We start from the raw sequence: 55,874 nt of genomic DNA, 5'->3' as shown, positions 1-55,874 counted from the left end.
TTATAAGAAGCTGCGGGTTGTTCCGGGCTGTTCCTATAAAGTTCAATACAAGGCTGTCGGTGCGGTTGCCCAAACATCGGTGCGGTGCGGAGCGGCGACCACAGGTGCGGAGCTTTTCACTCGCGCGATCAATTCTGGTGATAATGCCACGTTCACCAACACGTTCACGCCATCGACACCAGACGTGTACATGAACTTTGGCTTCGGGTCGAACGGCGCTGACCTTACGATCTCCGAAGTCGTCGTTACCCAAACGAGCGTCCGGCCCGCTATCTTCGCTTGGGAAAACTCAATCGGCACGAACCTGGACGGCACGACCGCGCAGAGCTATCCGGGAGCTTTGGGGGCAAAATACTCACCATCACGCCTCAGCTTTGGCAGAGGCGTCGGCGGCGAGACTTCGACGCAAATCCTTTCGCGGGTGACGTCGCAGGCCTCAGGCCTCTACCCCGGCAACATCCATGTTATCGGAATGCTAGAGAACGACCCGGCAAACGGGGTGTCGGCCACCACGACAAAAGCCAACATCGCCACGGCGATCGCGCAGCTTGGTTTGCACAACTTCATCAGATCGGGGCTTCCCGTTTGCACGGACGCCGCAGCAGCGTCCAACGCTCAGATCGTCCAGCTTAACACAGACCTGAAGGCGCTCTATGGCCGCCGCTTTGTCGACATCAACGCTCCATTGGCGGCTGCGAACGACGGATCGGCGGGCGATCTGTCGGACATTGCCAAAGGGTGGACGCCTCGTTCTCTTCGGTATGACGACATCCACCCAAACGCCGCTGGCCGCCAGATTATCGCTGACACACTCTACGCGGCGATAGCGCGCACCTAGACCCCACACCCCTACTTCATCCGTGGGGGTGCGCTGCCCCGCCTTCTGACCTTTCCCGACATCGGAGATCTCCATGACCAACCTCGAACAAGAGGCCGAGGCCGCACGCATGATGGTCGAGGCCGCCGGCAAGCGGGCCTTCGTCCTGATCGCCGAAGTGCAGGGCGACCGCGCCTCCATGACCCGGTCGATCAGCGAAGGCACAACCAAGCGCGAGGGGATGGCGTGGATTGGCGCGCTCAATCGCGAGCGGCAACGGGTCGCCAAGCTGATCGGCGTGGACCCCGACGACATCGAGACTGCCGCCGTCTAGCCCAGGGCCAATTCTAGGTGGCCGCAGCGGCCGCCGGCGACATCGTCAACCAAAGACCAGGCCCCGGCGGCCGGAGGGTAGGAGCGTGCAGTGGATCTTCCCACGGCGATTGAGAAGTACTGGTCTCATGCCGTCCTGGTGGTCGGCGGCATCTTTACGGCCTGGAAGGCCACGCGCGAGGCTCGCGAGAAGCGCCAGACGGACGCCCTGGCCGCCGCCGCAGCGCGCCATGCGGTCAAGCTGGATCTCACCAAGCTGGCCCAGGAGGCGGCGGCCGACGTCATCACCACCTTGCGCGAGGAAATCGCGCGCCTCTCGGGCGAGCTGGACCAGGTCCGCGACGAGATGCGCGACCTTCAACGGGAGCACCTCAGGATGATGGCTGACAAAGACGCCAAGATCGCGCTGCTGGAAGGGCGCAACCGCCAGCTCGAGGCCAGCATCGCCGCTCACCGCAGGATGATGCTGGCGGCCGGTATGGACCTTCCTCCGGAGCCCGCCTTCTTCGTTCTGCGCGGTGGCGAGCTGACAGCCCACACGACGGAGACGCCGCCATGATCCGCCTGACCAAGCGCACCTTCAACGACGTCTTCACGGGTCCTGACGGCCAGACGTTCGCCGTCGGCCGGATCTACGGCGCTCTGACCCTGGTGGCCGGCCTGGCACTGCCTTTCGTGGCCATCGCCAAGGGACAGGTGATCAGCTTCGCCGAGCTGGGCGTGTACTTCGGTGGCGTTGCCGGCGGCGTCACCGCCTTGGTGGCCATCACCAACAAGACTGAACCGCCCGCCGGCGCCGCCGACTAGGGCGGCCATGCGAGCGGCGCTCGCATCCCTTCTCTTCCCCCCTACAGATCGGAGGCTTCCCATGCCCTTGGCCAATCCCAAGGCGTTCTTCGCGCGCGTCGACGACGCCGATCTCCTCGGTCCCGTCCTGACCCAGAATGAGGTCGACGGCTGCAACGCCCTCCTCGCGGCGCTCGGTCGCTGGCCCCTGGCCCATGCAGCCTACGGCCTCGGCACCGCCTATCACGAGACCGCCGGCACGATGCAGCCGGTCAAGGAGCGCGGTGGGCCCGACTACTTCCGGCGCATGTACGACAAGACCGGCGCGCGGCCGCAAGTCGCCGCCGCCCTGGGCAACACCGAGGCCGGGGATGGCGCCCGTTTCGCAGGGCGCGGCTATCCCCAGCTCACCGGCCGCCGCAACTACGCGCGCGCCGATCGAGAGCTCGGGCTCAACGGCGCGCTGCTGCGGGACCCTGACCTCGCCATGCGGCCCGACATCGCCGCGCGGATCATGGAGGCTGGTATGCGGGAAGGCTGGTTCACCGGCCGGGGCCTGGCCGCGTATCTGCCCTCCGAGGGCCTTGGCTCGCGCACGGCGTTCATTTCCGCCCGGCGGATCATCAACGGCACGGATCGCGCCGAGAAGATCGCCCATCACGCCATGGACTTCCAGGAAGCGCTCGCCGCCGGCGGCTGGAGCGCCTGACCTTCCCGCGCCCAGCGGTCCTGGGTAACCCTCCCACAAGGAGATCCACCATGAAGCGCACGATCATCTTGATCGGCGGCGTGGCCGCGTGCCTGTCGCTGAGCGCCTGCAGTACGGTCGCCAGCGACCCGGCGGCGGTGCTGAAGGCTCTGGGCGACAACTACGCCCATTGCGAGCGCATCGTCAGCTACAGCGCCAGCGTCGGCGCCCTGAACCCGGCGTCGGGCGCGACGATCTCCGGCCAGGTCCGCTGTCCGCCGAAGACCGAAGCGCCGGCCGTCGCGCCCACGCCTCCGCCGGGCGGCGTGTGACCGTGAGCCGGTTCACCGATCACCTGGGGCTGTTCCTCTATGAGGACGCCAACGGCGCCGCCATTACCAAGGCTGGGCGCTGCCAATGGCTCTTGGCCTCACCCCTGCGCTACGACGTAGGAGTCGAGGGCTCGGGCGAGACGATTACGGTCCCGGCCGGCGCGTTGACGGATCTCGCATCCATCCCGCGCCTGGCCGGGGTGCTGCTGCCGGCGGATGGTCCATGGGCGAAAGCCGCCGTCATCCACGACTGGCTTTATTTCACCCGAGGGACGTGCTTCCGGGGCGACTTCAACGGCCGGACCAGGGCCAAGCCCTACACCCGCGCCGAGGCCGACAAGATCCTGAGAGAGGCCATGGAGGTTGTCGGCGTCCCGGCCTGGAAACGGGCGGTCATCTGGGCCAGCGTGCGAGCGGGTGGCGCCTCGGGGTGGGGCCGCTAGGCCACGTCCTGATAGGTCTTCAGGGTGCAGATGTCAGAGATGGACCATTTGGACATGCTGAACATCTGCCCCAGCACCCAGTTGGGCAGCGTCTCGCCAAAGCGGGCCTTTAGGCGCCTGATCTCTCGGACATCGTCTTCGGTCAGCTTGGCGCCGGACGCCGCGGCGCCACGTCGAATGCTTGCTCGGCCATGCACTCGCTTGTGCTCCTCGTTCTCTTTTTGCGTCACGTACGCAAGATTGGAGACGACAGCGTTGGATGGGTCGCCATCTAGGTGCGCCACTTGGTGGCCAGCGGGGCGGGGTCCGATGAACGCTAGAGCGACGAGAGCGTGAACATGTTCTGTTCGATGAATCGGCTTGTTGCTGAGGGTAACGGACTTATAGCCATTGCGATAATCGTAAGCGAGTTGCCGAGGGCTTGGCAGGGGGTACTCACCCCAGCGTCCCCGACCGACAAGCCTGCGAACGTTTCCGTGGTTGGACACCTCGTAGAGGCCTTCAAATCCTATGACCGGACGCCAAATCTCTGGCGCGGTTTCGACAATGGGCGTAGCGCTCGCGTTAGCCATTCGATGCCTCCTGACGGCTTGGATGGTTAGGGCCGGCAGGGGCGTTTGCGCGCCTCACCGGCCCGCAGATATTCCCATTTTGTTCACGGTGCGGCAAGGTCCGCCTAGTCGACGGAGATCGCGCTTTCGGAACGTGATCAGCTGTCAAGGATCGCTTGACTACTCAGGCCCGTCGTCTCTCCGGAGGCGGCGGGCTTTCGTCGTTCTAGGGCGTCGCTACCGCTTCCAAGTCCACACCGCATCTCGCACTAGATGCGCAGAGACCGAGACAAACCCGGCCGGGGCTAAGCCCTGACGAACGGAAGCACGTTGGCGTTCGGCGGCATGGTGGCGAACTGCTCCCAGACCTCCATAAGCTGGCGCCGCTTGGCCAGGGCGTCGGATCGGCGATAGGCGCGCTCAACGGCGTTTCCGACCGTGTGGGCGAGGGCCTCCTCGATCAGCTCGCGCGGGTAGGGCGTGCAGTCGCCAGCCCAATCGCGGAAAGCCGAACGGAAACCGTGGACCGTGAAGGGGGCCGACATCCGACGGAGCAGCATGAGCATGGCCATGCGCGACAAGGGCTCGATGCGCTGGTCGCCCGGGAAGATGAAGCCGGCCTCGGTCTTCAGCGGCGCCATCTCGTCGAGGATCTCACGCATACGGCCGGTGATGGGCACGCGGTGCGGCTTGCTGGCCTTCATCCGGTCGGCCGGGATGGTCCAGATGTCGCCGTCGATCTCCGACCAGTTGGCCTCGCGGGTCTCGGTCGTGCGAGATGCGGCGAGGATCGTGAACTCCAGGGCCCGCGCCGCAATCGCCTGGCGCTCCCGTAGCCGCTGCATGAAGGCGGGAACGCCGTCATAGGCCAAGGCCTTGTGGTGGCCGCGAACGCGCTGTTGCTTGGCGAGGAGCAACTGAAGGTGTCCACGCCAGCGGGCGGGGTTCTCGCCCTTCCGAAGGCCCTTGATCTTCGCCACGTCCAAGACGCGCTCTATCCTGGCGCGGACCCGAGAAGCCGTCTCGGGGATCGTGTTCCAGATCGGCTTTAGCACGAGGAGCACGTCTTCTGTGTCGACGTCCGAAACGGGGCGCTTGGCTATGGCCCCGGCGTGCATGTCCAGGCTCGCGCGCCACTGGCCGTCCGTCTTCGGGCTTTTCCAGCCGGGCGTGAGGTCGACGATCACCAGCTCGGCGAAATCCCGGAAGGTGATGGCCGATCCGGTCTGAAGCTTTCGCGCGCCGATCGGGTCGACGCCTTCAGCGACCATCTGTCGCGCCGATGCGGCGGCCTGGCGCGCGGCGGCGAGGGTGACGGTTTCCGCCGAACCAAGGCCCATCTCACGCCGCTTGCCATGCCAGAAGTAGATCAGGACCCAGCGCCTGTTCAGCGTCTGGTCGACCTTAAGATACAGGCCGGCCCCATCGGCGTGCATCCCCGGCTCGCGGAGCGCCGCGATGGTCTTGACGGTGAGTCGGTTGATCTGGCGCGGCATGTTGTCCCCGGAACGCAGGAAGAACCTACGAGCACGCCCGACGTCTCGCCATCCTAAGTCGCGCCCTAAGACGACGCCTAAGACGCCGGGACACAACCTGATCCAAGGAGAGACGGACGGGGCGGGAAAACCTTGTCCTCAAAAGGGGTTTTGACGCAACCGGATACGCCCAGACGCATAGGTCTGGCGGGCAGGGTGGGATTCGAACCCACGGTAGACTTTCACCTACGGCGGTTTTCAAGACCGCTGCCTTAAACCACTCGGCCACCTGCCCGGAGCAGGCGGCTATATCAGCGCGTCCGCGCCTTAACCAGACTTCAAAACAAACCGGCGACGATGTGAACTCGGAAGGGGTGTGGGCCCGTCTGGACGACCATTGGATGAACCAGCGTATCGATCAGGTTTGGCGGATTGCGCGCACCCTCGGCCTCATGGCCCTGGCGGCCGCGAGTCTGGCCGCCTGCGCCACGCCCAAGTATGGCGTCGGCAAGTCCGGTTACACGGCCAGCGCCCGCAATGACACCACGCGCGGTTCGTCGCCGCGCTCTGGCTCCACGGTCGGCCGCGACGGCAAGCCTTTGCGCGGCACGGAAAAGCCCTATCAGATCAATGGCGTCTGGTACTATCCGCGCCAGGATAAGGACTACAACGTCGTCGGCGTCGGCTCCTGGTACGGCGAGCAGTTTCACAACCGCCGCACCGCCAATGGCGAGATGTTCGACATGGATGTCCCGTCGGCCGCTCATAAGACCCTGCCGCTGCCCAGCCTGGTTGAGGTGACCAACCTCGATAACGGCAAGAAGATGATCGTGCGGGTCAACGACCGCGGGCCGTTCGTCGGCGATCGCGTCATCGACCTGTCCAAGGCCGCCGCCCAGCAGCTGGGCTACTACCGCCAGGGCGTGGCCCGCGTGCGGGTGAAGTATGTCGGCCCGGCGTCCAGGAACGCCTTCGACGGCCCGCGCCAGTACGCTGTCACGCAATCTCCGCCTCGGCCACGCGAGCGCAGCTTCGACGATATCAAGGAACCGACCCAGCGCGTGCAGGTCATCCCGTCGCGCCAGCCCGATCCGGACTGGAGCGCGCCGATCCAGCAATCCGCGCCGCAGATCAATCCGCCCGACCGGGTCCCTGATCGCGTCTATGCCTCGGCCGCCAAGTCCGGCTTCCGGGTTCAGGCCGGCTCGTTCTCCAGCCGCGAGAACGCGGAGAGAGCCGTGCGTCAGCTTTCGGGCGCCGGCCAGGCCCAGATCGACGCGATCGAGCGGGCCAGCGGCACGCTCTACCGCGTCACGGTCTCGGCCGGTCCGAACGAGGGCGAGGCCTGGAGCCTGCGCCAGCGGGTCGAGTCTCTGGGCTATCAGGGCGCCACGGTCCTTCGTCCATAGCAAGGGGGCGTAAGCGCCTCTGGACAAGCCTCGGAAACCGGTCGAATGAGGCCGGGTGACCCAGGGTTCTTTCATCAGTTTCGAAGGCGGAGAGGGGGCGGGCAAGTCCACCCAGATCCATCGCCTGGCCGAGCGGCTGCGAGCGGCCGGCCATGACGTCGTCGTCACCCGCGAGCCGGGCGGCAGCCCGGGCGCCGAAGCCATCCGGGAGTTGCTGGTCAACGGCGCGGCCGACCGCTGGTCGCCGGTCACCGAGACCCTGTTGATGTACGCCTCGCGTCGCGACCACCTGGAGCGGGTGATCCGTCCGGCGCTGGCCGAAGGCAGGGTCGTGCTGTGCGACCGCTTCGCCGATTCCACGCGGGCCTATCAGGGCGCGGGCGGCGACGCGCCGGCCAGCCTGATCGCGGCGCTGGAGGATCACGTTCTGAACGGCACGATCCCGACCCTGACCCTGATCCTGGATCTGCCGGCCGAGGTCGGCTTGAGCCGGGCCGAGGCGCGGGGCGGGGCGGCGCGGTTCGAGTCCAAGGGTCTCGACTTCCACCAGCGCCTGCGCGCCGGCTATCTGGAGATCGCGCGCCGCGAGCCCGAGCGCTGCGTTGTCATCGACGCCGACGCCGAGCTTGACGCGGTGACCGCCGCGATCGTCGACGCCGTGACCCAGCGGCTGGATCTCTGATGACCCCGGCCCATCCGCGCGACGTGTACGGCCTGGAGGGCCAGTCCGCCGCCGAGGCCGCGTTCCTCGACGCCCTGGATCGTGGCCGGCTGCACCACGCCTGGCTGCTGACCGGCCCGGAGGGCGTGGGCAAGGCGACTCTGGCCTACCGCATGGCGCGGCGACTGCTGGGCGCGCGGCCCGATCCGAGCCACGGTCTGCTGGGCGCCGCGCCTTCCGACGTGGTCAGCCGCCAGGTCGCCGCCCGCTCGCATCCCGACCTGATGGTGCTGGAGCGGTTGACCGACGACGGCAAGGCAAGGAAATCGATCCCGGTCGACGAGGCCCGACAGCTGCCGGAGTTCTTCTCCACGACGCCGGCCATTTCGCCCTACCGGGTGGCGATCATCGACGCGGCCGACGACCTCAACGTCAACGCCGCCAACGCGGTGCTGAAGACGCTGGAGGAGCCGCCGCCGCGCGGGGTGATCCTGCTGATCAGCCATGCGCCCGGCAAGCTCTTGCCGACCATCCGCTCGCGCTGCCGCCGCCTGGCCGTGCCCGCGCCGGGCGTGCGGGCCGCAGCCGAGATGGTCGAGCGCATGGCCGACGTCTCCGGGCGCGACGCCGAACGCCTGGCCCGCATGGCTCATGGCGCGCCGGGCAAGGCGCTGCAACTGGCCGCCGCCAAGGCGATCGAGATGGACGACGCGGCCAACGAGATCCTGCGCGGCCTGCCCAAGCTGGACGAGGGCGCGCTGCTCGCCCTGACCGACACCTTCCGGGGCGGCGAGGGCGCGGCGCGGTTCGAGCTCCTGATGGAGCGCATGGCCGACCAGGTGCGGATCTTCGCCACCCAGGTCGCGGCCGACGGCAAGAACTCGCCCGGTCTCGACCGTTGGGCGGCTGTGTGGGAGCGACTGTCCAACGTGCCGGGCGAGGCCGAGGCCGTGAACCTCGACCGCGCCGATGTGTTCTGGAGCGTCATCTCGGACTTGCGCGCGACGGCCAAGACGGCGATTTGAGCGGCATGCTCATCGACAGCCACGTGAATCTCCACGCGCCCCAGTTCGCCGAGGACAAGGACGCCGTCATCGCCCGCGCCCGCCAGGCCGGCATCGCCCTGATGGTCACCATCTGCGACAAGGTTTCGTCCTTCGAGGCCGTCCACGCCATCGCCATGGCCGAGCCGGATGTCTGGTGCACGGTCGGCACGCACCCGCATGAAGCCAAGGAAAACCCCGGCCTGACCGCGACGCGCCTGGTCGAATTGGCCCAGCGCCCGCGAGTCATCGGCATCGGCGAATGTGGCTTGGACTTTCACTACGATCTGTCGCCGCGCGAGGTGCAGGCCCAGGTGTTCCGCCAGCACTGCATCGCCGCTCGCGAGAGCGGCCTGCCGCTGGTGGTTCACACCCGCGAGGCCGACGACGTGATGGGCCAGATCCTCGAGGAGGAACACGCGGCCGGGCCATTCAAGATCCTGATGCACTGCTACACCAGCGGTCCGGCCCTGGCGGCCCGCGCCATCGCGCTGGGCGCCTGGTTCTCGGTGTCGGGCATCGCCACCTTCAAGGCGGCCGAGGACGTGCGCGAGGTGATCCGCGACATGCCCGCCGACCGGATCATCGTCGAGACCGACTGCCCGTACCTGGCCCCCGTGCCGATGCGCGGCCGCCGCAATGAGCCGGCCTATCTGCCGCATATCTACGACAAGCTGGCCGAGATCCGGGGCTGGAGCCGAGCCGACACGGAGGCCCGCACCGAGGACGCCTTCTTCAACCTGTTCGACCGGATCCCCCGTCCATGACCGGCCCGCTGGAGTTCACCATCCTGGGCTCCGGCTCGTCCGGCGGCGTCCCGCGCGCCGACGGGAACTGGGGCGACTGCGATCCGGCCGAGCCCAAGAACCACCGCTCGCGTTGTTCGCTGCTCGTGCGGAGGAAGGGCGAGGACGAGGGCGGGGCGCTCCACGAGACCACGGTCGTTGTCGACACCTCGCCGGACCTGCGCCTGCAGGCCGCGACGGCGGGGGTGAAGCGGGTCGACGCGGCGCTGTTCACGCACGATCACGCCGACCAGGCCCACGGCATCGACGACCTGCGACCGTTCTTCCTCAATCAGCGGGTCCGCATCCCGACCTGGATGGATCAGGCCACGCACGACGGCCTGCTGACGCGGTTCGAGTACATCTTCAAGACGCGCGGCGGCTATCCGGCCATCCTGGAGCCGCGCCTGATCCCGCCGCTGGGCGAGGATTTCCAGATCGACGGTCCCAGCGGATCGATCCCCGTCCACACCTTCGACGTCGACCACGGCGAGATCCGCGCGGTCGGCTACCGCTTCGGCGGGGTGGCCTACACCCCGGATGTTCGCGCCATTCCCGACGGAAGCTGGGCCGACTTGGCCGATCTCGACGTCTGGATCGTTGACGCCCTGCGCTGGACCCCGCATCCGACCCATGCCCACGTCGAGCTGGCCCTGGAATGGATCGCCAAGGCCAGGCCGAAGCGGGCCATCCTGACCAATCTGCACATCGACCTCGACTACAACGCCCTGACCGCGCGCCTGCCGCCGGGCGTCGAGGCCGGCTACGACGGCCTGCGGTTCACGCTCTAGGCAACTTTTCGGAGGGCCGCGGAGTTCTCTAGCCGCGCCGCTTCAAGGCGCGTTTCGCGTTTTTAGGCGGCGATGCGCTCGCATCTTCGCAACTTTTGCCGAGTTTGGCGAAAACTTGGCTTCACGTAACAGCGTTGAAATAAGCTCGTCCAACAACACCGTCATAGGGACGCGGTAGAGTTATTCTCCCGTGCGTCACCGACCAGACCTCCCATGGCTGAAACCGTCACCATTTCCCGAGAAGTCTTCCAGCGCCTCCGCTCGCGCCTGCCGGCGGTGACGCGCGAGCATCTGTTCGACTGCTACGCCATCAGCGAAACCACCTGGACCAAGCTGCGCGACGGCAAGCCGGTGAAGCGCTCGACCCTCGAGCGCATCCTGGCCAAGCTGGCGCTGCTCGACGCCCGAGTGGCGGCCTGATCCGCGACGATCCGGCCCCCTAACCTGATCAGTCCGCTCAAGGTCGTCGCCACGCCGCGTGATCTGCTATGAGCGCTTCATGAGCTCCCTTGGGACCGGCGCGCGCCAACGCATCCTCGTCATCGACGACGAGCCGCAGATCCATCGCTTTCTGGGGCCCGCCCTGGAAGCGGCGGGCTACGAGCCGCTACGCGCCGACGGCGGCCAGGAAGGCCTCCGCGCCATCGCGCTGTGGTCGCCCGACGCCGTGGTGCTGGACCTCGGCTTGCCCGACATGGACGGCAAGGATGTGCTGGAGAAGGCCAGGGCGTTCTACGACGGTCCGATCCTGATCCTGTCGGCCCGCGATCGCGAGATCGAGAAGATCGAGGCGCTGGATCGCGGCGCCAACGACTATGTCGAGAAGCCCTTCGGCGTGGGAGAGCTGCTGGCCCGGCTGCGCGCGGCGATGCGCCAGTCCGGTCGCGCCCAGGCGCCCAGCGGGCCGATCCGCGCCGGCGAGGTCGAGATCGACCTGGAGAAACGTCGCGTCACCCGCGCGGGCGAGGCCGTGAAGCTGTCGCCGCGCGAATACGACGTCCTGATCCGCCTGGCCCTGGGTCATGGCAAGGTGCTGACCCACAAGGAACTGCTGACCGCCGTATGGGGCCCCGCGCACGCACGGGACACCCAGTACCTGCGCGTTTTCGTCGGCCAACTGCGCCAGAAGCTGGAGGCCGACCCGGCGTCGCCCAAGCTGCTGCGGACCGAGCCGGGCGTCGGCTACCGATTCGTCGACGACGCGAGTTAACGCCCGCCGATCTCCATGCGACGCACGCGGATGGCCGGCTGGCTGCCGATCTTCATCATGTAGCTGCCCATGGCCGCCTTGCGGACCTCGATCGTGTCGCCGGCCTTGGGCGGCTTGCCCAGCATGGTGTCGTCGATCTGGCGCCAGACCGCGCCGTCCTCCAGCGTGACGACCAGCCGTTGCTCGGCGTCGACCCGGGCGCTCTTGACCATCGACTGTAGCTTCTCGGTCTCGGCCTTGTCGGCGCCCTTGTCGAGGATGGACAACGTCGGCAGCTCCAGCCCGAAGGCCTGGCGCCGCGCGGCGCGGGCGGTCTGCTTGTCGATGATGATGACCTCGCCGGTTTCCTGGGCCTTGGTCACCGACTGGGCGGCCTTGTCGTAGCAGGCCAATCGCTCGGCGTCGGTGGTGATGGCGCGGCAGGCCTTCAGCGCCGCGATGACCGCGGGCTCGGCGGGCTCGGCGGCGAAAGCGGGAGCGGCGGCGAGAGCGATCGCGGCGGCGAGCAGCAGCTTGGTCATCTCGAACTCCTTATGCGGCTTGCTGGGCGTCGCCCAGCAGCCATCCAGTCAGCGACAGCCGCTTGGCGTCGGCATACGAGGCGACCTGGGCCACCGAATGGGCGGCGGGCACCTTGAACAGGGTCAGTACGTTGAACTCCGGCTTGAAGCCGTGCGTGACGTTGCCATCGGCGTCATGGAAGAGAAGTTGGCCGCCCCAGTCGGCGCGCCACTTCCGGGTGAAGCCCAGGGTGAAGGCGGCCAGGCGCGTATCCGTGCGGTGGCGGTCGTCGTGCAGAGTCAGGAAATCGCCGGGGCGATAGTAGGACGCCTGGATTCGGACGCCCGTCACGGCCGGCGCGCCGATCACGCGGCGGCCGAAATCGAGAAAGTCCTCGCTCTGCAGAAACTGCGTCACGCGATGGATCGGCGCCTCTGAACCGCGCAGATATTCGTCTTGCAAGGCATAGGACAGGTGCACGAAGGAAAAGCCCGTCGCGGCGCGCTTGATCGCCCCTTGCAGGAACTGTCGGACCTGGGCCTCGCCGAACTTCTTGATCACGTCCGGAGTGATGACCAGCGTTTCCGACGTCTCGTCGGGCGCGACGATGTTCCAGGTCAGGCCTTCCATCATTCCAGCGACCGTCTCGGCGTCGGCTGGAACCAGGAAGACCGGAATCTGCACATAGCCCTCCTGCGAGAACCGCCTCGCGAATGTCTCGATCGGCAGGTCGCTGTTGATTCTGAGGGGAGGGTGCGCGGGCATGCGGGACTCGTCGGTGCGGGATCGCGAGCATGGATTTGCTCGGATTTTATTCAAGCGGTGCTTTTCGTTCTCGTGCAACTGCCGCTGTGGCTTAAATCGCCAGTACCTGGGGCGACTTGTCGCAGACCTGCGCGCCATTCAAGTCGAGAAGCGAATATTGTCGCACGGAAGACGCCCGCCGCCCCCCAGCCCAGCATACCGAGGCCGCGACCTGAGTTCATGAAAGAATATTTTCCTCCTGTTCGCTGGGGGGCGAACTGTATCGGCGCCGTCACTGCACTGAGAAGAAATTGTCGCTGGATGGTCGATTACTTCGTATATCATGTACAGCATTACGAGTTGGCAAAGAAGCTGACTGCATCCATCCCCTTGAAAATGCTCAGTCTTGGCCGCATTGACGCCCGGGCTTGTGTCGAGTGCGTCACATTTGGGTCACAGGTGGAAATTTCCTGGGCATTCGCGCCTTCTGGCTGATTGACCGGAGGTCGTCCAATTCCACTCTTGCCCGCAAAACCCGGTTCCAGGGGGGACAGGGGGAGCGCCGCATGCTCATCCGCAGGGCTCGGCGTATAAGTTTTGGAGGTGGAATTTGTTTAGTGTAACCACTCGTAGAAAGCGTCTGCTGGCGTCTTCGATCCTCTGCGGCTTCATGCTGCCGGCCGCCGGCGCCTGGGCGCAGCAAGCCGAGGCGCCCGAGTCGGCCCAGGTCGAAGAGATCGTCGTCACCGGTTCGCGCATCGCGCGTCCGGATCTGACTTCCTCTAGCCCGGTCGCCCAAATCGGCGCGGCCGAACTGAAGCAGTCGGGCGTGGTGAACACCGAAAACCTGCTGAACACCCTGCCGCAGGCCGTTCCGGGCATCACCTCGAACGTCAACAACGGCAGCAACGGCACGGCCACGGTCGACCTGCGCGGTCTCGGCTCGAACCGCACCCTGGTGCTGGTGGACGGCAAGCGCCAGACCCCGACCAGCTCGAGCGGCACCGTCGACTTGAACCTGATCCCGACCGCCCTGATCAAGGCCATCGACGTCGTGTCGGGCGGCGGCTCGGCCGTTTACGGTTCGGACGCCGTCGCCGGCGTGGTCAACTTCATCATGAAGAACGACTTCGAGGGCCTTGAGTTCTCGGCTGGCTACCAGCAGACCGACAAGGGTGAGGCCCCGATCTACACGGCGGACCTCACGATGGGCGCCAACTTCGCCGATCGCAAGGGCAACGTCGTCCTGAGCCTGGGCTACAACAAGCGCGAAGCCCTGACTCAGGGCGAGCGCGGCGGTATGCTGGCCAGCGCCTGGGGTGACAACGCCGCTCGCACCGGCTTCGTGCCCTCGGGCTCGGGCTCGATGGAGCCGGGCCGCGTCGATCCGTTCGTGTCTGGCAAGTTCGTGACCCTGCCCGGCGTCACCAACAGCGCCGCCAACTCGGCCTACTTCCTGCCGACCGGCGACGTCCGCCTGTATGACCAGAACACCGACACCTACAACTTCGCGCCGGTCAACTATCTGCAGACCCCGCAAGAGCGCTTCTCGGTCACGTCGCTGGCCAGCTACGAGATCAAGCCGGGCCTGACCGCCTACGCCAAGGGTAACTTCGTCAACTCGAAGGTCGTCACCCAACTGGCCCCGACCCCGGTCGGCAGCCGCATCTTCCGCTTCTCGCTGGACAACAACCCGTTCCTGACTGCGGCCTCCAAGACCGCCCTGAACAGCCTGGGTTCGACCTCGAGCTATTCGATCCCGACCTCCAGCCCTTGGGCGACCGGCACCTACACCGACGTCGACACTGACGGCGACGGCCTCTACGACACCGTCACCGGCGTGTTCAACAAGCGTCTCAGCGACGTCGGCCCGCGCGTCTCGTCGTTCAACTTCTCGGGCTTCCAGATGCAACTGGGCCTGAAGGGCGACATCGAGGCCATCAACGGCGGCTTCGATATCTACTATCAATACGGCAACACCCACGGCAGCAACACGCTGCTGGGCGACACCAGCCTGGCCCGCATCCAGCAGGGCCTGCTGCTGAACTCGACCGGCACCGCCTGCGCGGATCCGTCGGGCGGCTGCGTGCCGGTGAACATCTTCGGTCAAGGCACGATGTCGCCGGCCGCGGCCGAATTCATCAAGACGCGCATCAACTCGGCGCAGGACTATGAGCAGCAGTACGGCGGTTTCAACATCAATGGTGACACGGCCAACCAATTCTCGCTGCCGGCCGGTCCGATCGGCTTCGCCGTCGGCTTCGAGTATCGCGCCGAGGATTTCGCCTTCAACCCCAGCCAGGACCTGGCCACTGGCAACCTGACGGGCTTCAACGCCAGCCCGCCGGTTTCGGGTCGCTTCGACGTATACGAAGGCTACGCCGAACTGCTGGTTCCGCTGCTGAAGGACCTGCCGCTCATCAAGTCCCTGGACCTGGAGTTGGCCGGCCGCACCTCGGACTACACGGGCCAACCGCATCCGGTGAAGACCTACAAGGTCGCCGGTTCGTGGAAGGTGTTCGATGACCTGATGCTGCGCGCCTCGTACAACAAGGCGATCCGCGCGCCGTCGATCGGCGAACTGTACGCCCCGCAGGGCAACAGCTTCCCGACCTCCACCGATCCGTGCTCGGCCCGCGGCGCGCCGAACGCAGCTGTCCGTCAGGCCTGCATCAACTCGGGCGTGTCGGCCAGCGTCGTTGGTCTGATCAACGCCAACCAGCAGACCCAGACCCTGACGGGCGGCAACCCGAACCTGCGTCCGGAAGAAGGCAAGACGCTGACCGTCGGCGCGGTCTACACCCCGTCGTGGATTTCGGGCCTGTCGTTCACTCTTGATTTCTATAATATCAAGGTGAACAACGCGATCGACACCTTCGGTGGCGGCACCGCCAACCTGATGAACGTCTGCTATGGCCCGCTGGTCAACGGCAATCCGAACTCGCCGTACTGCAAGGCCATCGTTCGCTTGGCCAACGGCTCGATCGACTACGTTGTTTCGACCAACCAGAACGTCGCCGTGCGTGAAGTGGAAGGTCTCGACCTTGGCGTGACCTACAAGACTTCGCTGGAAAACCTGGGTCTGCCGGACTGGGGTTCGCTGGCGATTCGCTCGCTGTACACCAACACCTGGCTGTACACGATCACGCCGGACGAGATCTCGGCCCCGGTCAAGTGCGCCGACAAGTTCGGCAACCGCTGCCGCGGCTTCGGCGTCAACCCGATCCCGCGTCACAAGCTGCGGACCGCAGCTAACTGGCGCTTCAACAACGTTGGCGTCAACCTGGTGTGGAGCCACCTGGACGACGTGACCGACGACGCGCCGACGACCAAGTACACGGTCGAGCGTATCGGCGCGAAGAACTACTGGGATCTGTCGGCTGACTGGAACCTCAACGACAATGTCGCCTTCACCGCTGGTGTTCGGAACCTGACCCAGGAATCCTATCCGATCCTGGGCGGCAACGCCTCTCCGTCGAACAGCGGCTATCCGGCCGTTTACGACGTGATGGGCCGGATGTTCTTCCTGAACGCTCGCCTGCGCTACTAAGAGACCCGAACCTCTCCGGCGCTTCCGCGTCGGGGAGGGGATTTCTTCGGAAAAGGCCCGCCTCGATCACTCGGGGCGGGCCTTTTTTATGTTTTAGCGTCTTGGCGAAACGTTCAACGCGGCGTGACGTCGAAGGCCACGGTCAGGCGGTGCCCGGGGTCGGAGAACGGCCGGGTCCCATGCCAGAAGCATGAGGGGAATAGCACCAGCGTCCCGCGCTCGGGCTTGACCATGTGCTCAGCAGGCAGGGCGGGAGAGGTCCCGCATCCCGGCCGGCCGAACTGCAGCCAGCCCTCGCGGGCCTCGCCGTCATCGACGACGGCTGGCAGGTCCAGATAGAAGGCCGAGGAAATCCAGCCTCTGGGATGCACGTGATCGGCGTGGAAGCCGTCGGAGCGCAGGCGCACCGACCAGCCGCCGGCGAAGTCGAAGGCCGTCGAGCGTCGGTTCCGGATCGGATCCTCGCCTGGCCCGAGATCCTCGACATAGCGCGCCACGGCCTTGCGGGCCGAGGCGAAGAAGGCCCGCACCAGCGGATCCGCCGAACGGTCCAGCGACGGAACCTGCGTACCGCCGCGCAGGGACTGCTGCAGCGGATGGGTCTTGAGGTCGTGTAGCTCCAGCAGCCGGGCGCGCAACGCCTCCAGGAAGGTCTCCAGGTCGCTCCACCCGTCCGGCGTCTCCAGGCGATAGGCGCGCACGAGCTGATCGTAGTCGCCAAACGGCGCCAGGCGAGGATCCCGCGTCAGCCGCCAGGCGGTGTTGCGCAGGGCCAGGGCGTACTGGTCCTGTGGCGTGGCCGCGACCAGACGCTCGGCGGTCTCGGCGGCCGCCCGAGCCCGGCCGTTCGCCAGCAAGGCTTCGCAGAGCACGGCGTGGACCTCCGGCGCGGCGGGCGCCAGGCGCTGGGCCGCCTCGGCATGGGCGAGCATGCGGCCGGCGTCGTCGACCGCGCCGGCCGCGCGCGCGGCCGCCAGCCGCAGCAGAACATCGTTTGGCGAGGTCCTCAGCGCCTCCGCCAGCGTGGCGTCGGCCGCCGCGTGATCGCCGGCGAAGGTCAGCACGGTGCTCTTGATCAGCCACAGGCCGGCATCGTCGGGATGCTGCCGCAGCACGGCCTCCAGCACGGCCAGAGCCTCGTGCTGTCTTCCCGAGCGCATCCAGCGCAGCTGGGCCAGGTCCAGATGCGCGGCCGCATAGTTGGCCCGGCGCGCCAGGGCCGCCATGAAAGCCTGTTCGGCGTCGTCGTAGCGGCGCAGGCCTTGCAGCGCCTTGCCCAGCACCAGCCAGACCTCCGGAGCGTCCAGACCCAGAGCAAGGGTCCGCCGCGCGGCGGCTTCGGCCTCGGCGTCGATGTTCAGGTCGCCCAGCGTGGCGGCCAGATTGTACCAGGCGAAGCGATCGGTCGGCGCCCGCTTCACGGCGCGCCGGTTGAACGCCACGGCGTCGTCGACCCGGCCCAGGGCCTTCAGCGCCGCGGCGTGCGCCATCAGCAGGCTCGGCGTCGCGCCGCCGGTCTGGGCCGAGCGTTCAGTGAGGCTCAGCGCTTCAGCCGCTCGGCCGTGATCGATGAGGGTCCAGGCGTTCTGCGTGAGCGAGTCGGTCATGGGGCGCGGCGAATTGCGAAGAGCCCGATCCTAGAAAGACGCCGGGCCCATTCATAGGACTATCGCGGCGCGCCGACCGTCACTTTCGGAAGCGTGGTGATCGGCTCCAGCACGATGTCGCGGAAGAAGGTCTCCGCGCCTTCCGACTGCAGCTGGATCGCGCCGTGGGTCAGGGGCAGGCCATTGGCCTTCAGGTCCCGGACCTCCAGGACCGGAACGCCGTTGACGACATGGACGGCGCGGTCGCCCAGCACATAGAGATCCAGGGTGTTCCACTGGCCGGCCGGCTTCTCGGCGTCGCTATAGGCCTCGATATTCCAGTTCGCCGCGCCGCCCTTGGCGGTGACCGCTCGGCCCTTCGGCGAGAAGCGCAGGTTGGGCTTGATCAGGCTGGGGTCGTCGACCGCGTCGGCGACGACGCTGATCGCCTCGCCGACCGGCACCACCATGCCGATCGAGCCGGTCATGATCTCGAACTCGACCGCCTGGCTCCAGGTGCCCCAGACGACGCCCGGCGCGCCGTGCGAGTGGTAGAGCAGGCCGTTGTTCGGCGCTTGGGCTTCGCGCGGCGGCCAGCGGCCGGGTCCCCACTTGTACTGCAGGCGCAGGTGATAGTTTCGGAAGTCGCCCGTGTGGACCAGGCTGCCCCAGGTCTTGCCGTTGACATAGATCGCCGGACGGCCGTCCTCGACCACGACCTTGAAGATCTCGGCGCTCCGAGGCGTCTGCCCCAACGGCGCCAAGGCGGGGCGCTTGTAGGTCAGGGCCGGGTCGGCATAGCCGAGCCACGGGCGCCAGTCGTTCAGGTCCTTGCCGTTGAACAACGTCGTCGCCGGCCCTGAGGCCTTGGGGATCTCGCTGAGCGCCAGGGACGGACGTGTCTCCGCCAGCGCCGAGGACGCGGCGGCCAGTAACGCCATGAAGGCCAGGGTCTTGATCATGTCGTCCTCCCGCGATCTAGCCCCTTAGTCGCCGACCGTCAGACAGCGTTGTCAAGAATGTCGTGGTCGTATTGGCCGATGCCCGGGAGGCGCATAGTCTGGTCCGTCCGACAGGGAGCCCAGGCGCCGCATGCTGACCCGATCCATCCTCACGCTCTTCGGCCTGTTGGCCGCGTCCTCCGCCCTGGCCCAGAGCAAGCCGGAGGAGACCGAGGCCTGGAAGCCCGTTCCGTCGGTCGTCTCGCCCGCGGTGGCGCCCGGCGGCGCGCCCTCCGATGCGATCGTGCTGTTCGACGGCCATGATCTGGGCCAATGGGTCGCCACCAACGACAAGTCGCCGGCGGCCTGGACGGTGGCGGACGGCGTGCTGACCGTCGACAAGTCGAAGGGCAATATCGAGACCCGGCGGGCGTTTCGCGACTACCAGTTGCATCTGGAATGGCGCGTTCCGGCCGGAATCGCGGGCTCGGGCCAGGCGCGTGGCAACAGCGGAGTCTTCCTGGCGTCCACCGGGGCCGGCGACAAAGGGTACGAGGTGCAGATCCTCGACAGTTTCGAAAACCCGACCTACGTCGCCGGTCAGGCGGCCAGCGTCTACAAGCAGCATCCGCCCCTGGTGAACGCCAGCCGCGAGCCGGGCGCGTGGCAGACCTACGATATCGTCTGGCGCGCGCCGGTGTTCGGCGCGGACGGGGCGCTGCTCACGCCGGCCGTGGTCACCGTGATCCATAACGGCGTACTCGTGCAGGACCACGCGGTGCTGGCCGGCGAGACGGTCTATGTTGGCAAGCCCCGCTACACGGCCCACGGGCCCGCGCCGATCAAGCTGCAGGCGCACGGCGACCCCAGCGCGCCGATCAGCTTCCGTAACATCTGGGTCCGCGAACTGGCGCCGCCTCCCTAGGCCGGCGGGGGAGCGGTGCTGGAGCGCACCACCAGCCGGTGGGGCAGGGTGACGTTCTGCAGCGCGGTGGCGCGGCCGCTCAGGATGTCCAGCAGCAGGCGCACCACCTCGTGGCCGATCTGCTCCTTGGGCTGGCTGACGGTGGTCAGTTTCGGATGCAGATACTGGGCGAAGCGGATGTCGTCGAAGCCGACCAGCGACACGTCATCGGGGCAGGTGAGGCCGCGCTGGCGGATCGCCTCCAGAGCGCCCATGGCCATCTCGTCGCTGAAGCAGAAGATCGCCGTCGGTCGGCCGGGTTCGTCCAGCAGGTCGCCGGTCTGGCGTACGCCGGACTCGATCGAGAAGTCGCCGATGGCGATGCGTAGGGCGCTGGCGCGGCCGTGGCGCTGGGCCGCCGACAGCACGCCGGCCAGGCGGTCGCTGCTGATCGGGCTGGCCAACGGGCCGGTCACCACGCCGATGCGGGTATGGCCCAGGCCGTAGAGGTAGTCGACAACCTCGGCGGCGGCGCGGTCATTGTCGATATGGGCGCTGGAGACGGCCAGGCCGGGACGGAACTCGCAGCCGTTGACGATCGGCGTCCGGGGGCCCTTGGCGGCGACCATGTCGGCCAGCACGTCGGGCAGGCGGTGACCCAGGAAGATCAGGCCGTCGGCCTCCTTGCGGCGGAACATGGCCGCGTACTGCTCCTCGCGCGCCTCCTCGTGGCGGGTGTCGCCCAGCAGCACCGAATAGCCGGCGGCCAGAGCGGCTTCCTCGACGCCCCGGATCACCTGCGAGAAGAACGGGTTGGAGATGTCCGGGACCGTGACCAAAATCTTCTCGGTCCGCAGGGTGCGCAGGCTCTTGGCCGCGAAGTTCGGCTCGTAGCCCAGGCGGTTGACCGCCTCCATCACCTTGTTTCGCGTGGTTTCCAGCACCAGTTCGGGCGCGCTGAACACGCGTGAAACCGTCGCGGTGGAGACGCCCGCGTCGCGCGCAACATCTTGAATGGTCGCCATCGGCCGGACACTGGCGACAAGCCGACAGCTTGGCAAGCAGACCGGCCCCTGTTATCGATGATTTCGATTACATCGGAGCGGAGGGCGTCCAAAAGGGCGAAACCAGCCGCCCAGACTGGTCGGGGAGGCCAGATCCATGAACACGAGCGTCCGGCTCTTCGTGATGATGGTGCTGCAGCTGGCGATCTGGGGCGCCTGGGCGCCGAAGATCTTTCCCTACATGGGCATGCTGGGCTTCGAGCCCTGGCAGCAGTCGATGGTCGGCAGCGCCTGGGGCGTGGCCGCCCTGGTCGGCATCTTCTTCTCCAACCAGTTCGCCGACCGTAATTTCGCGGCCGAACGGTTCCTGGCCGCCAGCCACCTGATCGGCGGCCTGGCCCTGGTCGGCACGGCGTTCGCGACCAGTTTCTGGCCGTTCTTCGGCTGCTACCTGATCTTCAGTCTGGTCTATGTGCCGACCCTGTCGGTGACCAACTCGATCGCCTTCGCCAACCTGAAGGACCCGGCCGCCGGTTTCGGCCCGGTGCGCATGGGCGGAACGGTCGGCTGGGTGCTGGTCAGCTGGCCGTTCGTCTTCCTGCTGGGCGCTCACGCGTCGGTCGAGCAGGTGCGCTGGATCTTCCTGGTCGCGGCGATCGTCTCGTTCGCCTTCGCCGGCTACGCTCTGACCTTGCCGCACACCCCGGCCCGCAGGGACGCGCCGGGCATCGACAATCTGGCCTGGCGACGAGCCTTCAAGCTGCTGGCCGCGCCGTTCGTGCTGGTGCTGTTCGTGGTCACCTTCATCGATAGCGTCATCCATAACGGCTACTTCGTGATGGCCGACGCCTTCCTGACCAATAGGGTCGGGATCGCCGGCAATCTCAGCATGGTGGTCCTGAGCCTGGGTCAGGTGGCCGAGATCCTGACCATGTTCCTTCTGGGTCGCGTGCTGGTCCGGCTGGGCTGGAAGGTGACGATGATCATCGGCGTGCTGGGCCATGCCGCGCGCTTCGTGGTGTTCGCTTTCTTCGCCGACAGCATCCCGGTGATCGTGACCGTGCAACTGCTGCACGGGATCTGCTACGCTTTCTTCTTCGCCACCGTGTACATCTTCGTCGACGCGGTGTTCCCCAAGGACGTCCGCTCCAGCGCCCAGGGACTGTTCAACCTGCTGATCCTGGGCGTCGGCAATGTCGTCGCCAGTTTCCTGTTCCCGACACTGATCAGTCGCCTGAGCACGGGCGGATCCGTCGACTACACCACCTTGTTCCTGGTTCCGACCGGCATGGCCCTGGCGGCCGTCTGCCTGCTGGCGCTGTTCTTCCGTCCGCCGTCGCGCGGCCCGGTGACGGAGACCGACGAGCTCCCCGCCACGGCCAGCCCGGCCCAAGTCTAAGCCCCTTCAGCAAAGGAAAGCCTCGTGCACGAACACCTTTCTCGGCGTGGCCTTCTGGGCGCCGGCGCGGCCCTCCTGGGCGCGACCCTGGCCGGCGTCGCCAGCGCGGCGGCGACGCCGTTCTTCCAACGCCACAAGCTGCCGGTTGGCATCCAGCTCTACAGCCTGGGTCCGGATCTGGCGAAAGAGCTGGACGCCCAACTGGCGACGGTCGCCGAGATTGGCTTCAAGTCGTTGGAGTTGGCCGGCTATCTGGGACGCACGCCAGCCGAGTTGCGCGCCGCTTTCGACAAGGCGGGCCTGGTCTGTCCCAGCGCCCACATCGCGCCCAAGGGGCCTGGCGGTTTCAGTGGGGATCTCTCCAAGCTGGCCGACGAGATGCACGTGATCGGCGTGACGTCGGTGATGATGCCGATCTTCTACATCCCCGACCGCCTGGGCGCCGACCTGCGCCAGGCGGGCGTGCAGATGACCGCCGACGACTGGAAGTGGAACGCCGACTTCCTCAACGAGAAGGCCGCCGTGCTGAAGAAGTCCGGCATCACCGCCGGCTATCACAACCACAATTTCGAGTTCGCCCCGCTCAAGGACGCAAAGGGCGGTGAGACAAACGGCATGGAGATCCTGCTGAACGGCACGGATCCCAGCCTGGTGACCTTCGAAATGGACGCCGGCTGGGTAACGGCCGCCGGCCACGATCCACTGGCCCTGCTGAAGGCTCATCCGGGCCGCTTCACCCAGATGCACGTCAAGGACGTCAAGGCGACGACCAAGACCAACTTCGAACTGAAGCAGGACCCGACCGAGGTCGGGAGCGGCATGATCGACTGGAAGAAACTGCTGCCCGCCGCCTACGCCGCCGGCGTCCGCGGCTTCTACTACGAGCAGGAGCCGCCGTTCGCCCATGCTCGCCTCGAGTCGGCCAAGATCAGCTACGACTACCTGGCCAAGGTCGTCGCCTGATGAGCTTGCGGATGGCCCCCTTGCGAATGGCCATGGTCGGCGGCGGTCCGGGCTCGTTCATCGGGCCGGTGCACCGCATGGCCGCCGAGCTGGACGGCCGCATCCGGCTGGTCGCCGGGGTGTTCAGCCGTGACCCCGCCAAGAGCGCCCAGGCCGCCGCCGCCTGGGGCGTCACGCCCGACCGGGTCTATCCGGATCATCACGCCATGATCGCGGCCGAGCGGGCGCGCGAGGATGGCGTCGACCTCGTTTCGGTCGTGACGCCCAACCACCTGCATTTCGACGTTTCGGCCGCCGCTCTGAAGGGCGGGCTGCACGTGATCAGCGACAAGCCCGCCACCCTGAACCTGGAGGAGGCCGAGGACCTAGCGGGCGTCGTCGCGGCGTCGGGCAAGCTCTATGGCCTGACCTACACCTACACCGGCTATCCGATGGTCCGCGAGGCGCGCGAGATCGTGGCGCGCGGCGATCTGGGCGCGGTGCGCAAGGTCGTTGTGGAATATTCCCAGGGCTGGCTGTCAAAGCCGCTTGAGCGCGACGGCGACAACAAGCAGGCCAGCTGGCGCGCCGATCCCAAGCAGTCCGGCGTCGGCGGCTGCATCGGCGACATCGGCGTCCACGCCTTCAACATCGCCGAGTTCGTGACCGGCCATCGGGTCGAGCGCCTGTGCGCGGACGTTTCGACCGTCGTGCCTGGGCGCGGCCTGGACGACGACTGCAACGTGCTGCTGCGGTTCGAAGGCGGCGCGCGCGGCGTGCTGATCGCCTCGCAGATCTCGGCCGGGGCCCGCAACGGCCTGCGGCTCAGCGTCTATGGCGAGAAGGGCGGCCTGACCTGGTCGCACGAGGATCCCAACGTGCTGACGATCGACTGGCTGGATGGCCCCAGCCAGGCGCTGCATGCCGGCTCGGGCTATCTGGGCGCGGCCGCTCGCGCCGTGACACGCCTGCCGACGGGCCATCCCGAAGGCTTCATCGAGGCCTTCGCCAATATCTATCGCGACTTCGCCGGCGCCATCGAAGGGCGGGGCGGCGGGTTCGTGCCGGATATCCAAGCGGGCGTTCGCGGCATGGCCTTCGTCGAACGCGCCGTGGCCGCCAGCCGCGACGACGCCGGTTGGGTCGCCTTGGAAGGAGATGCGCGATGAAGACGCTCAAGGGACCAGCCATCTTCCTGGCTCAGTTCATCGGCGACAAGCCGCCGTTCGACAAGCTCGAGACCATGGCCAAATGGGTCGCCGACCTCGGCTATGTTGGGGTGCAGATGCCGACGGGCGGTGCGGACTCGTTCTTCGACCTGGCCCTGGCCGCCGAGAGCCAGACCTATTGCGACGACATCGCGGGGCTCCTGGCCGAGCATGGCTTGGAGATCACCGAGCTCTCGACCCACCTGCAGGGCCAACTGGTCGCCGTGCATCCGGCTTATGACGCGCTGTTCGACGGCTTCGCGCCGCCCGAGCTGCGCGGCAAGCCCAAGGAGCGCCAGGCCTGGGCCGTGGGGCAGGTCAAGGCCGCCGCCGTCGCCAGCCGCCGCCTGGGCCTGAAGGCTCACGCCACCTTCTCGGGCGCTCTGGCCTGGCCGTATTTCTATCCCTGGCCGCAGCGCCCGGCGGGCCTGATCGAAGAAGCGTTCGCCGAACTGGGCCGTCGCTGGAAGCCGATCCTGGACGTCTTCGAAGAGAACGGCGTCGATGTCGCCTACGAGATCCATCCGGGCGAGGACCTGCACGACGGCGCCACCTTCGAGCGGTTCCTGGACGAGGTCGGCGGCCATCCGCGCGCCAATATCCTGTATGATCCCAGTCACTTCGTGCTGCAGCAACTGGACTATCTGGGCTACATCGATCGCTATCACCAGCGCATCAAGGCCTTCCACGTCAAGGACGCCGAGTTCCGGCCGACGGCCCAGTCGGGGGTCTATGGCGGCTATCAGGGCTGGGTCGACCGACCTGGCCGCTTCCGTTCGCTGGGTGACGGTCAGGTCGACTTCAAGGCGATCTTCTCCAAGCTGGCCCAGTACGATTTCGACGGCTGGGCGGTGCTGGAGTGGGAGTGCGCGCTGAAACACCCGGAGCAGGGCGCCCGCGAAGGTGCGCCGTTCATCCGTGATCATATCATCCAGGTGACCGACAAGGCGTTCGACGATTTCGCCGGCAGCGCGCCGGACGCTGGCCGCAATCGCCGGCTATTGGGTCTGTAAGGCCGCCGCCAAATTCCGACGGAGAGTTTTCTCGATGAAGTATCCGCTCATGCTCGCCGCCGTTCTGGCGGGGATGGCGACCAGCGCCGTCGCCGCGCCCACGGGGCAGCAAGTGTTCGAGCAGCGCTGCACGGTCTGCCATTCTCTGCGGCCCGCCCCAGGCAAGATGGGGCCGCCCCTCGCCGGCGTCGCGGGCCGCAAGGCCGGGACCGCGCCGGGCTTCGCCTACAGCGCCGCCATGAAGGCCTCGGGCATCACCTGGACGCCGGCGGAGATGGACGCCTTCATCAAGGCGCCAGGCAAGAAGGTCCCAGGCACCAAGATGCTGCTGGGCGCGCCGGATGACGCGCAGCGCGCGGCGGTGATTGAGTACCTGACGTCGGTGAAGAAGTAGGCCTGGCAAGGGAGAGCTGCAGTGAAGACAATAGCTCGGGCCTTCACGATCTGCGCGACGTCGTTGCTGCTGGCCGCGCCGGGCATCGCCGGCGCTCAAGCCGCCGACCCAACCGGCTTCGCGAGCGGCGCGGATGTCCAGGCCCAGCTGCGCGACATGCTCGCCACGATGAAGCCCGACCAGGGGTTCATGTGGCGTCCCCTGGTCCGCGACGGCGCGACCGTGGCGGCGATCGAGGTCTGGAAGAAGCCGGGTCGCCCCGCCGTCCACCCCGCCGAAGCCGAATACGCCATCGTTCTGGAAGGCGCTGGCACGCTGGTTTCGGGCGGGACCATGACCGACCCGAAGGTCAAGAACGCCAACCTGACCGAGGGCGGCCAGATCGAAGGCGGCGTGACCCGGACACTGGGCCCTGGCGACGTCATCCTGGTGCCCGCGGGCGTGCCTCATTGGTTCGGGATCACCGGCGAGCGGCTGATCCTACTGGGCATCAAGTTGCCCGTCGCGAAATGACAGCGCGCCTTACCGCGCCGTCAGCTCTTGAATTTGAATGTCCTTGAACTCGATCGGATGGCCCTCGCTCTGCAGGGCGATATAGCCTTCCGTGACCGGCTGGGCGCCGCGCGCCAGGATGTAGGGTTTGGCGCCGCCCGCGACGGTGTCGTCGGGATCGAGGGTCACCCCCGCGTAGTGGTGGACGGCGATGCCGTTGATCTTCTGGGTGATCTCGCCATTGGGCAGGACTTCCAGCTCGACCTGGACCCAGGTCCCATCGGGAATGGTCGGAGCCTTGGCGGGCGGGGTGCAGTGCTCCTTCACCTTCGCGCCATCGATGGTGATGGTCAGGCCCGGCGTGCAGACCGCGCCGGTGGGGCGGGGCGCGTCGCCGTCCTTGCCCAGCAGCTGAAACTCGACCGAGACCGGGAAGGGCTGCTCGACGGTCATGCTCTCGGGGCTTTGGCTGAGGAACATGACGCCGCTGTTGCTGCGCGCCCAGGACGGCGTGTCGGCCAGGCCGCCTTCGGTCAGGAAACGATAGGTCAGCTTCAGGCGATAGGCCTTGAACGGCGTGTTGTAGAACAGGTGCCCAAACTGGCCTTCCAGCTTGTCGTAGTTGGCGTAGGACACCCGGATCACGCCGTGGTCCGCGACGAAGGTCTGGCGGTAGTTCTCGCCCGCCGGATGCTTGGCGACCTTCGCCGTCCAGCCGCTTAGGGTCTTGCCGTCGAACAGCGACCGCCAGGGCCCGGCCTTGACGTCCTGGGCGTTCGCCGCGCCCGCGCATAGCGCCAGCAGCAGGCCGGTCGCCGCCCGGCCTACGCGCGTCGTCGATCTCGTCATGGCGTCCCTCCCAAGGGCTCGGAGATTTTGACATGAAACGCCGAGCTTTCTTGCAATGTAACCCATTTCATGGAAGCCTCCAGGCAAGAATGAGGGGTTCGCCGAGGTCGGGGCGTCGCGTTGCTTACAGCTTCCGACGTGGTCCATCGAGCGACCGCGAAGGGAGTGAACATGGCCAATCTGAACGGCCGCGCGCGGCGTAAGAACACTTATGACGCGATCGTCGTTGGTAGCGGTATCACTGGCGGCTGGGCGGCCAAGGAGCTGACTCAGAAGGGACTCAAGGTCCTTGTGCTGGAACGGGGGCGCATGGTCCGCCACCTCGAGGACTATCCCACCGCCGTCCTCGATCCCTGGCAGACCAAGTATCCGCAGGGACAGCTGCCGAAAGCCGAGTTGGACGCGCACTACCCGGTGCAGCGCCGCACCGGCTACACGATGACGGAGTACAGCCAGCACTTCTTCGTCAAGGACGACGAGAACCCCTATACCGAGGAAAACCGCTTCGACTGGATCCGCGGCTATCACGTCGGCGGCCGCTCGCTGACCTGGGGCCGCCAGAGCTATCGCCACAGCCCGATCGACTTCGAGGCCAACGCCAAGGAAGGCATCGGCGTCGACTGGCCGATTCGCTATGAAGAACTGGCCCCCTGGTACGAGCATGTCGAGCGCTTCATCGGCGTCTCTGGGCAGGCCGAGGGCCTGCCGCATTTCCCCGACGGCCACTACCAGCCGCCGATGGAGATGAACTGCGTCGAGAAGGCCTTCAAGAGCCGCTCGGAGGCCCGCTTCCCGGAACGCCGCGTCAGTATCGGCCGCGCCGCCCACCTGACCGAGCCGACCGAGGAACAGCTCAGTCTGGGCCGCACCAAGTGCCAGTACCGCAACCAGTGCATCCGGGGCTGCCCGTTCGGCGCCTATTACAGCTCCAACGCCGGCGGTCTGGTCGCGGCCGAGCGCACCGGCAACCTGGTGATCCGCCCGAACTCGATCGTCACAGAGCTGATCTATGACGAGAAGGCCGGCAAGGCGACCGGGGTGCGGATCCTGGACGCCGAGACCCGGCAGGACGAGGAATTCCACGCCGACGTCATCTTCCTGTGCGCCTCGGCCCTGAACTCGGCCTGGATCATGATGAACTCGACCAGTTCGCGGTTCCCGAACGGCTTCGGCAACGGCAGCGACCAACTGGGCCGCAACGTCATGGACCACCACCTGGGCGTCGGCGCGTCGGGCGAGGCGCCCGAGTTCGCCGACATGTACTATTCGGGCCGGCGTCCGAACGGGATCTACGTGCCGCGCTTCCGCAACCTGGGCGACGCGGCCACCAAGCGAACCGACTACCTGCGCGGTTTCGGCTACCAGGGCGGCGCCTCGCGTCCGATTTGGGATCGCGACCTCGGCGAGCGCGGGCAGGGCGCCAAGGGCTTTGGGGCCGCGCGCAAAGCCGCGCTCACCCAGCCTGGGCCCTGGAGCATGGGTTTGGGCGGCTTCGGCGAAATCCTCCCCTACGAGGACAACCGCATCACCCTGAACCGCGATGTGAAGGACCAGTTCGGCCTGCCGACGCTGTCGTTCAATGTCACCATGCGCGAGAACGAAATGGCCATGCGCCGCGACATGCAGCAGGCGGCGGTCGAGATGCTGGAGGCGGCCGGCTTCAAGAACGTCAAGGGCCACGACGGCGGCTACGCTCCTGGGCTGGGCATCCACGAGATGGGAACCGCCCGGATGGGGCGCGACCCGAAGACCTCGGTGCTGAACGCCCATAACCAGGTCCACGAGTGCAAGAACGTCTACGTCACCGATGGGGCGGCCATGACCTCGGCCTCGTGCGTGAATCCGTCCCTGACCTACATGGCCCTGACAGCCCGCGCCGCCGACCACGCGGTGAAGGCTCGCAAGCGGGGAGACCTGTGATGCTGAACCGACGCGACACGCTTCGCGGCCTGGCCCTGGCGGTCGGCGTCGCCTCGACGGGCTGGGCCGAGCGCGCCCTGGCCGCCGCGGCGCCCGCGCCGGCCCTGACCTGGACCCCGACGGCCCTGACGGCGGACCAGGCCCGGTTGCTCGACGTGGTGGCCGAGCTGATCATCCCGGCGACCGACACGCCCGGCGCCCGCGAGGCTGGCGTCCCCCAGTTTATCGATCGCGCCGTGGGCGACTTCTACGAGAAGGGTCAGATCGATCAACTGCTGGGCGGACTGGCCCGCATGGACGCCGACGCCCGCGCCGCGCATGGCGATGTCTTCGTGGCGCTGACGCCCGAGCAGCAGGTCGCGCTGCTGACAGCCTACGACCAGGAAGCCGGTGTCGCGCGAGGGCAGGGGCAGTCCCACTTCTTCCCGGCGCTGGAAGACATGGTAACCGTCGGTTACTTCACCTCCGAGCCCGGGGCGACCATGGCCCTAAAGTACGAACCCGTGCCTGGCGCCTATCACGGTTGCGTGCCGATGTCCGAGATCGGTCGCGCCTGGGCGACGCGCTAGCGTCGCCGTCATCCCGGCGGGAGCGTCAATCCCCGTCCGCCTCGTCGCCATCGGGCGGCATGATCGCCAAGCCTTTGCGGCCGGCCAGCGCGCCGCCGTGACAGGGCAGGGCGGGAGCGTCGCGACGGTCATCGCCGGACGGCGCCGGGCGTGGCCCTTTGGCCGTGCAGATCATCATGCCGACGGGCGCGGCGCAGGCCATGGGCGCGAGGACGAGGTTCAGCGCGCCCAACAGGGCCGCGCTCGCGCCGGGCGACGGATGGGTCATGATCTCTGCTCCCTCCCGATAACGAACGCCCATTCCGGCCTGTTATGCGAGTATATCTTGCATTTCTCAGAAATCCTACCTTGACGTGTATTTAACGCCATGGCTCTCTTCCCGACAGGGAGAGCGCGATGGTTGGACAACCACGACCCGAGGCGACGTTTCCGACGTGGCGCACGGACATCGCCGACCTCTTCGCCGCGCCCTTCTGGGTGACGCCGGCGCGGCGCGCCGACGTGGCGGGCCAGTGGCTGGGCTGCATGAAGGACTACGCTGTCGACCTTTCGGACTATGACAGCGTCAAGGCCTGGTCGATCCGCATCTACCAGTACCTGCACAGCCGCGAGATGCCGCTGACCGACGACGAGACTCAGAAGTGGCCCGACGACGCGCTGGAGCTGTTCCGACTGTGGGTCAACCAGGGCTGGCGCCGCGACGCCGCGGACCCTTTCGACCGCGATGAGCGCATCCCCCAGCCACGGCCACGGCCCGCGCCGCTGCGGCTTCGTCGCGACCTGCGCTCGCTGAACCAGGCCGAGCTGGACGACTACCGAATGCGGTTCGAGGACGCCTTCCAGGTCGCCGACGCCGCGCCGGACGCGCCGGGCCAGGTGTTCTTTTCGATCCACGGCGACTGGTGCCTGCATTACCAGGAAGCCTTCCTGCTCTGGCACCGGGCCTATCTGATGGCTCTGGAACAGCGGCTGGGCTGCACGGTCCCGTACTGGAACTGGTACGCCCAGGACGCCGCGGTCGACGGGTCACCGAGCGCGGGCTTGCCCCAGGCGTTCAAGGACACGACCTACGTCCACCCCGTGACCGGTGAGGTCCGGCCCAATCCGCTGCGCTTCGCCGCCGCCAAGGGTGGAAGCAGCAAGGCCTGCGCGGCCGGCGTGCCGCCGTCGCCAGGCATCGATTGCCGCTGGGTTCAGCGCGATCCGCTACTCTACACCGAAGGCGACGACCAGCGGGCGGCGCGCACGCGCAAGATCGGCCTGACGCTGCAGTACCAATTGCAGGTGCAAAGGGCGCTGCGGTTCAAGGATTTCAGCCATCCGCAGGGCGTCGGCTATCCGTGGGCCAACATCCAGAGTTTCGCGCCGCCGCCGCCGGACTCGCAGTACGTCTACCGCGACTACAATTTCGACGGCGCCTACGAGCAGCCGCACGACAACTATCACGGCTGGGTCGGGCCAGACATGGCCGACAACGCCTACACCGCCTTCGATCCGGTGTTCTGGTCGTACCATGCCAATATCGACCGGATCTTCGAGATCTGGCTGCGAGCCAACGCCACCGGCGCGACCTTCACCGCCAACTATCCGCTGCATCCGTTCGCCGGCGCGCACGTCGAGCGGTTCGAGTTCACCGACCCGCGGGGGTTCGTCTACACGACCATCGGGGATCTGGCGAAGGACTGCCGGGGCCTGGGCTACGACTTCGCCGCGCCGATCGATCCGGACTTCGGAACGGGCGCAACGGTCACGAGGAGCGCCCCGGCCGAGGACGCCGACGAGTTGCTGGTGTTGTTCGACGACGTGCGCTGCACGCTCGACAGCTATGCGATCGACGTTTTCCTGGACGCCGGGCCGGACCAGCTGACCCCCGACGGCCGTAACGACCGTTATGTCGGCCGGCTCTCGCGGATCGGCATGGGCCAGGCCGACGACAAGGGCCGCTGCATCGTCAAGGGCGTGCGCCGGATGCTGGACGCCTCGGCCACGGCCCGGGCCCTGGGCCTGAAGCCCGGCGACATGCCCGCCCTGACCCTGGTGGTCACCGACCTGGCGACGGGCCAGGCCGTGCCGGCCGCCGACCAGGACAAGCTTCCCGGCTTCAAGGGCCAGCTTCTGTGGGCCAAGGCCGGCTGGGCGCCTCGCGCGCCGTCCGCGCCGTTACCCGCTTCCGTTTCCTGTTGTTCCTAGGAACTTCAAACCAGAAGGACGTCTTCGCATGCCTGTCCTCTCCAGCTTTTCGCTTCCGGCCTTCATCGAAGACATCCCCACCGACACGCCGGAGAACAAGGCGCTGAACGCCGAGCTGAAGTGGCGATGGAACGTCAATGTCACGGGCTGGATCGCCCAGGCCATGCCGGCCGCGCCGTCCTTCTTCTACGATCCGACGGCGACGGACATTCCCGCCGGCAGCCCCTCGGCGCCGGTGACCTGGAACGCCTTCCCGGGCCGCCTGGCGCAATTCTACGGCGCCAGCCCACCCAACCCGCCGGCCAATCCCTACAAGCTGACCCAGGACCAGATCTATAGCCTGGCCGACACCGGCTACTATCCGGACGGCGCTGGCGAGGTAAGTTTCCAGGACATCCCGGCGACGCTCTGCCCCGAGGCGGACTGGACCGGTACGCTGAAGACCTTCGGTCCCTATGGCCCGCGCGGCTGGCTCGACGAGTATTGCGAGTGGAGCGCCGCGCGCGACACCAATGGCGACCTGGTGCGGATCGACTTCGCCTGCGAGAATCCCGAATACTGGACCACCCTTTGGAAGGTCAGCCCCGAGACGGTCGCGAGCCTCTATCAGTCGATCCTCAACTGGGACGCGCCGGTCGAGCGTCAGATCAGCGTCGCGCTGGAAGACCTGCAACTGACCGTCGGCGGCGTGGCCGTCATCGATCCGGAGACGGGGCGTCCGGCCTATAACCCGCTCAACAAATGGAACAGCGGGCCAGTCGCCTTCCGAACCGGCGCGTCCAGCGGCTTCTCCGGCGGCGTCATCCACCTGACCAGCACGCCCAACACGCTGCAGACCGAGCTTGGCCTGGCGGGCGCCTCGAGCGTGCAGTTCCAGAGCGGCAACAGCGACCAGCAGGCCCTGATCTGCTGCGGCCAGTTCGGCCAGGAATATCGCCACAGCGACCCGCACATCGGCCAGTCGGTCAACACCGTGGTGGCTGGCGCCCTGACCGGCGGCGCGCCGCAACGGGTCTGCCTGGCCGATCCGGTCGGGCTCTACATCCAGCCGCTGCTCAATCCGTCGCTGTTCAGTTTCAAGTCGACGATCGATCCCGCCAAGCTGCCCTGTGGCCCGGGAGGGAGCGGCGCGGCGGCCAGCGACGTCTTCCAGATCGTGCGCGGCGCGGCCTCGGTCGTCGATCCGGTGACCGGCCAACCGTTCCCCGGCGCCATGATCCTGCACGTCGTCTGCCAGATCCCCTCGGCGTGGCTGACGGTCTATCCCGACATGACCCTGGCCGACATCCAGATCAGCGGCGCGCCGATCGTCTGGGCCGGCCAGGTCGCCGCCCAGTTCGACATCGGCCTCTACGCCCGGCCGCTTAACGCCGGGGCGACGCCGCCCACCGAACCCTGCGCCACCGGCCTGCAGAGCCCGTCACAGCCGTTGCAGAGCCTGATGTTTACCGCCCTATGGGACGCCTATTACGACGGCGTCGAGATGGCCCCGACCGGCCAGACCATGTCCCTGGCCAGCAACACCACCTTCATCGCGCCGCTGCTGGCGGCCGACGGGGTGGCCAAGGCGCTGACCCTGACCATCGTCAATCCGTCCAGCACCGCCAGCCTGCCCACGGTGGCCGTGCTGCTGGCTGACGGCTCGGGGCCGGACCCGAGCATCACCGTGACGGTGCAGGGCGCAAGTCCAGCCAACTACGCCGTGCCCGGCAACTCCTATCCCGGCAGCTACACGGCCCTGGCGCTGGAACTGTCGATCCCGGCCGGCGCCGCCCCGGGCCTGCGTGGCGTCATCGTCACGGACCCGTCCGGTGTCGGCGGCGGCAGCCTGCCGGCGGCGCTGTATATTTTGAGCGGGGAGTAAGGCCCATGCGCTGGCCTGGCCTCTCCCGCGTCACCCTGACCCTCTTTGGCGGCGCGCTCGCTCTCGTCCTGGCCGTGGCGGTGATGGTGATGGGGGAGGGGCGGTCGGCGCCGACCGCCGCCCTGGCCCAGACCGCCAGCCCCTGCAATGTGTTCGGTGTTCAGCCGGTGACCCTGACGCCGACCTTGCCGACCCAGTTCGCCTCGGCCACCGCCCAACTCGGGGCCGATTGCATGGCCTGGCAGAGCTTCATCAGTCTCAACTGGGCCGCCGACCCGAACAATCCGGGCCAGCCCGACCCCAACGCCCCGGCCTCCAGCTTCGGCACGCCGGGCGACACCGCGCCCAAGGTCTGGGAGACCTATCTCGAGGCCTCGGCGGTATTCACCGCCACCGAGGACAAGCTGTTGTGGTCCGCCAAGCGACCGGCGGTGAAGATGCTGACCCGGCTGTCCAAGCAGGGCCCGACCGACCTGTCGCTCAGCGGGATCAAGCAGGCGGGCGACGGCAAGTGGCTGACCAGCCAGGCCGGCCAGCTGACCTATTACGAAGTCCGGATGAACCAGGACGAGTACCAGTTCATCACCACCAACGTCTTTTCAGGTTCCGACCTGACGACCTATGCCGGCCAGGCCGCCTGCGCCGCCGGGCAGAACGGGAAGGGCGGCTTGATCCTGCCCGCGGGCGGCGGCAGTACGGGGGCGACCCTGGACAGCGATTGCCTGGGCAATCCGGCCAAGTACGGGGCCAATGTCGGCGCGATCGAGATCAAGGCCGCCTGGGTCCCGCTGCCGGCCGACCACTCCCTGGACTATCGCTACAAGACCGCCATCGCCCAGGTCACCGGTCCCAATGGCGGCGTCGTTCAGGTCACCGTGGGCCTGGTGGGCCTGCACATCATCCGCAAGGTGCAGGGGGCGCCCCAGTTCGTCTGGGCCACGTTCGAGCAGATCGACAACAGCCCCGACGAGGCCAACGGCGGCTACAGCGCGCCCAGCCTGCCGGCCAATCCGAACCAGAAGCCGAGGAGCGCCTACACCTATTTCAATGCCAACTGCACCACGGCCGGCGACCCGACCTACAGGTGCCAGCACAACGCCCTGCCCGGAAAGCCGTGCGACGCCAAGGGCCAGCCGGCGGGCTGCTATCCCTATTCGGCGCCCATGCAGATCACGCGCCTGACCCCGGTCGATCCCACCGCCAATTCGGTGACCGGCTATGTCTGGAGCCTGCTGCCGGCCAATTCGGTCTACAACTACTACCGGCTGATCAACGTCCAGTGGCCTAACAGCCCGGCCATCGTGAAGACGGCCAGTCCCGTGCCCTTGCCCAGCGGTGACATTACCCCATCCAGCAAGTCCGGGATCGTGGCCAACACCACGATGGAGACCTATCAGCAGGCCAAGAACGCCTGCATGGACTGTCACCAGGGCGCGCCGGTCGCCACGCCAAGGAATCGCACCACGGCCCTGCTGGCCGGCCGCGCGACGACCAAGGTTCGGCCTCGGAACCTGGTCAAGGGCAGCACCACCTACGCCTCGGACTACTCGTTCGTCTTCGTCAGCGAGACCGTGCGCTAGGGGTGAATAACGGCAATTATAGCGTGTATAATTTATAGATAATCTTTATACTTGTATTTCTGTGTGAATGTCGCAAGCTGCCTGGGTTGGGCGACGCGACGCCAACAAGACGCGGCGCCAGGAACGGGGCCAGAAGGCCCGACGGGTAGGGGAAACGATCATGCGGGCGAAACTCGCCATGCCGCCGGCCTGGACTCTGCCCAGGCTGTACCAGCACTTCCAGGGGGCGATCGATCTCGAGCTCTGGACGATCCCATACTACCTGACGATCCTGTATTCGATCAAGGATCCGACCTCGATCCCATACAAGCTGATCCAGGCGGCGGTGTACCAGGAGATGCTGCACGCCCAGCTGGTCAGCAACATCGCCAACGCCTACGGCTACTCGCCGAGGCTGACCGCGCCGGAATATGTCGGCACGGCCGTGCCGCACATCGATTTCGACCTCGACACGCCCAACCCGACCAGTCTCTTCACGCCCTACAGCGCAGAGTTGGGGCCCATGGACGCCACGCGCGTCAACACCATGTGCCTGATCGAATATCCGGAGTGGCGCACCGAGCGCGAGCCGGACCTGGCCGACGACGTCTCGGAGTACGGCTCGATCGGCGAATTCTACGACGCGCTGCGCGTGGGCATGGAGCAGCTGCGCGGCCATGTGCGCGGCAATCAGCGCCAGATGGACGAGTTCGGCCCGTTCTACCAGAATGGCCCGCCGCTGACGGTCACCGAGTCCGCCGACGCCGGCTTCCGCCAGGCGCTGACGCTGGTCGACATCATCGTCGATCAGGGGGAGGGGCAGACCCAGCCGGTCGAGACCATCCCGACCGAGTTCCAGAACACCGCCGACGGCTTTCAGGACTCCTGGCCGCACTTCCAGCGGTTCGATTTCATTCGTCAGATGCCCCGCTGGCCCGACGTCTATACGGGCGTGGCCGATCCGCCGGCCGGCTCGCCGGGCGCCGAGGCCCAGGCGCGTCTGGTCGCGGACTTCGCCAGCTTCCTGGACACCCTCAACGGCATGTTCAGCGGCGGCGGCGTCCCGCCGGCGTTCGGCGTGCAGATGGCCAAGCTGGGCGGCGACATCCTGAGCTGCTGGAAGCTGCAAGTCATTCCCCGTTACTCGTAGGAGCGCATCGCGATGGCGAACCCCGTATTCCGCGTGCATCCCGCGATCGGCATCGCGCGCGTCGGCAACAGTGAAGAATTCTATCTTGGCCCGGAGACCATGGCCGGCCTGCCGATGGATCCGTCCGTCGACACGGGCGGGCGTGACCTCGATGGCGGCCTGCCGATCCAGGCGGGCACGGAGTCGACGATCATCTCCAGCGCCGAGCTGCGCGACAGCGCCGGCCGCATGAAGCGCCAGGCCGCGCGCTTCCGAATCTACCACTACCCTGACCAGAACGGCGGCAAGGAAAGCTATCCCTGCGGCCAGGGCGAGGAGATCGCGATCGGCAGCGTGGTCAGCGGCCGGACCGTCGCCGACATCGTCTGGACCGTGCACCTGGCCAACAAGAAGGCCAACTCGTACATGCTCAACGACATGCTGGGCATGCAGGTCTACGACAAGGCCCACGCTGGCGACCTGAACCTGCGCAACGCCGCCGAGGGCGACGACCTGAACAACGCCACCCGCCTGCGGCGACTGGTGATCGACTCGGGGCCGCGCGCCGTGCGCGGCGCCGACGCCGAGGCCGTTCGCTTCGACAAGGCCACGATCGCCAGCTACGCGGCCGACGGCGCGCGGATCGAGACGTTGCCGCACTATCCGAAGACCTTCCCGGACGACAGCTTCTCGCGGATGTACACGCCGACCGGAAGCATCGACACTCTGGGCGAGCTGCGCACGGACGAGAAAGGTCGTCTGCTTGTGCTGCCGGCCTGGGGCCGCGCCTGTTGCTGGCTGCAGCCGGACGGCACGCCCTTTCCGCTGGTCGGCGGGCTGATCGCGCCGGGCGAGTACGGCGACGTCAACGCCGATGGCTGGTTCGACGACACCGGCGACGGCCCGGTCTCGGCCAAGATCGTGTTCGAGGATGGCGGCGTGGTCGACGCCGCCCAGGCCTGGGCGATCACCACCGACCCGTCCTATGCGCCGCAGACGCTGAACGTCGTCAGCTTGTGGGACGACATCTACGACACCTGGGTCCGCAAGCTGGACCTCGTGCCCGGCCTGTTCGACCATCGGTTCAACACCAGCTTCGCGCCGCTGTTCGAGGACCATCTGAAGCCGATCTTCCGCGCGCCGTCGCTGCAGCGGTGGAACACCAATCTGCCGTCGCGGGCCATCGCCGCGCACGACGCCGTCGGGGCCATCGCGGCCAGCGACCGGCCCGGCGACACGATCATGACGGGGCTGGCCTATATCCGCGATCCCAACGCGCCGGACCAGACCAACATCGGCGCGCCGTTCATGCCGCTGTCGATGGGCGATGCCGGCCTCGCGTTCCTGACCGTCAGCCGCACCCAGTACTTCTTCCTGCAGCAGTGGGATCAGGGCCGCTTCGAGCCTGACGCCAGGCTGACCTACGGGCCGGGCGAGGCGCTGGACCGGACGGTGCTGGTCAACTGCCTGGGCGGCCGTTTCGCGCCGGGCATCGAGGCGACCTTCGTGATGCGCGACCCGTCGATCTACCAGGCCGACTGGGAGACCTCGGGCGGCGGTCCGTTCCGCCTGCGCGCCCGCCTGTTGGACTACAGCCAGGTTCAGGCCAGCCAACCGTTCCTGTCGGTGGGCTACATCCCGATGCATCCGGGGCCGGACGGCATCCGTCCCGCGCCGATGGAGCCGGGCGACGTGACCAAGTTCATGGCCGTGCCCTGGCACACCGACTACAACGCCTGCGCCACCCACAACAGCGCGCCCAACCCGACCAACAGCACGGCGCTCTACTGGTCGTGGCCGGCCCAGCGGCCGGTGCAGGTGCATGTGGCGTCCGATGTCCGCGACGGCAAGCTGGGGCCCCAGCGCTATTCGGTCCGAGGCCCGGGCACAGCGTCCGAGGACCTCGGCGAGGCCGGCCGCTTCCAGGATCTGATCGACATCGTTCGCTACTGGCACCGCATCGGCTTCATCGTCCAGGGCACGGCGATCAATGGCGACGAGGCCTATGACCGCGACGTCTTCCTGGAGGTGCAGGGCCAGCTGGACGCGCCGGAGATCACGCCCTGGCCGATGAACTCCCTGACGCCGGCCTCCTGAGTCATGACCATTCGGCGCGACGTCGCGGTGATCGGCGCGGGCCCCGCGGGATGCGCGGCGGCCATCGCGCTGAAGCGCCTGGGCGTCGGGTCGTTGCTGCTGCTGGAGGCTGGCGACGGGACGCGTCCGCGCTTCGGCGAGAGCCTGCCGCCCGACATCCGACTGATCCTGGCGCGGCTGGGTCTCGGCGAGGCTTTCATGGCCCTTGGCTTCGACCCTTGCGTCGGCGCGGCGTCCTCCTGGGGTGAGGAGACGCTGGGCTACAACGATTTCCTGTTCAATCCGCACGGCCTGGGCTGGCACATCGACCGCGCCCGCTTCGACGCCTTCCTGCGCGAGCAGGCGGTGGCGGCCGGTGTCGAGCTGCGGCTGGGCGCGACCTTCGACGAGGCGACCTGGACGGGGGAGGGGGTGCGGCTGCGCATCCGCTCGGCCGCCGGGATCGAGAGCGTCGACGCCGGCTTCGTGTTCGACGCGACGGGCCGGGCGGCCCGCGTGGCCCGCGCCCTGGGCGCCCAGCGGATCGAGGGCGACCGCCTGACCTGCGTCGCGGCGCTGACGCGGATCGGCCCGGCCGGCCTGCTGGGCCAGCGCTCCTTGCTCGAGGCGGTCGACTACGGCTGGTGGTACGCCGCGCGCCTTGGCGCCGACCAGGCCATCGTCGTGGTCTCCACCGACGCCGACCTCCTGCGCGCGCGCCGCCTGCATCAGCCGGACGCCTGGCGCGCGCATCTGGCCAGGACCCGCCACGTCGCCGAGGCGCTCGGACAGGTCGATCAGCCGTCGGCGGTGATGGTTCGCCAGGCCCGATCGAGCCGCTTGAGCCCGGGAGCGGGTCACCGCTGGCGGGCGATCGGCGACGCGGCCTCGGTCTATGACCCGATCATGGCCCAGGGCGTGACCAAGGCCATGCTCGACGGAATCGCCGCGGCGCGGGACATCACGCGCGGGGCGGGGGGCGATGGCGAGGTCGGCGCCGAGGCGGGCCTCGACGCGCGTTTCACCGATTATCTGAGCCTGCGCGATCACTTCTACCGCCAGGAGGGGCGCTGGCCGGACGCCCCGTTCTGGGCGCGCCGCCGCCCGACGCTGCCCGCCATCCATCATCCCCGGGAGGTTCCAGCATGAACGATCCGACGCCTTGGCCGATCATCGACACGCCCAACACCCACGGCATGTTCATGCTCGGGACGATGACGCTGTACCTGTGCCACATGCCAATGTTCTGCAAGGAGGACCACCACTACCAGATGACCTTGCAGGTCTCGCTGGACGCTGACTCGATGGCGGCCTATCTGGCCGACAAGGCCCAGAATCCCGGCGCGCCCTACAACCTGACCAATCCGGACAGCTTCCAGTTCACCCTGCCGGACCTGGCGACGGGCGCGGTCACCCGCTATCCGGCGATCATCTATCGGGACTATTCGGACGAGGGCGGCGGCACGCCGGCGACGCCGATCGTTCCGTCGGCGACCGTGACGGTCGAGCGGGTGCTCTACTACCGCGGATTCGACCAGAACATCCCGCGTCCGGAGAACCTCAGCTACATCCTGTTCGGCGACGGCCAGGAGGCGCATCTTGACCACTACATCGCCGCCGATCCGGATTTCCAGCACCTGCTGACCCTGCCGGCCGTGCCGGCCTGGCTGTCGCCGACCCAGCTGAGGGCAGGGGTGATCGTCACTTTTCCGCTGCCCAGCGCGCCGATCGGCTGTTCGTCGCCGCTGGCGCCAGGATCCTATGACGTCCGGTTCCAGGGCATCGCCACCGCGCCGGTCAGCCTGCGGGTCGGCGAGACCTTCTGGTACAGCACCGGCAACATGCTCAACATGGACGATCCCTGCCAGGCGCCCCATTCGCCAGGCGGGGGTTCCACGCCCATGGACGCGCGGACGGCGCTGGCCTGATGGAGGTCACCTATCAGGTCCGCCTCGATCCGGCCGGACATGCTCTGGATGTGACGATCGAGATCGCCGATCCGCCGCCAGGGCCGCTGACCCTGGCGACGCCGACCTGGGTTCCTGGCGACTACGACTTCGCCCCCTATGGCCGGGACCTCTTCGACGTGAAGGCGACCGATCGCGAGACCGGCGCGCCGATCCCGGTCCGCCGGCGCGGATGGTCCGGCTACGTCGTGGAAGCAGGCGGCCGGGCCTTGCGCGTCCGCTATCGCGCCAGCGCCGCCTCGGTCGACTTCAGCGAGGCCTGTGGCGTGCTGGGCGACCTGAACGGCGTGCTGCTGGGAACCCGCTATCTGCGCGTGGCCGAGCATAATGGCGCCTGCGCGGTCCGCTACCATGTCCCCGAAGGCTGGGCGATCCACCATCCGTCCGGCGCGACGCCGCTGGGCGACCACACCTGGGCCTACGACGGCTACGAGCGGCTGCTCGACACGCCCGTGGCGTTCGGCCAGTTCGATCTGATCTCGCGCGACGTGCGCGGCGCGACCTTCCACCACCTGTTCCTGAACCGCGCCGTCGGGTTCGAGAGCGGCGTCGAGGCTTTGGTCGACGACCTGGTCAAGGTGTCCGAGGCGTTCCATGACATCTACGGGTCGTTTCCGTTCGCGGACTACACCTTCGTGATGTCGTTCAATCCCAACGACAGCTGGGGGCTGGAGCATTTGTCCAGCACCATGGTCGGCCTGGACCCGTCGACCTTTTACGACCAGGACCAGTACAAGGTCAGCGTCCGGGTCTGCGCCCACGAGCTGTTCCATGCCTGGAACGTCCGTCGTCTGCGGCCCGCGCCGCTGGAGCATCTGGATCTCCAGAACGGCGATTTCACCGAGGGCCTGTGGGTGGCCGAGGGTTTTACCCGCTACTACGAGTTCCTGTCGTGCGCACGCACCGGGATCTATACGCCCGAGCAGTTCCTCAGCGTGGTGACGGGCTACTACACCCACCTGACGGCCTTGCCAGCCTATCGCCGGGTCAGCCCGGCCGATTCCTCGGCGGCTTCGTATCTCAATCATGACAAGTATCCGGGGCGGGCCAACAGCGCGATCGACTATTACGACGCCGGCATGGTCATCGCCTTCGAGCTGGACGCCATCCTTCGGACGGAGACACAGGGCCGCCAGTCTCTCGACAGCGTGTTCGCAGCCTTCTACGCGGCCTATGCCGGCAAGGGGGAGGGCTACACGGTCGATACGATCTGCGCCTTCTTCGACCGGCGCCTGCCGGGTCTGGGCGAGCGGCTCAGGATCAAGGCGCTGGAGCCGGCGAGGCTGGACCTGCCGGCCCAGCTGCGCGCCCTGGGCTTCGCCGTCACCGAAGAGGCCGTGCCGCTTCTGGGCGTCATCCTCGAGAACGACACCGGTCCTGGGCTCTACAGCGTACTGGATGACAGCCCCGCCGGGGCCAGCGGCCTCGCAGCCGAGGACAGCCTCGTCGAGGTCAATGGCTATCCGTTTACGCCGGAGGCCCTGACATGGGTGACGGCGCACGAGAAGACGGTGTTTTTGCACGTTCTTCGCGGCAACCAGTCGCGGCGCTACGCCATCGCGCCAGGAACGCGGCGCACGATCACAGGCCTGTGCTGGGCGGGCTCGCCCGAGCAGGCCGCCACGATCGCGGGCTGGCTGAAGACGTCCTTCGCGCCGGCGTCGGGCCAAGTGTTCTCGCTGGACTTCTACGAGAATTTCCACGGCGTCGAGACAGTGATCTAACGCAGTCTAGGAAGACGGCCGGGCGTCGGTGTCCGACAGAGATAGAATTCCATTATTTCCGATAATATATCTTAGACGAATATCGCTACGTCTACGGCCCAGATGGTGTCACTGACTCCTATTCCTGCGAGTCGCAGCTGTGCCGTTACGAGTTGCTACGGCGTTCCGCGTTTTCGCGGATTTCTGACTCCAACCCTGCGACCGGCCGACTCCAATTGTGCGACCGGCAGATAGCTCCTGAGCAGCCGGCTCCTGCTCTGATTTTGGTATTCTGAAACTCAGAGTGTCACTGACTCCTAACCCTGCGAGTCGCAGCCCTCTTAAAACTTGTTGCTACGGTGTTCCGCGTTTTCGCGATTTCTGACTCCAAACCTTGCGACCATCCTGATCGCAATTCCTGCGACTGGCGTGGCGGCTCCGGTCACCGCATGGCTGGCAGGCTTCAAAACACATAACCGCCGACGGCGCCGACAGCGGCTGCGTATGTCCATCGCCGCCTGAGATCCGCCGGCCAGCCTCGCGACCGCTCGTTCAACTCGAGCACCGCCATTCTGGGCAGCTCCGTCGCCAGCAAAAACAAAGGATCGCGAATTACGTGCGAAGGCACGCTCTGCCGATGCGGCGGGCCAGGCCGGTGTTGTTCGACACTTTCACCGAGCTTGATCGGCGCGTGCGCAAGCCCGCCCACGCCGATCAGGTCTGCCGGCGCTTTATGGGTGTGCCGGCGTGGGCGAGATCATCGCCCTCTGCTTCAAAGCAGCCGTCAACGCCCCTGCCCGCTTCAAGAGCTCGCGCACCGTCGGCCCCACTTTGGCCTGGCGCCCAGACGGTTCTGAAGTCGGCCCATCCATGATGGGTTCGATCGTCATCGCGCCCGGCTACGGACACGTCTGGGACGGGCCGACCAGAACCGGCGAGACCAGGCCCACGTTCCAGTTCCAGGGCTGGTCGCCGGCGGCCTTGCGACGACAGACGGCGCGTTCGTGGAAGGCGAACATGCCGGGCATCAGGTTGGTGTCGGCCACCGGCTTGTCGCGGAAGGCCATGTAGGCGCCGTCGGGCGTATAGGCCTTCCAGGTCGACGCGCCGCTGGCCTGCGGCCGAGCGGTCCGCGCGAAGCTGGTCCAGTAGCCGATCATGGCGTCTGACAGCGCCCTCTCCTCGGCCGTCTCCGGCGCCTTGGGCCAGCGGGGCGGGACGCGATCCAGCGACCCGAACATGTAGGGGATCTCGCTGGCGTGGAAGGCGTGCAGCCCGGCCTGATCCATGGCCGGATAGCCGTGATCGAACAGATGGAGGAAGGCGGGCTGTCCCGCCTTGGCCTGCGAACGGACGAGGCGCTCGGAGGTCCAGCCGTAAAGGGCGTCGCGGGTGGTCGCCAGAACGCTCTCCTCCAGGTTCGTGGCCGGATAGAGCTTCAGGAAATCGTCGGCGAGATCGCCGTAGCGCTCCCGGATCGTCTTCTCATATTCGGCGGCGGTCTTCGGGGCCGGCGGAGCCAGGAAGCGCAGGGAGCGGATCTCGCCGCTGTTGAAGCCCGTCAGGATCGGGACCTTGGCCTGCTCGCCGCGATCGAACGTGTCGACCAGCTGCCGCGTCAGGACGACGCCGTCGATGGCGCCGAAGGGCAGGAAGCCGGCCTGGGCCGCCTTGTCGGTCAGCACCTGCGGGTCCATCGCCCGCAGCGCCGCCAGGTTCGGCGCCTTCACCACGCCGGCCACATAGGCGCCGGCGGCCTCGCCCGATGGCGCGCCATGGCTGGCCGCCTTCAGCTCCGGCGTGGAGATCATGTAGGCGCTCTGGGCGATGGCCTTGGCGAACAGCCCCTTCGCGGGCGGCGAGACCATCAGATACATGACGCTGAGCGCGCCGGCGGACTCCCCGGCGATGGTGACATTGGCCGGGTCGCCGCCGAACGCGGCGATGTTCTCGCGCACCCATCGCAGGGCCGCGATCTGGTCGAGCAGGCCGTAGTTGCCGGAGACGCCCTCCGGCGTCTCCTGGCTCAGCTCGGGATGGGCCATGTAGCCCAGCACGCCCAGGCGGTAGTTGATCGTGACCAGCACCGTCCCGGCCTTCGCGTACCGGGCGCCGTTCTGCAGGGACGACTTGCCCGAGCCGGAAGTCAGGGAGCCGCCGTGGATCCAGACGATCACCGGCGCCTTGCCCTGGGTGGACGGCGTCCAGATGTTCAGGGTCAGGCAGTCCTCGCTGGTTGTCCCGATCTCGGCGGAATAGACCGATGGCGGTCCGGGCGTGGGCTGGACGCAGGCGGCGCCGAACTGACTGGCGTCACGCACCCCGCTCCAGCGTGGAGCCGGCGCGGGCGCCCGCCAGCGCCTCTCCCCGACCGGCGGCGCGGCATAGGGCAGGCCCTTGAAGGCGAGCGCTCCGGCGTCGACGACGCCCTTCACGGCGCCGGCGGGCGCGGAGATCACGGGCCGCTTGTCCGCGGCCTGGGCGGGAGCGGCGATCAGCAGCGCCGCGGCGAAGGCGGCCTTCCAGAGGTTCATCGAGCGGCTCCGGTCTTCGGGACCTTGCCGAGGGTCCGCGCCAGCAGAAGGAAGAGCGTGATGGCCACGCCGTAGAACGGGACCAGGGTGAACAACGCCACCTGGAGCGAGTTGTGCGGATACGCGGCCCGGAAGAAGTCGCTGGCCGCGCCGACATAGGTCGGGCCCAAGCCCAGGCCGATGAAGTTCATGACCAGCAGCAGCAAGGCGCCCGACATCACCCGCTGGTTGGGGCGGACCGTGTTCTGAACCAGGGTCACGGCCGACGACAGATAGACATGGTTCAGGCACATGGCCGGCAGCAGGCAGGCCAGGGCCGTCGGCCAGTGCGGGGCGGCCACGAACCCCAGATAGCAGGGCACGGCCAGGACCAGGGCGCAGGCGGGCGCCAGGCCATAGGCGCGTTTGGACTCGCGGGTGAAGCGGTCGATCAGCCAGCCGGAGCCGAAGATCCCCACGCTCATCCCGACGCCGACGACGATCGCGTACCAGACGGCGACTTCGCCGAGCGTCATCCCCTTTTCGCGCATCAGGAACAGCGTGGCGAAGTTGCCCAGGCCGTAGGTGACGAACTGCGTCGCGCCGCTGCCCAGCGAAGCCAGCAGCAGCACCGGATGCGAGAAGAACATCTTCAGGGTCTCGCCGAAGCCCGCGCGCGTTTGCACTGCATGGGCTGTCGGATGGTCCAGTCCGCCGCGCCGGGGCTCGCGCACCACGAACTTCAGAACCAGGGCGGCGACGACGCCGACCGCGCCGGTGATCACGAAGGCGTCGCGCCAGCTGAACGCGGCCGCCACCGAGGCGCCGAACGCGATCCCCAGGGCCGCGCCGACCGGCGGGCCCAGGTTGTAGAGGCCCAGCGCCGTGCCCCGGCGTCCGGGCGGGAAATAGTCGGTGATGATCGCATAGGACGGGGGCACGCCTCCCGCCTCCCCGAAGCCGACGGTCATCCGCGCAACCGCGAAGCCGCCATAGGTCCTGGTCAGGCCGCAGGCCATGGTCGCCGCGCTCCACACGCCGCAGGCGATGGCCAGTACGGTCACGCGGTTGGTCCGGTCAGCCAGCCAGCCGACCGGAATGGCGATGAAGCAGTAGAAGGCCGCGAAATAGAGACCGCCCAGCAGCCCCAGCTGGCTGTCGGTGATCTGCAGCGTGTCCTGGATGGGCTTGGCCAGGATCGACAGCAACTGCCGGTCCAGGAAGTTCAGGACATAGATGAACCACAGGCAGGCCAGGGCGACCCAGGCCCGGCGGTCGGGCTCCTGGACGACTGGCGCGGCCATCGGTGCGACATCCTCGATCGGGCGCATCATCGTTCCTCCCTGTTCAGGGCGGCGTAGACGCCCCGCTGGTGCTCGGGCAGAGCACGGCGTCCGGCGGCCCCGCGCCCGGTAGCGATGGTCGCCCCGGACTTGGCCGACACCGGCACCTGGTGCTGGATCAGATAGATCATCACCAGATCATTGACCGGATCGGCCTGCCACCAGGTGCCGAAGATGCCAGGCCAGGTCATCGCGCCGGGCGCGCCGCAGGCATACGGGTTATCGAGCGGGTCTTCGGCGATCGAGACGCCGAGGCCGAAGCCGTTCGTTCGCCACAGCGGCATGCCGGCGAACGGGATCTGGCGCTGGACGGCGGTCAGCCGGTTGGTCCGCATCAGGCGAACGGTCTCCGGACGCAGCAGGCGCGCGCCGTCCAGGATTCCCTCGCCCAGCAGCATTCGCGCGAACCGGTGATAGTCCGGAGCCGAGGAGATCAGCCCGCCGCCGCCCGGCGTATAGCTCGGCGGTTCATCGTACATCTCGGGTTCCACCTTCGCGAGCCCGCCCGCGGCCTCGTCATAGCCGTAGAGGCTGGCCAAGCGTTGACGTTTGTCGCGCGGCAGCCAGAAGTCGGTGTCGACCATGCCGAGCGGCTCAAAGACCCGCGCCTTCAACACCTCACGCAACGGCTTGCCCTCGACCCGACCGATCAGGAAGCCCAGGACGTCGGTCGAATGGCCGTAGTGGAAGCGCTCGCCCGGCTGGTAGGCGAGCGGCAGACCGCCCAGCGCGATCAGCCACTCGTCCGGCGTCATGCGGGTCATGGCCGGATCCCCCAGGGCGCGCTCATAGGCCAGCTTCAACGGCCCTTCCGAGAAGAAGCCGTAGGCGATCCCCGAGCGATGGGTCAGCAGGTCCTCGATGGTGAGCGGGCGGCGCGCGGGCTCGGTCTCGCGCAGGGATCCGGCCGTGTCGCGCAGCACCAGGGGCTCCGCCAGTTCCGGGATCCAGCGCGCGATCGGGTCATCGAGGGCGAACCTGCCCTCCTCCATCAGGATCAGGGCCGCCACCGAGGTGATGGGCTTGGTCATGGAGGCGATGCGGAACAGCGTGTCGGGCCGCATCGGATCGCCGGCCTCGAGGTCGCGCCAGCCGATCGCGTCGGCCTGCACGATCTGGCCGCCGCGCGAGGTCAGGGTCACCGCGCCCGAGAGCTCGCCCCGATCAACGAAACCCTGGAGGACCGCCCCGGCCTCGGCGAGCTTGGCGGGGTCGAAGCCCTGGGCGCGGCAGGCGTCGTCATCGATCATAAAAAAGGGCGCTCCGGCCTGGGTACTGGAAGAAAGACCGCGGGGGCCGGCGGCAAGGCAGGCTACCCCGCGGCGGGTCGGACGGCCGAGGCCGAGGCCGCCTCCCGAAGGACTTTTGGGATCGGTCAGAAGGTCTTGCGCAGGTTCACCGCGACGAAGCGCCCGATGGGGTTGTAGGTCCCGCCGATACCGTCGGTCGCCGGGAAGAACGGCGGCGTCTTGTCGAACAGGTCGTTGATCTGCAGGGCTAGTTCCGAACCCTTGGTCAGGCCCGTATCCGGCAAGGTCATCGCGATCCGAAGATCGACGGTCGTGTAGGCCTTGGCGTCGTACGTGCTTGTCCCCGTCGGGGTGGCGTAGCTGTTGGTGACGCCATCGCGATAGTTGACGAAGCCGACGAGGCGGAACGCTCCGGCCGCCAGGCCCGCCGTCGTGCGGACGGTCGCCTTGGGCACGCCCAGCTTCAGGGCGTCCGACACCGGCGCCGTCGGCGACAGCTGGGTGTCGAACTTGAAGATGTAGTTGCCGGCGACGCCGCCGAACACGCTGCCGAAGCTGGTGGCGCGCCGGTAGTTGACGTCGAAATCCAGGCCGCGGGTCTTGCGCACCCCGAAATTGCCGCGACGCAGGTCCAGGGCGTTGCCGATCGCCGGCAGCGGCGTCGGCAGGGTCACCGGCACGCCCAATGCCAGCAGGCTGGACAGCTGGGCCGCCGACGGATTGCGATAGACGACCGAGGCGAAGGTCGGGTCGGTGAAGACCAGGCTGGTCGGCGGCGTGCCGATCACGTCGGTGAAGTTGATGTCATAGACGGTGGCGCTGGCCCGGAAGCCCGGCAGGGACGGCGGCGCTATATCGACCCCGAACGAATAGGTCCGCGCCTTTTCCGGCTGCAGGGTCTTGTTGCCGCCCAGCAGGAAGACCGTGTTGACCTGGGCCGCGCCCCGCGTTGGATCGCGGGCCAGCACACCGGCCGTCGTGGCGTCGTAGTAGTAGGCGCCGACGGTGGCGCCGACGTCCCGCAAACCCGGCGCGCGGAACGAGCGGCCGTAGGTCCCTCGCAGCGTCAGGCCCTCCACCGGGTCCCAGTTGACGCCGACCTTCGGATTGCTGGTCGAGCCGAAGTCGCTGTACTTGTCGTAGCGCCCCGACACAGACAGCGACAGGCGGTGCATGAGCCGCGTCGCATTGCCGTCGCCGAAGATCGGCACGAACAGTTCGCCATAGATGGACTTGATATTGCGGCCCAGGTTCTCGGGAACCTGCGTGACGCCCACGAAGCCGCGCTGCCGGAACGTCTCGCGCCGATACTCGGCGCCCGCCGCGAACTTCAGCTCGCCGCCGGGTAACGCGAGCAGCGGGCCATCCAACTTGACCGCGGCCAGCTTGGTGCGCTGCTGGATCGTTACGCTGGTCGAGTAGTTGGTGATGTTGGAGACCACCGACGGGCTCGTGCCCTGGCCGAAAGGATCGAGCGCCGTCGCCGTGGTCGTTCCGGCCGCCGCCGCGGCCAGGGCCGCCGGATTGATCATCGGCTGATGGGCGACGTGCTCGGCCCAGTCATAGGTGCCGTATGCGCTGAGCTTGAAGTCGTTCGGCAGGCTGAAGTCCGCGCCCGCCGACGAGTTGCCAGCCTTGACGCGATAGGTCTGGTCGAAGTGGTCGGCGCCGACCAGGTTGTCGGGCCGGAAGAAGATGGTCGCGGCCGTCGCCGCTGTTCCCGGCGGGGCCTTGAAGAACGGGTTGGCCGCCGTCATCGTCACGGTCTGGGCCGGGATCGCCGCCCGGACCTCGTCCTTGCGGTCCGAATAGAGCAGGTCGCCCCACAGGGTGACGCGCTCGCCGATCTCCTGCCGCGCGCTGACGAAGCCGCTGTGCAGGCGCGAGGCCGGGACGAGATCGACCGGGCCGCCAACGTCGCAATAGTTGGTCGAGTTGGGCGTCAGGCCGGGCGCGCCGTAAACGACGCCGCCGACCACCACGTTCGGCGCGGGACAGCTGGTTCCCCGCGTGTCGACGCCGCCGAAGTTACGGAAATCCACCTTGCGGTAATCGCGATCCGCGCCGGTGATGTTGCCGTTCTCGGAATACTGGTAGGCGGCCAGGATCGAGCCGCTGCCCCAGTCGCGACCCGCCAGGCCGCTGATGCTGGCCGTATGGTAGTCGTCGGCCGTCCCGTAACGCGCCGACATCTCCAGGCCGGAATAGCGCTTGCGGGTGATGAAGTTGACGACCCCGGCGATGGCGTCCGAGCCGTAGATCGACGAGGCGCCGTCCGCCACGATCTCCACGCGCTCGATCGCCAGGTCCGGCAGGAACGGGAAGTCGGGATTGGTCTCGTTGGCGCCGCCCGCAACCACCCGGTGGCCGTTCAGCAACGGCAGGGTCGCCGTCGCCGGCAGGCTGCGCAGACCCGGCGCGAAAGACCCGGCCCCGGCGTTGTTGGCGCGCGGCGCGGTGTTGAAGCTGTTGAGCTGCGGCACGCTGGCCAGCAGGTCCGGGGTCGTGGTCGCGCCAATGGTCTTGATGTCGTCGCGCGAGACGCCGATCAGGTTCGAGCCGACCGGCGGCACGCCCCGAATACTGGATCCGGTGACGACGACGGCTTCAAGCGTATTGTCGGATGTCTCGTCCGTCGCTTGCGCCAAGGCCTGCCCAGCGAAAAGCATGGCGACCAGCGACGCGCCGGACAGCGCCATGTGGCGCGCGGTGTTCCAGGTTTTCATTCAACCCTCCCCTTTTGTTTTTTGCTTGCTCAAGGCGTAGCCGAGGGTCGCCGCCTCGTCAATTTCATTTATTTAGCACTAAATGAAATTTATTGAGACGTTTGCTTGACCCCTTGGGGTCGCCGCCTCATCGTCCCATCCTGAATCGTTGGAGAGCGTCTTCACCGGACGGATCCGATCAGGAAGACAGGGAGCCATGCCAGCAGCGCCGAAAGCCGAGGGACGTCGCACGCGCGCCGAACAGCGGGCCACGACAGTGAAGACGATCCTGGACACGGCCGAGGATCTGTTCGCTCAGCTCGGCTATTTCGGGGTGACCATCAAGGACGTCGCCGACCGCATGGGCATCCATCCCGCGCTGATCCACTACTATTTCGAGGGTAAGAAGGCCCTGTTCGACGCCGTCTTCGAACGTCGTGTCGAATATGCCGTGACCTCGCGGACGGCGGGCCTGGACGCCTATGAGGCCGAGGTCGGCGATCATCCGACCGTCGAGGGCGCGTTGCGCGCCTATTACGACCAGGCGTTCGACGTCTACATCAACGGCGACGAGGGGTGGCGCAACTTCGGCCGCATCTTCGCCCAGGTGAACAACGCCCCCGGCTACGGGGCCGAGAAAATGGACACCTATTTCGATCCCATGGTGCTGCGCCTGATCGGCCTCCTGCAGAAGTCGCTGCCCGACGCCGCGCCCGAGGACCTGTTCTGGAGCTTCCAGTTCACCTCGGGGGCCTATTCGCTCCTTTTATCGCGCACTGGCCGCATCGATCGCCTCTCGAACAACCTCTGCGCCTCTGACGACTTCGAGGCGATCCGCGAGCGGTTCGTGACCTTCATGGCCGGCGGCTTCGACGCCCTGTACAGGCGCCGCAAGCCGGCCTGACCGCCGTCCCTCAAGTGGCGACCTTCTCAAGTCGCGCGTCCCGCAGCGCCGCCCGCCGCACCTTGCCGGCCTCGTCGCGCAGGGGCTCGGTCGTGAACTCGATGCTCCTGGGCAGCTTGTAGCGGGTCAGCCGGTCGGCGGCGAAGTCGAGCAATTCGTCTGGTTCCAGGCCGCTGTCCTCGACGGCCTGGACAATCGCGTGGACGCGCGCGCCCCAGTCCTCGTCGGGCAGGCCGATCACCGCGCTGCCGCGCACCGCCGGGTGGGCGTCGAGCACGGCCTCGACCTCGGCCGGATAGATATTGGCCCCACCCGAAATGATCAGGTCGTTGCGACGATCGGACAGATAGAGATAGCCGTCGGCGTCCACTGAACCCAGATCCCCGGGCGCTTCCCACTCGCCGCGCCGGCGGGCCTCGCTGCCCAGGTAGTGATAGGTCGATCCTGCCCCGCCCTGGGGCCGGAAGAACACCTCGCCCACCTCGCCCGGCGGCAGTTCACGCCCCTCCCCGTCCAGGATCTTCAGGGCGTAACCGTCGCGAACGCGGCCGACCGAGCCGCGGTGGGTCAGCCATTCGGATCCCGAGATCATGGTCGAGCCCGTGCCCTCGGTCGTCCCATAATATTCCCAGACCCGCTCGCTGCCGAGCCAGTCGATCCAGGCCTCCTTGAGCCATGGGGCGCAGGGGGCGGCCATGTGAAGCATCATGCGCAGGCTGGGCAGGGAGAAGCCGGACAGGACGTCAGGACCCAGCCGCCAGATACGGTTCATCATGGTCGGCACCAGGGTCACCCAGTTGACGCCGTGCGCCTCGATCAGCCGCAGCGCGCGCAGCGGATCGAACTTGCCCATCTCGACGATCGTCGCGCCGGTGAACATCCCCATGGTGACGCAGTGGAACGGGGCGTTGTGATAGAGCGGCCCCGGATTGAGGATGACGTCGCCAGGCCGCTGGCCCAGAAAGCCCTCCTCCGGGTTCCAGGCCCCGGGCATGGCGTCGACGATCACCTTCGGCCGCCCGGTGGAACCGCCGCTGGTCATGGCCTTCCAATGCGGCGAGATGACCTCGGGGAGCGCCTCGGCCGAGTACCGATCGAGCTCGCTCCGATCCCCCGCCATCACCGGAACGCCAGGTCGCGGCGGCGCGCCGATGAACAGTCGAGGACGAACGATGTCGAGGATCGCTTCCATCTCGGGGCGCGCCAGCTTGGCGGCGACGATGTTGGGGACCGCGCCCAGCTTCCACAAGGCGAACACCGTCTCATAGAACTCCAGTCCGTTGGGCAGGGCCACGGTGACGAAGTCGCCCTGTTCCACGCCGTGCGCCGCCAGCATCCGCGCGCGCCGGTTCGTGCGGACATCCAGTTCGCCATAGGTGACGGCCCCGTCGTCCAAGATCAGCGCGTTTCGGGACGGCGACTGGCCCGCGTGGTGGGCGAGGATGGAGCTGAGCGCGACGCGATCGGTCGACATGGTGGGTACGCCTCCCTGACGGCGCCCCTGCAGCCCTCTACCGGGACGATCACAGCGGGCGCTTGATATCTGTTTCATTAATTTAGTCATGAATAAATGAAAAGACGGAATCGCGACGATCGTACGCCGAGGCGCAGCGGTGGCTGTGAACCGTCCCGCCGGCATCGCGACACTCACCGCCGCGCAATCCGGTCCGGCCAATCACCAAAATTGGCATGACCAATAATTGACAAGTCGCGCGACTGGCCAGATATCTTCCCCAAACCGTAAAAGCTTGGGAGGCTCCTATGAAGACCGCATGGCTTGCCGCGAGCGCCCTGATGGCCATGGCGTCCGCCGCGCACGCCGCCGACTACGGCCTGCTGGGCCCAACGTTCGGCAAGGGCGCGGTGTCGCCCGCGCTGAAGGCGGCGATCGTCTCGCGCGCCAACGCGACTCTGGATCGTCCGCCCGGCGCCATCCCCCACGCGCACACCGAAGGCACCCTGCCCGGCAAGGGCATCCGCGAGATCAGCATCAAGGCCCGCGAGGACCAGCCGATCGTGCTGAACTTCGCGCTGGCCTACCGCCTGACCGGGGACCGCGGGTTCCTGGAGGCCACGGGCCGCTATCTGGAGAACTGGGCCGACATCTACCAGATCTCGTTCAACCCGATCGACGAGACCGGCTTCGACACCCTGGTCATGGCCACCGACCTGACGGAGAGCGATCTCCCCGTCCCGATCCGCGCCAAGGTCGACGCCTTCTGGCGCAGGATGGCGGTCGGCTATCTCGACGCGATGGACGCGGGGCCGACGAACGCCCACACCAACTGGCAGAGTCACCGGATCAAGATGGCGACCCTGGCCGCCTACCAGACCGGCGACGCCAAGCTGATCGCCCGCGCCCGCGACGCCTTCCGCAAGCAGATCGGGGTCAACCTCTATGCGGACGGCTCGACCTTCGACTTCCACGAACGCGACGCCCTGCACTACGTCACCTACAATCTCGACCCGCTGATGATGGCCGCCCTGTCGGCCCAGGCGCATGGCGAGGACTGGTTCATCTGGAAGAGCCCGACGGGGTCCAGCCTGCCCCATTCGCTGGACTGGCTGGCGGCGTTCGCGCGCGGGGAAAAGACCCACAGCGAGTTCGTCAATTCCAAGATCCAATTCGACCGCGACCGCGCCAATTCGGGCCAGAAGGAGTATGCGCCGCACGACTGGGACGTCTCCAACGGCGTAAGCACCTACACCTTGGCCAGCCTGCTGGACGCCCGATACCTGCCGCTTCGCGACGACCTGGTGAAGCGCACGGGCAAGAAGCCGGCGCCCTGGACCGATATTCTGCGCGCCTCGCGGCCATGAGTTGACCCGGGTTCTCCCGCCTGCCTTGATCCTCGCGGGAGAACCTGATGACTCGCTCGAACCGCATCTTGACTGGCGTCGGCCTGGGCGTCTTGGCCGCGCTGGTGATCGCCGGCTATTTCGCCTCGCCGATCCTGGCGCTGCAGGGGCTGACGGCGGCGGCCAAGGCGGGTGACAAGGCCCGGCTGGAGAGCGCCGTCGACTTTCCGGCCGTGCGCGAGAGCCTGAAGAGCCAGCTCAAGGCCAGCATGACGCGCAAGTTGGAGGAAGACCCCAAGCTGCGCGACAACCCGTTCGCCGCCTTCGGCCAGATGCTGCTGGTCGGCGTGGTCGACAAGGCGGTCGAGACCTATGCGACGCCTGACGCGATCGCCAACATGGTCGCCACCAACGAGCCGCCGAAGAACATCGGCGCCACGCCAGGCGGTCCGATCGTCGAGCAGCCCCAGCCCGAGGTAAAGAAGGCGAAGTCTGATACCGAGGTCCATTGCGGCTACGTGGACCTTGATCACTTCCGCGCCACCTATCGCGACCGCAAGGACGGCGACCAGGAGCCGTTCGGCCTGGTGCTGGAGCGTCGCGGACTGTTCAAGTGGAAGCTGGTGAAGATCGAGCTGCCGGGCCTGGGCTAGTCCAGCCGCCAGTCGATCACCGTCCCTTCATAGGCGTCGATCCCGCGCCCGATCCCGGCGACGGCGCGGATCATGGCCCCGCCGCGACCCAGGATCGTATCGGCCAGAGCGATCATCAGTGCATTGGGCGTGGCCTCCGGGCAGAGCGAACGGAGTTGAGCGGCCAGGCCCCCCTCCTCGCCCGCCGGCCGCTTCGCGCAGGCCAGGACATAGGCCGCCGCCGTCGAGCGGCTGACCCCGGCGAAGCAGTGGATCAGCAGCGTGGGCGTCTCGCGCAGCGCCAGTATGGCCTCAACCGTTGCCGCCGAGGGCGCGATAAAGCCTTCATGTTGTTCGGTTATATCATTGAAATATAACGTCGTTACAGGTTGCGTTAAGGTCGGCGGCGCGGCGTTCGGCGAGATCAGCGACAGCACGTGATCGGCCTGGCCCGCCAACCGCGCGACCGCCGTGATCGGACCGACCAGCAGCCTCATGCCAGCGCCGCCGCGCCGAGCAGGAAGCCGAGCTCGAACACCTGCTCGACCGCGCCGAGCACGTCGCCGGTGTGGCCGCCGATCAGCCGCCTGGCCGTCAGGGTCAGCAAGCCGGCCAGCAGCGCGCCGCCCGCGAGGCCGACCAGGACCGCGCTCGGCGGCAGCAGGATCAGCGGCCAGCCGGCGATCAGCAGGGCGACGATCACCTCGCCAGTCCGCACGCCTTTAGGAACAGGCTTCCACTTCCCCGCCTCGCCGCTGGGCGCGTAGGGCGTCAGGCGCATGACCGCCACGGCGGCGGCGCGGCCCAGGCCGTGGGCGGCCAGCAGCAGAACGGCGGCGGCCGGCGTTCCAGCCAGCACGGCGACTTTCAGCGCCAGCACGCCGACCAGGGCGCAGACGCCATAGGTCCCGATGCGGCTGTCCTTCATGATCTCCAGCCGCCGCGCCGGCGTCTGGCCGCCGCCCAGGCCGTCGGCGGTGTCGGCCAGGCCGTCCTCGTGGAAGGCCCCGGTGATCAGAAGGCCCGCGGCGAGGGCCAGGATGACGCCGACCGGCGCGCTCCACAGGCGCTCGCCAACCAGCAGCACGAGGGCGCAGACCGCCCCGACGCCCTGACCCACCAGCGGGAAATAGCGGGCCGAACGGGTGATCCAGTCGGGCTCGAAGGTCTTCAGCGCCGGGGTTGGGACGCCCGTCAGGAACTGGACCGCACAGAGCAGCAGCCGGACCTGATGCGCCAGCCACCCCATGCTCAGAGCCGTCCGCTCAGGACGTCGTCCAGGCTGGCGACGTCGCTCATCAGCCGTGAGGCGGCGCGCACGACCGGCAGGGCCAGCAGCGCGCCGGTGCCCTCGCCGAGACGCAGACCCAGGTCCAGCAGCGGCTCGACCTCAAGCGCCGCCAGCATCCGCTGATGCCCTCGCTCGGCCGAGCAATGGCAGAACACGCAGTAGTCCCGGACCGCCGGGACCAACCGGATCGCCGCCAGGGCCGCCGCCGAGGCGATAAAGCCGTCGACCAGCACCGGGATGCGCGCCGACGCCGCGCCGATTACCGCCCCGGTCATCATGGCGATCTCCAGCCCGCCGAACTCGGCGAGGACGGCGGCGGGCTCGGCGGCGTCCGATCGCGCCGCCGCGCGCTCCAGTACGGCCAGCTTGTGGGCCAGGCCCACGTCGTCATGACCGGTCCCCCGCCCGACGCACTCGGCCAACGGCGCGGGCGTCAGGCGGTGCATGAGCAGCGCCGCCGAAGCGGTGTTGCCGATGCCCATCTCGCCTAGCGCCAGAATCTCGAAACCCTCGGCGGCCGCGTCGCGGGCGATGCGCGCGCCGGTCTCCAGGGCCTGGGCGACCTCCTCGACGGTCAGGGCCGGCTCGACGGCGGCGTTGCGCGCGCCA

At 67.5% G+C, this 55,874-nt stretch carries 52 protein-coding genes, 1 tRNA gene and 1 pseudogene (2 of these 54 only partly in view); 35 read left to right on the top strand and 19 right to left on the bottom strand.

The window, feature by feature from the left end:
* The 7 genes from AC1RJ9_RS10150 to AC1RJ9_RS10120 form a co-directional block, all read left to right on the top strand.
* Nucleotides 1–838, top strand: partial view of an SGNH/GDSL hydrolase family protein gene (locus AC1RJ9_RS10150; protein ID WP_492839182.1) — the 3' portion only. Its footprint begins 242 nt before the window's first position; 838 of the gene's 1,080 nt are visible here — the last part of the coding sequence; its start codon lies beyond the left edge, outside the window; it ends in the stop codon at nt 836–838.
* A gap of 73 nt (nt 839–911) precedes the next feature.
* Nucleotides 912–1,151: a hypothetical protein gene (locus AC1RJ9_RS10145; protein WP_492839181.1), complete on the top strand. Its 240-nt coding sequence runs from the start codon at nt 912–914 to the stop codon at nt 1,149–1,151.
* 90 nt (nt 1,152–1,241) lie between these two features.
* Nucleotides 1,242–1,709, top strand: a complete 468-nt coding sequence (locus AC1RJ9_RS10140; RefSeq protein WP_492839180.1) for a hypothetical protein — start codon at nt 1,242–1,244, stop codon at nt 1,707–1,709.
* Complete coding sequence (locus tag AC1RJ9_RS10135; RefSeq protein WP_492839179.1) at nt 1,706–1,957, top strand: hypothetical protein; 252 nt, start codon at nt 1,706–1,708, stop codon at nt 1,955–1,957. Before AC1RJ9_RS10140 ends, AC1RJ9_RS10135 begins: the two co-directional genes overlap by 4 nt.
* Before the next feature lie 61 nt (nt 1,958–2,018).
* Entirely contained in the window at nt 2,019–2,645 is a 627-nt protein-coding gene (locus AC1RJ9_RS10130) for a hypothetical protein (protein ID WP_492839178.1), read from the top strand.
* 50 nt (nt 2,646–2,695) lie between these two features.
* A complete protein-coding gene (locus tag AC1RJ9_RS10125) occupies nt 2,696–2,956 on the top strand; it encodes a hypothetical protein (protein ID WP_492839176.1) in 261 nt (86 codons plus the stop codon).
* Between the two features lie 2 nt (nt 2,957–2,958).
* Entirely contained in the window at nt 2,959–3,399 is a 441-nt protein-coding gene (locus tag AC1RJ9_RS10120; RefSeq protein WP_492839175.1) for a DUF1353 domain-containing protein, read from the top strand.
* Here the strand turns inward: AC1RJ9_RS10120 and AC1RJ9_RS10115 are convergent.
* The 4 genes and pseudogenes from AC1RJ9_RS10115 to AC1RJ9_RS10100 all read right to left on the bottom strand — a co-directional run bounded on the left by AC1RJ9_RS10115 (nt 3,396) and on the right by AC1RJ9_RS10100 (nt 5,720).
* Nucleotides 3,396–3,596 carry a hypothetical protein gene (locus AC1RJ9_RS10115; protein ID WP_492839390.1) on the bottom strand — a complete coding sequence of 67 codons (201 nt, stop codon included), beginning with the start codon at nt 3,594–3,596 and terminating at the stop codon, nt 3,396–3,398. The genes AC1RJ9_RS10120 and AC1RJ9_RS10115 overlap by 4 nt on opposite strands.
* Nucleotides 3,597–3,620: 24 nt before the next feature.
* Nucleotides 3,621–3,971, bottom strand: a pseudogene (locus tag AC1RJ9_RS10110) (NUMOD4 motif-containing HNH endonuclease); the annotation flags it as partial.
* A 284-nt stretch (nt 3,972–4,255) separates the two neighbouring features.
* Entirely contained in the window at nt 4,256–5,446 is a 1,191-nt protein-coding gene (locus AC1RJ9_RS10105) for a tyrosine-type recombinase/integrase (RefSeq protein ID WP_492839174.1), read from the bottom strand.
* Between the two features lie 184 nt (nt 5,447–5,630).
* Nucleotides 5,631–5,720: transfer RNA gene (locus AC1RJ9_RS10100), tRNA-Ser, on the bottom strand.
* Between the two features lie 106 nt (nt 5,721–5,826).
* Between AC1RJ9_RS10100 and AC1RJ9_RS10095 the strand changes: the two genes are divergently transcribed.
* From AC1RJ9_RS10095 to AC1RJ9_RS10065, 7 genes are all read left to right on the top strand, one after another.
* The gene (locus AC1RJ9_RS10095; RefSeq protein ID WP_492839173.1) at nt 5,827–6,834 is read left to right on the top strand and encodes a septal ring lytic transglycosylase RlpA family protein; all 1,008 of its coding nucleotides are present in this window, start codon (nt 5,827–5,829) and stop codon (nt 6,832–6,834) included.
* 55 nt (nt 6,835–6,889) lie between these two features.
* A complete protein-coding gene (gene tmk, locus AC1RJ9_RS10090; RefSeq protein WP_492839172.1) occupies nt 6,890–7,516 on the top strand; it encodes a dTMP kinase in 627 nt (208 codons plus the stop codon).
* Nucleotides 7,516–8,520, top strand: a complete 1,005-nt coding sequence (locus AC1RJ9_RS10085; protein WP_492839171.1) for a DNA polymerase III subunit delta' — start codon at nt 7,516–7,518, stop codon at nt 8,518–8,520. The genes tmk and AC1RJ9_RS10085 overlap by 1 nt, the downstream gene beginning before the upstream one ends.
* Nucleotides 8,517–9,305, top strand: coding sequence for a TatD family hydrolase (locus tag AC1RJ9_RS10080; protein ID WP_492839170.1), 789 nt, complete (start codon nt 8,517–8,519; stop codon nt 9,303–9,305). The genes AC1RJ9_RS10085 and AC1RJ9_RS10080 overlap by 4 nt, the downstream gene beginning before the upstream one ends.
* Nucleotides 9,302–10,114, top strand: coding sequence for an MBL fold metallo-hydrolase (locus tag AC1RJ9_RS10075; RefSeq protein WP_492839169.1), 813 nt, complete (start codon nt 9,302–9,304; stop codon nt 10,112–10,114). The genes AC1RJ9_RS10080 and AC1RJ9_RS10075 overlap by 4 nt, the downstream gene beginning before the upstream one ends.
* Before the next feature lie 213 nt (nt 10,115–10,327).
* The gene (locus AC1RJ9_RS10070; protein ID WP_492839168.1) at nt 10,328–10,534 is read left to right on the top strand and encodes a hypothetical protein; all 207 of its coding nucleotides are present in this window, start codon (nt 10,328–10,330) and stop codon (nt 10,532–10,534) included.
* 79 nt (nt 10,535–10,613) lie between these two features.
* Entirely contained in the window at nt 10,614–11,324 is a 711-nt protein-coding gene (locus AC1RJ9_RS10065; protein ID WP_492839167.1) for a response regulator, read from the top strand.
* Here AC1RJ9_RS10065 and AC1RJ9_RS10060 read toward each other — a convergent pair.
* Complete coding sequence (locus AC1RJ9_RS10060) at nt 11,321–11,845, bottom strand: hypothetical protein (protein WP_492839166.1); 525 nt, start codon at nt 11,843–11,845, stop codon at nt 11,321–11,323. The genes AC1RJ9_RS10065 and AC1RJ9_RS10060 overlap by 4 nt on opposite strands.
* Before the next feature lie 10 nt (nt 11,846–11,855).
* A complete protein-coding gene (locus AC1RJ9_RS10055) occupies nt 11,856–12,590 on the bottom strand; it encodes a 2OG-Fe(II) oxygenase family protein (protein WP_492839164.1) in 735 nt (244 codons plus the stop codon).
* Between the two features lie 649 nt (nt 12,591–13,239).
* On the opposite strand from AC1RJ9_RS10055, the gene AC1RJ9_RS10050 reads away from it, so the two are divergent.
* Nucleotides 13,240–16,119 (top strand): TonB-dependent receptor domain-containing protein, encoded by a 2,880-nt coding sequence (locus tag AC1RJ9_RS10050; protein WP_492839383.1) that lies wholly within the window; start codon nt 13,240–13,242, stop codon nt 16,117–16,119.
* A gap of 113 nt (nt 16,120–16,232) precedes the next feature.
* Here AC1RJ9_RS10050 and AC1RJ9_RS10045 read toward each other — a convergent pair whose 3' ends face one another.
* Both AC1RJ9_RS10045 and AC1RJ9_RS10040 read right to left on the bottom strand, forming a co-directional pair.
* Nucleotides 16,233–17,726 carry a putative 2OG-Fe(II) oxygenase gene (locus AC1RJ9_RS10045; protein ID WP_492839163.1) on the bottom strand — a complete coding sequence of 498 codons (1,494 nt, stop codon included), beginning with the start codon at nt 17,724–17,726 and terminating at the stop codon, nt 16,233–16,235.
* A gap of 59 nt (nt 17,727–17,785) precedes the next feature.
* Nucleotides 17,786–18,667, bottom strand: coding sequence for a 3-keto-disaccharide hydrolase (locus AC1RJ9_RS10040; protein ID WP_492839162.1), 882 nt, complete (start codon nt 18,665–18,667; stop codon nt 17,786–17,788).
* Nucleotides 18,668–18,797: 130 nt separating this feature from the next.
* Here AC1RJ9_RS10040 and AC1RJ9_RS10035 point away from each other — a divergent pair, with 130 nt between their 5' ends.
* The gene (locus AC1RJ9_RS10035) at nt 18,798–19,571 is read left to right on the top strand and encodes a 3-keto-disaccharide hydrolase (protein ID WP_492839160.1); all 774 of its coding nucleotides are present in this window, start codon (nt 18,798–18,800) and stop codon (nt 19,569–19,571) included.
* Here AC1RJ9_RS10035 and AC1RJ9_RS10030 read toward each other — a convergent pair.
* Nucleotides 19,568–20,575 carry a LacI family DNA-binding transcriptional regulator gene (locus AC1RJ9_RS10030; protein ID WP_492839159.1) on the bottom strand — a complete coding sequence of 336 codons (1,008 nt, stop codon included), beginning with the start codon at nt 20,573–20,575 and terminating at the stop codon, nt 19,568–19,570. The two genes, AC1RJ9_RS10035 and AC1RJ9_RS10030, sit on opposite strands and share 4 nt — an antisense overlap.
* Nucleotides 20,576–20,711: 136 nt before the next feature.
* Here AC1RJ9_RS10030 and AC1RJ9_RS10025 point away from each other — a divergent pair, with 136 nt between their 5' ends.
* Genes AC1RJ9_RS10025 through AC1RJ9_RS10000 form a run of 6 tightly spaced genes read left to right on the top strand, consistent with a single transcriptional unit; the run spans nt 20,712 to nt 26,023 of the window.
* Nucleotides 20,712–21,953 (top strand): MFS transporter, encoded by a 1,242-nt coding sequence (locus tag AC1RJ9_RS10025; RefSeq protein WP_492839158.1) that lies wholly within the window; start codon nt 20,712–20,714, stop codon nt 21,951–21,953.
* A 24-nt stretch (nt 21,954–21,977) separates the two neighbouring features.
* Nucleotides 21,978–22,916 (top strand): sugar phosphate isomerase/epimerase family protein, encoded by a 939-nt coding sequence (locus AC1RJ9_RS10020; protein WP_492839157.1) that lies wholly within the window; start codon nt 21,978–21,980, stop codon nt 22,914–22,916.
* 11 nt (nt 22,917–22,927) lie between these two features.
* A complete protein-coding gene (locus AC1RJ9_RS10015) occupies nt 22,928–24,064 on the top strand; it encodes a Gfo/Idh/MocA family protein (RefSeq protein ID WP_492839156.1) in 1,137 nt (378 codons plus the stop codon).
* Entirely contained in the window at nt 24,061–25,116 is a 1,056-nt protein-coding gene (locus AC1RJ9_RS10010) for a sugar phosphate isomerase/epimerase family protein (RefSeq protein WP_492839155.1), read from the top strand. The genes AC1RJ9_RS10015 and AC1RJ9_RS10010 overlap by 4 nt, the downstream gene beginning before the upstream one ends.
* A 34-nt stretch (nt 25,117–25,150) precedes the next feature.
* Entirely contained in the window at nt 25,151–25,510 is a 360-nt protein-coding gene (locus tag AC1RJ9_RS10005) for a c-type cytochrome (protein WP_492839154.1), read from the top strand.
* A gap of 21 nt (nt 25,511–25,531) precedes the next feature.
* The gene (locus AC1RJ9_RS10000; protein WP_492839152.1) at nt 25,532–26,023 is read left to right on the top strand and encodes a cupin domain-containing protein; all 492 of its coding nucleotides are present in this window, start codon (nt 25,532–25,534) and stop codon (nt 26,021–26,023) included.
* Between the two features lie 9 nt (nt 26,024–26,032).
* On the opposite strand, the gene AC1RJ9_RS09995 is transcribed toward AC1RJ9_RS10000, so the two are convergent.
* Nucleotides 26,033–26,917 (bottom strand): 3-keto-disaccharide hydrolase, encoded by an 885-nt coding sequence (locus tag AC1RJ9_RS09995; protein ID WP_492839151.1) that lies wholly within the window; start codon nt 26,915–26,917, stop codon nt 26,033–26,035.
* Nucleotides 26,918–27,022: 105 nt separating this feature from the next.
* Here AC1RJ9_RS09995 and AC1RJ9_RS09990 point away from each other — a divergent pair, with 105 nt between their 5' ends.
* A complete protein-coding gene (locus AC1RJ9_RS09990) occupies nt 27,023–28,771 on the top strand; it encodes an FAD-dependent oxidoreductase (protein ID WP_492839149.1) in 1,749 nt (582 codons plus the stop codon).
* The gene (locus AC1RJ9_RS09985) at nt 28,771–29,340 is read left to right on the top strand and encodes a gluconate 2-dehydrogenase subunit 3 family protein (protein ID WP_492839148.1); all 570 of its coding nucleotides are present in this window, start codon (nt 28,771–28,773) and stop codon (nt 29,338–29,340) included. The genes AC1RJ9_RS09990 and AC1RJ9_RS09985 overlap by 1 nt, the downstream gene beginning before the upstream one ends.
* 25 nt (nt 29,341–29,365) lie before the next feature.
* Here AC1RJ9_RS09985 and AC1RJ9_RS09980 read toward each other — a convergent pair whose 3' ends face one another.
* Nucleotides 29,366–29,608: a hypothetical protein gene (locus AC1RJ9_RS09980; RefSeq protein WP_492839147.1), complete on the bottom strand. Its 243-nt coding sequence runs from the start codon at nt 29,606–29,608 to the stop codon at nt 29,366–29,368.
* 128 nt (nt 29,609–29,736) lie between these two features.
* Between AC1RJ9_RS09980 and AC1RJ9_RS09975 the strand changes: the two genes are divergently transcribed.
* The 8 genes from AC1RJ9_RS09975 (at nt 29,737) to AC1RJ9_RS09940 (ending at nt 41,849) form a co-directional block, all read left to right on the top strand.
* Complete coding sequence (locus AC1RJ9_RS09975) at nt 29,737–31,530, top strand: tyrosinase family protein (RefSeq protein ID WP_492870908.1); 1,794 nt, start codon at nt 29,737–29,739, stop codon at nt 31,528–31,530.
* Nucleotides 31,531–31,558: 28 nt separating this feature from the next.
* Nucleotides 31,559–33,394: a DUF8225 domain-containing protein gene (locus AC1RJ9_RS09970; RefSeq protein WP_492838415.1), complete on the top strand. Its 1,836-nt coding sequence runs from the start codon at nt 31,559–31,561 to the stop codon at nt 33,392–33,394.
* 5 nt (nt 33,395–33,399) lie between these two features.
* Complete coding sequence (locus tag AC1RJ9_RS09965) at nt 33,400–34,974, top strand: hypothetical protein (protein WP_492838416.1); 1,575 nt, start codon at nt 33,400–33,402, stop codon at nt 34,972–34,974.
* A 67-nt stretch (nt 34,975–35,041) separates the two neighbouring features.
* Entirely contained in the window at nt 35,042–36,103 is a 1,062-nt protein-coding gene (locus tag AC1RJ9_RS09960; protein WP_492838417.1) for a ferritin-like domain-containing protein, read from the top strand.
* Nucleotides 36,104–36,115: 12 nt separating this feature from the next.
* Complete coding sequence (locus AC1RJ9_RS09955) at nt 36,116–38,179, top strand: LodA/GoxA family CTQ-dependent oxidase (protein WP_492838418.1); 2,064 nt, start codon at nt 36,116–36,118, stop codon at nt 38,177–38,179.
* Nucleotides 38,180–38,182: 3 nt separating this feature from the next.
* Entirely contained in the window at nt 38,183–39,307 is a 1,125-nt protein-coding gene (locus tag AC1RJ9_RS09950) for an FAD-dependent monooxygenase (protein WP_492838419.1), read from the top strand.
* Nucleotides 39,304–40,086 (top strand): hypothetical protein, encoded by a 783-nt coding sequence (locus AC1RJ9_RS09945; protein WP_492838420.1) that lies wholly within the window; start codon nt 39,304–39,306, stop codon nt 40,084–40,086. Before AC1RJ9_RS09950 ends, AC1RJ9_RS09945 begins: the two co-directional genes overlap by 4 nt.
* On the top strand, nt 40,086–41,849 hold the full coding sequence (locus AC1RJ9_RS09940; protein WP_492838421.1) for a M61 family metallopeptidase: 1,764 nt from the start codon (nt 40,086–40,088) through the stop codon (nt 41,847–41,849). The genes AC1RJ9_RS09945 and AC1RJ9_RS09940 overlap by 1 nt, the downstream gene beginning before the upstream one ends.
* A gap of 878 nt (nt 41,850–42,727) precedes the next feature.
* Here AC1RJ9_RS09940 and AC1RJ9_RS09935 read toward each other — a convergent pair.
* From AC1RJ9_RS09935 to AC1RJ9_RS09920, 4 genes are all read right to left on the bottom strand, one after another.
* Nucleotides 42,728–44,362: a carboxylesterase/lipase family protein gene (locus tag AC1RJ9_RS09935; RefSeq protein WP_492838422.1), complete on the bottom strand. Its 1,635-nt coding sequence runs from the start codon at nt 44,360–44,362 to the stop codon at nt 42,728–42,730.
* Nucleotides 44,359–45,675 (bottom strand): spinster family MFS transporter, encoded by a 1,317-nt coding sequence (locus AC1RJ9_RS09930; protein ID WP_492838423.1) that lies wholly within the window; start codon nt 45,673–45,675, stop codon nt 44,359–44,361. The genes AC1RJ9_RS09935 and AC1RJ9_RS09930 overlap by 4 nt, the downstream gene beginning before the upstream one ends.
* Entirely contained in the window at nt 45,672–46,934 is a 1,263-nt protein-coding gene (locus AC1RJ9_RS09925; RefSeq protein ID WP_492838425.1) for a serine hydrolase domain-containing protein, read from the bottom strand. The genes AC1RJ9_RS09930 and AC1RJ9_RS09925 overlap by 4 nt, the downstream gene beginning before the upstream one ends.
* 125 nt (nt 46,935–47,059) lie before the next feature.
* Nucleotides 47,060–49,660: a TonB-dependent receptor plug domain-containing protein gene (locus tag AC1RJ9_RS09920; RefSeq protein WP_492838426.1), complete on the bottom strand. Its 2,601-nt coding sequence runs from the start codon at nt 49,658–49,660 to the stop codon at nt 47,060–47,062.
* A 196-nt stretch (nt 49,661–49,856) separates the two neighbouring features.
* On the opposite strand from AC1RJ9_RS09920, the gene AC1RJ9_RS09915 reads away from it, so the two are divergent.
* The gene (locus AC1RJ9_RS09915; RefSeq protein ID WP_492838427.1) at nt 49,857–50,543 is read left to right on the top strand and encodes a TetR/AcrR family transcriptional regulator; all 687 of its coding nucleotides are present in this window, start codon (nt 49,857–49,859) and stop codon (nt 50,541–50,543) included.
* 10 nt (nt 50,544–50,553) lie between these two features.
* Here AC1RJ9_RS09915 and AC1RJ9_RS09910 read toward each other — a convergent pair whose 3' ends face one another.
* The gene (locus AC1RJ9_RS09910; protein ID WP_492838428.1) at nt 50,554–52,017 is read right to left on the bottom strand and encodes an AMP-binding protein; all 1,464 of its coding nucleotides are present in this window, start codon (nt 52,015–52,017) and stop codon (nt 50,554–50,556) included.
* A gap of 287 nt (nt 52,018–52,304) precedes the next feature.
* Between AC1RJ9_RS09910 and AC1RJ9_RS09905 the strand changes: the two genes are divergently transcribed.
* Both AC1RJ9_RS09905 and AC1RJ9_RS09900 read left to right on the top strand, forming a co-directional pair.
* The gene (locus AC1RJ9_RS09905; protein ID WP_492838430.1) at nt 52,305–53,363 is read left to right on the top strand and encodes an alginate lyase family protein; all 1,059 of its coding nucleotides are present in this window, start codon (nt 52,305–52,307) and stop codon (nt 53,361–53,363) included.
* A 47-nt stretch (nt 53,364–53,410) separates the two neighbouring features.
* Nucleotides 53,411–53,995 (top strand): DUF2939 domain-containing protein, encoded by a 585-nt coding sequence (locus tag AC1RJ9_RS09900; RefSeq protein WP_492838431.1) that lies wholly within the window; start codon nt 53,411–53,413, stop codon nt 53,993–53,995.
* Here the strand turns inward: AC1RJ9_RS09900 and AC1RJ9_RS09895 are convergent.
* The 3 genes in view from AC1RJ9_RS09895 to cobT are tightly spaced (at most 2 nt apart) and all read right to left on the bottom strand, a layout consistent with a single transcriptional unit that may run on beyond the window.
* Nucleotides 53,992–54,471 carry a tyrosine phosphatase family protein gene (locus AC1RJ9_RS09895; protein ID WP_492838432.1) on the bottom strand — a complete coding sequence of 160 codons (480 nt, stop codon included), beginning with the start codon at nt 54,469–54,471 and terminating at the stop codon, nt 53,992–53,994. The genes AC1RJ9_RS09900 and AC1RJ9_RS09895 overlap by 4 nt on opposite strands.
* Nucleotides 54,468–55,223 (bottom strand): adenosylcobinamide-GDP ribazoletransferase, encoded by a 756-nt coding sequence (gene cobS, locus AC1RJ9_RS09890; protein WP_492838433.1) that lies wholly within the window; start codon nt 55,221–55,223, stop codon nt 54,468–54,470. The genes AC1RJ9_RS09895 and cobS overlap by 4 nt, the downstream gene beginning before the upstream one ends.
* Nucleotides 55,224–55,225: 2 nt before the next feature.
* Nucleotides 55,226–55,874, bottom strand: partial view of a nicotinate-nucleotide--dimethylbenzimidazole phosphoribosyltransferase gene (gene cobT, locus AC1RJ9_RS09885; protein ID WP_492838434.1) — the 3' portion only. Its footprint extends 377 nt past the window's final position; 649 of the gene's 1,026 nt are visible here — the last part of the coding sequence; the start codon falls outside the window, past its right edge; its stop codon occupies nt 55,226–55,228.

This window comes from Caulobacter sp. GW822-FHT07D08 (assembly GCF_058798735.1).
The sequence above is the reverse complement of the archived record's forward strand: the minus strand, read 5'-3'. Positions and strand labels throughout refer to the sequence as shown.

Bases quoted from the DNA above. Each gene is read 5' to 3' on its own strand.
- AC1RJ9_RS10145 (WP_492839181.1), top strand. From the start codon at position 912: ATGACCAACCTCGAACAAGAGGCCGAGGCCGCACGCATGATGGTCGAG.
- AC1RJ9_RS10135 (WP_492839179.1), top strand. From the start codon at position 1,706: ATGATCCGCCTGACCAAGCGCACCTTCAACGACGTCTTCACGGGTCCT.
- AC1RJ9_RS10130 (WP_492839178.1), top strand. From the start codon at position 2,019: ATGCCCTTGGCCAATCCCAAGGCGTTCTTCGCGCGCGTCGACGACGCC.
- AC1RJ9_RS10125 (WP_492839176.1), top strand. From the start codon at position 2,696: ATGAAGCGCACGATCATCTTGATCGGCGGCGTGGCCGCGTGCCTGTCG.
- AC1RJ9_RS10105 (WP_492839174.1), bottom strand. From the start codon at position 5,446: ATGCCGCGCCAGATCAACCGACTCACCGTCAAGACCATCGCGGCGCTC.
- AC1RJ9_RS10095 (WP_492839173.1), top strand. From the start codon at position 5,827: ATGAACCAGCGTATCGATCAGGTTTGGCGGATTGCGCGCACCCTCGGC.
- AC1RJ9_RS10085 (WP_492839171.1), top strand. From the start codon at position 7,516: ATGACCCCGGCCCATCCGCGCGACGTGTACGGCCTGGAGGGCCAGTCC.
- AC1RJ9_RS10075 (WP_492839169.1), top strand. From the start codon at position 9,302: ATGACCGGCCCGCTGGAGTTCACCATCCTGGGCTCCGGCTCGTCCGGC.
- AC1RJ9_RS10070 (WP_492839168.1), top strand. From the start codon at position 10,328: ATGGCTGAAACCGTCACCATTTCCCGAGAAGTCTTCCAGCGCCTCCGC.
- AC1RJ9_RS10065 (WP_492839167.1), top strand. From the start codon at position 10,614: ATGAGCTCCCTTGGGACCGGCGCGCGCCAACGCATCCTCGTCATCGAC.
- AC1RJ9_RS10060 (WP_492839166.1), bottom strand. From the start codon at position 11,845: ATGACCAAGCTGCTGCTCGCCGCCGCGATCGCTCTCGCCGCCGCTCCC.
- AC1RJ9_RS10055 (WP_492839164.1), bottom strand. From the start codon at position 12,590: ATGCCCGCGCACCCTCCCCTCAGAATCAACAGCGACCTGCCGATCGAG.
- AC1RJ9_RS10050 (WP_492839383.1), top strand. From the start codon at position 13,240: ATGCTGCCGGCCGCCGGCGCCTGGGCGCAGCAAGCCGAGGCGCCCGAG.
- AC1RJ9_RS10045 (WP_492839163.1), bottom strand. From the start codon at position 17,726: ATGACCGACTCGCTCACGCAGAACGCCTGGACCCTCATCGATCACGGC.
- AC1RJ9_RS10040 (WP_492839162.1), bottom strand. From the start codon at position 18,667: ATGATCAAGACCCTGGCCTTCATGGCGTTACTGGCCGCCGCGTCCTCG.
- AC1RJ9_RS10035 (WP_492839160.1), top strand. From the start codon at position 18,798: ATGCTGACCCGATCCATCCTCACGCTCTTCGGCCTGTTGGCCGCGTCC.
- AC1RJ9_RS10030 (WP_492839159.1), bottom strand. From the start codon at position 20,575: ATGGCGACCATTCAAGATGTTGCGCGCGACGCGGGCGTCTCCACCGCG.
- AC1RJ9_RS10025 (WP_492839158.1), top strand. From the start codon at position 20,712: ATGAACACGAGCGTCCGGCTCTTCGTGATGATGGTGCTGCAGCTGGCG.
- AC1RJ9_RS10015 (WP_492839156.1), top strand. From the start codon at position 22,928: ATGGCCCCCTTGCGAATGGCCATGGTCGGCGGCGGTCCGGGCTCGTTC.
- AC1RJ9_RS10010 (WP_492839155.1), top strand. From the start codon at position 24,061: ATGAAGACGCTCAAGGGACCAGCCATCTTCCTGGCTCAGTTCATCGGC.
- AC1RJ9_RS10005 (WP_492839154.1), top strand. From the start codon at position 25,151: ATGAAGTATCCGCTCATGCTCGCCGCCGTTCTGGCGGGGATGGCGACC.
- AC1RJ9_RS09995 (WP_492839151.1), bottom strand. From the start codon at position 26,917: ATGGGTTACATTGCAAGAAAGCTCGGCGTTTCATGTCAAAATCTCCGA.
- AC1RJ9_RS09990 (WP_492839149.1), top strand. From the start codon at position 27,023: ATGGCCAATCTGAACGGCCGCGCGCGGCGTAAGAACACTTATGACGCG.
- AC1RJ9_RS09985 (WP_492839148.1), top strand. From the start codon at position 28,771: ATGCTGAACCGACGCGACACGCTTCGCGGCCTGGCCCTGGCGGTCGGC.
- AC1RJ9_RS09980 (WP_492839147.1), bottom strand. From the start codon at position 29,608: ATGACCCATCCGTCGCCCGGCGCGAGCGCGGCCCTGTTGGGCGCGCTG.
- AC1RJ9_RS09975 (WP_492870908.1), top strand. From the start codon at position 29,737: ATGGTTGGACAACCACGACCCGAGGCGACGTTTCCGACGTGGCGCACG.
- AC1RJ9_RS09970 (WP_492838415.1), top strand. From the start codon at position 31,559: ATGCCTGTCCTCTCCAGCTTTTCGCTTCCGGCCTTCATCGAAGACATC.
- AC1RJ9_RS09965 (WP_492838416.1), top strand. From the start codon at position 33,400: ATGCGCTGGCCTGGCCTCTCCCGCGTCACCCTGACCCTCTTTGGCGGC.
- AC1RJ9_RS09960 (WP_492838417.1), top strand. From the start codon at position 35,042: ATGTCGCAAGCTGCCTGGGTTGGGCGACGCGACGCCAACAAGACGCGG.
- AC1RJ9_RS09955 (WP_492838418.1), top strand. From the start codon at position 36,116: ATGGCGAACCCCGTATTCCGCGTGCATCCCGCGATCGGCATCGCGCGC.
- AC1RJ9_RS09950 (WP_492838419.1), top strand. From the start codon at position 38,183: ATGACCATTCGGCGCGACGTCGCGGTGATCGGCGCGGGCCCCGCGGGA.
- AC1RJ9_RS09945 (WP_492838420.1), top strand. From the start codon at position 39,304: ATGAACGATCCGACGCCTTGGCCGATCATCGACACGCCCAACACCCAC.
- AC1RJ9_RS09940 (WP_492838421.1), top strand. From the start codon at position 40,086: ATGGAGGTCACCTATCAGGTCCGCCTCGATCCGGCCGGACATGCTCTG.
- AC1RJ9_RS09935 (WP_492838422.1), bottom strand. From the start codon at position 44,362: ATGAACCTCTGGAAGGCCGCCTTCGCCGCGGCGCTGCTGATCGCCGCT.
- AC1RJ9_RS09930 (WP_492838423.1), bottom strand. From the start codon at position 45,675: ATGATGCGCCCGATCGAGGATGTCGCACCGATGGCCGCGCCAGTCGTC.
- AC1RJ9_RS09925 (WP_492838425.1), bottom strand. From the start codon at position 46,934: ATGATCGATGACGACGCCTGCCGCGCCCAGGGCTTCGACCCCGCCAAG.
- AC1RJ9_RS09920 (WP_492838426.1), bottom strand. From the start codon at position 49,660: ATGAAAACCTGGAACACCGCGCGCCACATGGCGCTGTCCGGCGCGTCG.
- AC1RJ9_RS09915 (WP_492838427.1), top strand. From the start codon at position 49,857: ATGCCAGCAGCGCCGAAAGCCGAGGGACGTCGCACGCGCGCCGAACAG.
- AC1RJ9_RS09910 (WP_492838428.1), bottom strand. From the start codon at position 52,017: ATGTCGACCGATCGCGTCGCGCTCAGCTCCATCCTCGCCCACCACGCG.
- AC1RJ9_RS09905 (WP_492838430.1), top strand. From the start codon at position 52,305: ATGAAGACCGCATGGCTTGCCGCGAGCGCCCTGATGGCCATGGCGTCC.
- AC1RJ9_RS09900 (WP_492838431.1), top strand. From the start codon at position 53,411: ATGACTCGCTCGAACCGCATCTTGACTGGCGTCGGCCTGGGCGTCTTG.
- AC1RJ9_RS09895 (WP_492838432.1), bottom strand. From the start codon at position 54,471: ATGAGGCTGCTGGTCGGTCCGATCACGGCGGTCGCGCGGTTGGCGGGC.
- cobS (WP_492838433.1), bottom strand. From the start codon at position 55,223: ATGGGGTGGCTGGCGCATCAGGTCCGGCTGCTGCTCTGTGCGGTCCAG.